Source organism: Cyanobium gracile UHCC 0281, from assembly GCF_034931305.1.
Classification (GTDB): domain Bacteria; phylum Cyanobacteriota; class Cyanobacteriia; order PCC-6307; family Cyanobiaceae; genus Cyanobium; species Cyanobium gracile_A.
The window spans coordinates 1-54446 of record NZ_JAYGHY010000014.1 but is presented as its reverse complement, the minus strand read 5'-3'; the positions used below and the strand labels follow the sequence as shown (position 1 = coordinate 54446).

The following is a 54446-nucleotide window of genomic DNA, read 5'->3' as shown; positions in this document are numbered from 1 at the left end:
AGGTCGGCGGGGCTGGTGCGGTCGAGGAAGCGGCGGAAATCCTCCTGGTCTTCGGCATCCGCCTCCGCATCGACGGGGATCGAGGCATCGGCCACCACCTCCTCCAGCATCCAGATGCCGCTGTCGGTCCGAAGGGCCAGGGCGATGGCATCGCTGGGCCTGGCGTCCAGCTCGATGGAACCGTCGCTGCCGTCCTGAAGCTTGAGCACGGCCCGGAAGGTGTTGTCCTCGATCGCGTGGATGATCACCCGCTCCAGCCGCAGGCCGCCGGCCTCCAGCAGGGTGGCCATCAGATCGTGGCTCAGGGGCCGGGGCGGCCGTTCCCTGTTCAGGCCCGAGAGGATGTTCTGCGCCTGGGCCTGGTCGATCCAGATCGGCACCTGCCTCCGACCGGCAGGGTCCCGCAGCAGGACAATCGGGCTTCGGCTGGCCGCATCCAGGGCAATCCCGGCGACACGCATTTCAACCATGGTCGGGCCCGCTCCTCGCACGTGATGGTTCCCGTGAAACGATTATGGCCAGTGCCGCCGTCTCAGGGGATGTTCACCGGACTGGTGCAGACCATCGGCAGGCTGGAGCGGAGTCCGGCTGGTGTGCGGGTGCGCACCGACCTCAGCCCCTTGGCCCTGGGGGACAGCGTTGCCGTCGACGGGGTCTGTCTGACGGTGGCCGAGTTGTTCGCCGATGGCTTCCGGGCCGATGTCAGCGCGGAGACCCTGGGCCGCAGCACCCTGGCCGAGCGGGCCGCAGGCGGCGGCTGGGTGAACCTGGAGCCGGCCCTGCGCCTGGTCGACCGCCTCGGCGGCCACCTGGTCAGCGGTCACGTCGATGGCCTCGGGGAGATCACCGCCATCCAGCGGCAGCCCGACTCCTGGCGGCTGGAGGTGGCCTGGCAGGATCCCGCCTACGGCCGCTATGTGTGCGAGAAGGCGAGCGTGGCGCTGGATGGCATCAGCCTGACGGTGGCCGGCTGCGAGGCCGACGGCAGTCGCTTCTGGATCGCCGTGATTCCCACCACCTGGAGCGCCACCACCCTGGCGGGGCGCCGGGTGGGCGAGACGGTCAACCTGGAGGCCGATCTGCTCGCCAAGTACACCGAACGGCTGCTGCGGCCAGCTGGAACGGCGACGCCAGAGACCACGCTCTCCTCCGCCTGGCTGGCCGAGCACGGCTGGGGTTAGCGGAGCGGCGGCGGACCCGGACCCTCGGATGCTGCGAGTCATCAACGCCCGTGGTCAGCGGCTGGCTCTGTTGTCACGCTGACGACAGAGCCAACGGCACAGATGCTTACCCCCGAAGCCCCATCCTCCCGCCAGGCCATGGGGTCAGCCCTGCGCGCCTTCACCCTGGCGGAGGGGGTGATGCTCCTGGTGCTGGGGGTGCTGGCCCTCGTGTTCCCCGTGCTGGCCTCCAAGTGGGTCACCGCCGTGGTGGCCATCGCCTTCCTGGTGGGAGGCCTGGTGGGCTGGATCAGCTCCCTGCTGCGCTCTCCGGGGCTGAGCAAGGCCATCACCTTCTGGCGCCTGGTGACCTCCACCCTGTTCCTGATCCTGGGGGTGTGGATGATCCAGCAGATGGCCTCCGGTCCGGCGGCGGCGGCGATCCCGATGGCCGGGCTGGCCCTGGCCATCGGCGTGGTGTTCGTGGTGGAGGGGGTGGTGGAGGCCCTGGTCGCCAGCTCCCATCGTCAGATCGCCGGTTGGCGCTGGGGTCTGGTGAACGGCCTGGTGACGCTAGCCCTGGGGCTGCTGATCCTCACACTCAAGTTCTGGAGCCTGCTCTGGGTGGTGGGCACCCTGGTGGGGATCAGTTTCCTGTTCAGCGGCATCGACCTGCTGCGCTTCAGCGCCAGCTTTCACCCGGAAGCCGACTGACGGTCCACGGCGTCCGGCTCAGGGGAGGGCGTTGCCGGCGCCATCAAGGGGCAGCAGCCAGATCGAACCGGTTTCCTTGTGGATCTCGATCCTGAACTCCTGACCGGGTTCCAGTCCCATCCGCCGTGTGTAGGCCTGACCGATCAGCAGGTTGCCATTGCCGTGCACACGGGTGCGGAATTCGGCCTGACGTCCCTTCCCGACCCCACTGGCACCGCTGCCGCCGGCCCCACCACTCGAGGGCAGGGTGTAGCCCTTGGCGGCCACCAGGGCCCGGTAAAAGTTCTTCTTGAGCACCCTGCCGCTCGGCCCCACATAGCCGCAGGCCCGCGCGATCTGGTCCTCCGGCCGGTTGCTGAGCGAGCGGGCCTTGTCCAGCAGGGCCTGGCCCTCCAGCATCACGGTTCCGGCTGAGTTGTCCTCATTGGCTGGTCCTTTCTGGGCACCCATCAGCCGGTCAGACGCAGACTTCTGAAACGATTGTGCCGATCGTTGTGCTGAACAGGCAACAGTCAGGAAATCAGAGCAGGTAAAGAATCCCGTAAAGCACCACCCAGATGCCGTCGACGAAGTGCCAGTAGAGCTCGGCAGCCTCCAGGCCGAAGGGGGCGGCGCTGGTGACACGACCGCCATTGCGGGTCTGGAACCAGACCAGCAGGATGCAGATCACCCCGAGGGTGACGTGCAGGCCGTGAAAGCCCGTCAGGGCATAGAACGTGCTGGCGAACAGGTTGTCGGTGAGGCCGAAGGGCAGGGTGAAGTACTCCACCATCTGCCCCGCCAGGAAGGCGGCTCCGAGGCCCGCGGTGAGCAGCAGCCAGGCGCGGCAGGGGCCCATCTGACCCAGCAGCAGATTTCGGCCGGAGCGGTGGAAGGTGTAGCTGCTCACCAGCAGCAGCATGGTGTTGATCGACGGCAGCAGCAGTTCCAGTTCGTAGGTGGATCCCGTCGGCAGCGGATTGACCGCACGGAAGGTGAGGTAGGCGGCGAAGAAGCCGGCGAAGGTCATGCCGTCGGCCACCAGGAAGGTGGCCAGGCCAAAAAGTCTCAGATCCGCATGGCCCTCATGGGCCTCGGCGGTGACCGCTTCGGCGGCGCTGGTGCTGGTGGCGAGGCTGGTCATGGCACGACGGACAAGGAAGGCGGGATGGGACAAGCGGTGGGGTGATCAGCGGCGACCAGTGCCGCTCCAGAGGTCCCTGCCGGTGGCGGCCTCCACGCTCAGGGCGTCTTCGTCAACTCCGTAACCGTAGGGGTGTTCCACCAGCGGCGCTGCACCGATCCAGTTCTCCACCGGCGGCGGTGAGGAGGTCAGCCACTCAGGGGTGAGGGCGTTCCAGGGGTTGTCGCCGGCCACCTGGCCCTTGAAGGCGCTCACCAGCACGTTGTAGAGGAAGGGCAGGCTGCTGATGGCCATCAGCAAGGCCCCCACACTGCTGATCTGGTTGAGGGTGGTGAAGCTGGGGTCGTACTCAGCCACCCGGCGGGGCATGCCGTTCAGGCCCAGCCAGTGCTGGGGGGCGAAGCAGAGGTTGAAGCCCACGAAGGTGAGCAGAAAGTGCAGGCGACCCAGATCCTCATTGGGCATCCGTCCGGTGAACTTCGGATACCAGTGGTAGATGGAGGCAAAGATCACGAAGACCGTGCCGCCATAGACAATGTAGTGGAAGTGGCCGACCACGAAATAGGTGTCGTGCACGTGGATGTCGAAGGGAACCTGGGCCAAGGCCACACCGGTGATCCCACCGAACACGAAATTGACGATGAAGGCGCATGAAAAGAGCATGGCGCTGTTCAGGGCCAGTTTGCCGCCCCAGAGGGTGGCCAGCCAGTTGAAGAACTTGATGCCGGTCGGCACGGCGATGAACGAGGTGGCGATCGTGAAGAACAGACGCATCCAGGGGGGCGTGCCGCTGGTGAACATGTGGTGCGCCCAGACCACCAGACCCAGCACCACGATGGCCAGGATTGAATACACCATCGTGGTGTAACCGAACAGGGGCTTGCGGGAGTGGATGGGCAGGATTTCGCTCACCAGGCCGAAGGCCGGCAGCACCATGATGTAAACAGCCGGGTGGGAATAGAACCAGAAGAGGTGCTGGTACACCACCACATTTCCCCCCAGTGCCGGGTTGAAGAAGCCTGTGTGGGCCACGATGTCGAAGCTAAGCAGCAGCAGGGTGCCGGCCAGCACGGGGGTGGAGAGCACCACCAGGATGCTGGTGCCGAGCATCGCCCAGCAGTACATCGGCAGCTGCATCAGCTTCAGCCCCGGCCGCCGCAGTTTGAGCACGGTGGCGATGAAGTTGATGCCCCCGAAGATCGAGCTGCCCCCCAGCAGCAGCACACTGACGATCCAGACCACCTGCCCCAGGGCAGGGGTGGTGAGGCTCAGCGGTGGGTAGGCGGTCCAGCCTGACTGGGCCGCTCCGGTGATGAAATAGCTGCCGATCAACAGAATTCCGGCCGGCGGAATCATCCAGAAGGCCACGGCATTGAGCCTGGGAAAGGCCATGTCCCTGGCACCCACATAGAACGGAATCAGGTAATTGCCGAAGCCACCATTCACCACCGGCACGATCCAAAGGAAGATCATCACGGTGCCGTGCAGCGTGAGAACTTCGTTGTAGGTTTCGCGGCTGACGAAATCGGAGATCGGGCTGGCCAGCTCGGCCCGGATCACCCCAGCCAGGGCACCGCCGATGAAATAAAAGAGGAAGCCGGTCACCAGATACTGGATGCCGATCACCTTGTGGTCGAGGCTGAAGCTGAAGTAGCGCAGCCAGCCCTGGGGCTGGAGACTGTCCTGGAAGTCGTTGGGGGAAGCGACGGTCATCGGGGCTGGAAGGATCGGGCGGGGGGAAGAACCTGGAGAGCGGAGGATCAGGCGGTGGGGGTGCTCGGGGCGCTGGCGACCGTGGCCGTCACGGGGCTGTTCTTCAGCAGCCAGGCGTCGTAAGCGTCCGGCTCATGCACCACCACGGTGGAGCGCATGCCGCCGTGGTACGGACCACAGAGCTCGGCACAGATGATCGGGTAACTGCCCGCTTTGGTGGGGGTGAAGGTGAGCACGGTGGGCTGGCCGGGGATGACGTCCTGCTTGAGCCGGAACTGGGGCACCCAGAAGGCGTGGATCACATCGTTCGCCTTCATGCGCAGTTCCACCGGCCGGCCGTTGGGCACGTGCAGTTCGCCGCTGGTGATATCCCCTTCCGGGTAGTGGAAGATGAAGGCGAACTGCATGGCCGTCACCTCCACCGGCAGGACGTTGGTCTCGCCGGCCCCGGTGCCGATGCCCCCCCAGACCCGGGCTGAGGGCTCCTGGCCGCCTTCGGTGGCGGTGACGGAGGCCTCCATGGTTTCCATCGACGGCATCCGGTGCATGGCGGAATGGTCGTTGAGGCTGCTCATGCCGCCCATCCGCTCGTAGATGTCGTAGCTGTAGATGCCCACAAACAGGACCACGATCGCTGGGATCGCCGTCCAGACGATCTCCAGCAGCAGGTTCCCCTCGATCGCCAATCCGTCGGTGTGGTCGCCGGCCCGACGGCGGAACCGCACCAGGCTGAACACCACCAGGCCGACGATGCCCAGGAACAGGATCGTGCCGATGCTGAACAGGACCCGGAACAGGGAGTCGTAGACGGGCGCGTTGGCGCTGGCGTCGAGGGGGAGGAGGTTGACGTTGTAGCCCACCCAGAGGCCGGACAGGACGAGCGCCATGCCCACCAGCAGGGTGACCAGGGAGGAGGGAATCGGCACGGTGGCGGCGGCGGGACGGCGCTCGGGAGGGTGGAGGGCTCCTGAGCTCAACAGCTTATGGAAGGCCGTTCGCGGGCCGTGCGTTCGTTGTAGTCAGAGAGGCAATTTCGGAGAGATTTCACATTTGCTTCGCAAAATGTGCTGATTCGCACATCATTGAATGCCCGCCAACTTCGTTGCCCGCAAGGACGCCCGGGCATGGGCATGGCACCAGGCTGAGGGAGGCCGCGTCGTCCGTGGCACCCACAGCCCCTCCTGCGTCGTGCCGCCCTCAGCCCGCTGCAGCGGCTCAAGGCCACTGCGAACATGAACCTCACCAACCCCCGGCGGCGGCGCGACCTGCGGCCGGGATCCCGCGATCCCGAGGTGCCCCACACCCCGAGCCGCACCTGAGCGGAGCCGCCATGCCCTTCACCCACGAGCAGATCCAGAGGCTGCGCCACCGCCATCGGGGCTACATCCTCACCCTCGCCACCGAGGTCCTGCTGATTCTGCTGCTGCCGTTCTGTCAGTCGCAGGACTGGCTGCTCTCGCTGCTGCTGATCAGCCTGGCGGTGGTGTTGATCACCACGGTGACGCGGTACTCACCCTTGATCAGCACCCGGCCACTGGTGTACGGCCTCGGTGGCCTGGCGATCGCCCTGGAGGGGGTGTGGCATCTGGCCCTGGCCTTCGATCCACCGCTGGGGCGCATCGTCACGGTGCCGCATGTGATCGCCTGGCTGGTGTTCTTTCTGGTGGCGGTGGTGCGCAAGGTCAAGACCCTGGTGCGCGAGCCCTTCGTGACGCTGGCTGTGGTGATGGGCGCCACCTCCGGCTACCTCCTGGTCGGCATCGCCGGCGGTGTGATGCTGGTGGCCCTTTGGGTCCTGCATCCCGGCGCCTTCGACATCTCCGCCCTGCCCATGCTTCAACAGCGCGATGCCGACGCTGTGGCGATGGCGCCGGCGCTGATGGCGGCCTCTTTCACGATCCTCACCACTGTGGGATCGGCGGTGCTCCGCAGCAGCGATGTGACCGGGCAAGTGCTCACGGTGGTGATCACCATTGCGGGCCAGCTGTACATCGCCATCCTCATTGCCCTGATCCTGGGGCGCTTCCACAGCAGGCCCGGGTGAGGAAGGGCCTTGCCGCCGTCCCGTTCCCATCAGGAGGGCCACTAGCCTTCGATCCGCTGATGCGGGACCATCGGAGGCTCCAGCTCCCCTGTCGGCCAGGGGCGTCCAGTGACGGTTCATTCCCGGCGACGATCACCACCGCTGATGGGGGGTCCGGGCTGACTGGCGTTGATGCGTCCGATGAGGCAGGGACGGTTGCGCGCCTGGCGTTTGTTGTAGTCAGGGAGGCAATTTCGGAGAAATTTCACATTTAGTTCGCACGATGTGCTGATTCGCACATCTTTCAATGCCCGCTAACTTGGGTGCCCAAAGAGCACCTGCTTCATGGCCGTGGCGCCCTCCGCGCAAATCCTGCCCCGGCCACGGTCCTCAGAAGGGGCCAGCTGGCCCCAGCGCCTCGTGCCCCTGCTCACCGCCCACCTCGTTGTCGCTCTGGTGGCCCTGGTGGCCATCGGCGGCGCCACCCGCGTGATGGAGGCGGGCCTGGCCTGCCCGGACTGGCCCCTCTGTTACGGGGTGCTCTGGCCGGGCCACCAGTGGAACCTGCAGGTGTTCCTGGAGTGGTTCCACCGGCTCGACGCCTTCCTGGTGGGTGTTGCCCTGCTGCTGCTGTTCGCCCTCAGCCTGCGCTTCCGGACCCGCTTCCCGGGTTGGCTGCCATGGAGCTCCGGCCTGGCCCTGGCCCTGGTGGCGGTGCAAGGGGGACTGGGGGCGCTCACCGTGCTCAGCCAGCTGGCCGCGCCCACCGTCACCCTGCATCTGGCCACCGCCCTCACCCTGGTGCTGCTGCTGAGCGCCATGCACCAGGGCCTGGAGCGCCCTGAGCCGGAGGCTGCCGCTGCCGCTGCCGCGTCCAGGTCCCTGCCGAGCTGGTGGACCACTCTTCCGGTGCTGGCCGCCGTGCTCGTCGGTGCACAGTGCCTGCTGGGTGGGGCCATGGCCAGCCGCTGGGCCGCGGATCTCTGTCTCCAGGCCGGGGAAGGTTGCCGCTGGTTGTTTTTGCACCGCCAGGGGGCCTACCCGGCGGCTGTCGCGGTGCTGCTGCTGGCCGCTGCCTCCCTGGCCCTTCCGGCGGGCCGGCGGCGGCTCAGGGGTCTGGCCTTCGCCGCCGCCGGCCTGGTGGTGGTCCAGGTGGTGATCGGGGTGCTCACGCTGCGGCTCCAGCTCGCCGTCCCCGCCGTCACCGTGGCCCACCAGCTCACCGCCGCCCTGCTGGTCGGTGTGCTGGGTGGGCTCTGGGGACTCACGTTCCTTTCCCCTTCCGTTCCTACCCCTCTTGAGGTGGCCCATGGTTAGTGTCAGTGCCGTGTCGGCCATCGCCACGTCCCCGGCGCCGGCAGCGATCCGCCCTTCGGTGACGTTGCCGGCCTGGCTTGAAGTGGCCAAGCCGAGGCTCATCCCGCTGCTGCTCGCCACCACGGTTGGGGGTATGGCGCTCACGGCCGCCTGGCCCCTCGATTCGGTGCGCTTGGTCTGCACCCTGGTGGGTGGCTCGATGGCTTCGGCGGCGGCCGGTGTCCTCAACTGTCTCTGGGAGCAGGAACTCGACGGCCGTATGCAGCGGACCAGCCGCCGTGCGCTGCCGTCGGGACGGCTGGCCCAGCGCCAGGCCTTTGCCCTGGCCGTCGGTCTCACGGTCGCCTCGGTGCTCGTGCTCGTCCTGGGCGTCAACGCCCTGGCCGCCTCCCTGGCCCTGCTGGGGCTGTGCAGCTACGTGCTGCTCTACACGGCCCTGCTCAAACCCCGCACCACGCAGAACATCGTCATCGGCGGCATCGCCGGCGCCATTCCCCCCCTGGTGGGGGCGGCCGCCGCCACCGGCCACCTGGGCTGGAGCAGCTGGTGGCTGTTCAGCCTGGTGATGGTGTGGACGCCGGCCCACTTCTGGGCCCTGGCGCTCCTTCTGCACGAGGACTACCGCTCGGTGGGCATCCCGATGCTGCCGGTGGTGAAGGGTCTGGAGGTCACGGCCGGGGCGATCCGCCGCTATAGCTGGGTCACGGTGGCGATGAGCCTGGCCGGCGTCGTCGCCCTGCCCAGCGGCGGTTGGCTGTACGGCCTGCTGGTGCTGCCCTTCAACGCCAGGCTCCTGCAGCTCAGCGCCAGCCTGCTTGAGGATCCCAGCGATCCCCGCCGGGCCCGCAGCATGTTTCGCTGGTCGATCTTCTACCTCTTCGGCATCTGCCTGCTGCTGGTCCTGGCGCGCACGCCCCTGGCCAGCGCCGGGGCTCCGGGCGCCCTGGTGGCCGCCGCGCTCCATCTGGCCCCCACGGCAGCTGCCTAGATTGACCTGGCTTCCGGCCCTTCGCGATTGATTCCGGCTTGATCGAGCTCCAGCACCTCAGCAAGCGTTTCGGCGGCCGCAAGGTCGAGCCGGTGCAGGCCCTGGACGACCTCTCCCTGAGTGTGCCGGCAGGCTCTCTCTACGGACTGCTCGGGCCCAACGGCGCCGGCAAGACCACGGCCCTGCGCATTCTCTGCACCCTGCTCGCTCCCGATGCCGGCCAGGTCCAGGTGGCCGGGGTGGATGCCCTGGCCGAACCCCGCACGGTCCGGCGCCTGCTCGGCTACGTCGCCCAGGATGTGGCCATCGACAAGATCCTCAGCGGCAGGGAGCTGCTGCACCTCCAGGCGGATCTCCATCACATGGCAGCCGCCGACCGCCTCGCCCGCACGGACGAGCTGATCAACCTCCTCGCCATGGAGGCCTGGATCGACCGCCGCTGCGGCAGCTATTCCGGCGGCATGCGCCGGCGCCTCGACCTGGCCGCCGGGCTGCTGCACCGGCCCCGGGTGCTGGTGCTCGATGAACCCACGGTGGGCCTCGACATCGAGAGCCGCGCCACCATCTGGCAGGTGCTTCAGCAGCTGCGCGATCAGGGCACCACGGTGCTGCTCAGCAGCCACTACCTGGAGGAGGTGGATGCCCTGGCCGACCGCCTGGCCATCATCGACGGCGGCCGGGTGATCGCCGAAGGCACGCCCGCGGCTCTCAAAGGGGCCCTCGGCGGCGACCGGGTGACCCTGCGGGTGCGGGAATTCAGCGATGAGCAGGAGGCGTCCCGGGTGCGGGATCTCCTGGCGGCCTGCCATGGCGTCCGCCAAGTGGTGGTCAACCGGGCCCAGGGCTATTCCCTCAACCTGGTGGTGGAGGACAGCGGGGTGGTGGAAACCCTGCGGCAGCAGCTGGCCGAGGCCCAGCTGCCGGTGTTCGCCCTGGCCCAGAGCCGCCCCAGCCTGGATGACGTCTACCTTCAGGCCACCGGCCGCACCCTGAGCGACGCGGAACTTTCCGTGGCGGGTCGCCGGGACCTCAAGGAGGAGCGCAAACAGTCGATGCGATGACGACCCGATTCCCTGATTCCCCATGACCAGCGCCAGCCCCTCCCTCACCCCCGTCCCCTCCGCCAGCACGGAGCCCTCGGCCTTCGCCGAGATCTCCCAGGAGACCCTCGCCCTCACCCGTCGCCTGTTCGTCCAGCTGGCCCGGCGTCCGTCCACCCTCGTGGCGGGGGTGCTGCAGCCATTGATCTGGCTGGTGCTGTTCGGGGCCCTGTTCGCCAACGCCCCCGAGGGCCTGCTGCCCGGCGGCATCAGCTACGGCCGCTTCCTCGGGGCCGGGGTGATCGTGTTCACCGCCTTCAGTGCCGCCCTCAATGCCGGCCTGCCGGTGATGTTCGACCGTGAGTTCGGCTTCCTCAACCGGCTGCTGGTGGCGCCGCTGCGCTCCCGCAGTTCGATCGTCTTCGCCTCGGTGCTTTACATCACCAGCCTGAGCCTGGTGCAGAGCCTGGCGATCATGGCCACCGCCGCCCTGCTGGGCTATGGCTGGCCCGGTGGGGCGGGGCTGCTGCTGGTGCTGGTCACCCTGCTGCTGCTGGTCTTCGCCGTCACCGCCCTCAGCCTCGGCCTGGCCTTCGCCCTGCCGGGCCACATCGAGCTGATCGCCGTGATCTTCGTGGCCAACCTTCCCCTGCTGTTCGCCAGCACCGCGTTGGCACCGATTTCCTTCATGCCCCCCTGGTTGGGCTGGCTGGCGGCCCTGAATCCTCTTACCTTCGCGATTGAACCGATTCGCGCCGCCTACGCAGGGTCGTTCCGCCTCACCGATGTGGTGCTGGTGGCGCCCTACGGGTCCCTCAATGCGGCCACCTGCCTCGCCATCCTGGCGGGCCTGGCGGCGGGTCTTTTCCTGTTGATCCGCCCGATGCTGGATCGCAAGCTCACCTGACGCCACTTCCGTGTCCCCGCCCCTCTCCCGGCCCGAGCTCTCCAACCTGCTGCTCGAGGCCGTCCACCGCAGGGATACCACCGCCACGGCCCGTCTGAGTCGCCAGTGGGCCCACCGCCACGGGGTGGGCTCGCTCGAGCAGTTCCGCACCGGCAGCCTGATGGCCCAGCAGGGCAGCGAGGCCAGCGAGTGGCTGCGCCAGCACCTGGAAGGACCGGACGTCGCCCCCACCGCCCCGGGGTCGGAACGCCCCAAGCCCATTGCTCCTGGCGTGGACGATGCCTTTGCGGCTCTGGAAGCGGCCTTCTCGACACCGCCGGTGCCTGACGTGGAGGCGACGGCTCACCTCGCGCTGGTCCCCGAGCCCGTGTCCGCTGCGATGTCCCTGCCCGAGGCCTCCCGCCTCAGCGTCCTTCCCCCGGGCACACCCCCGGCCCCGGCGCCCTCCACCCTGGCCGGGCTGCGCTCCTGGCTCTCCGGCGATCCCCAGCATCGCCGCGCCAGCTGATCACCCCATTTGCAGCCGTCCATGCTGTCGTCCCGTCCCCTGCCTGAACGCGCCGCCCTGAACGGTCGCCTGATCGTGTCGGTGCAGGCACCGGAGGGTTCGCCCATGCGCGATCCGGCCGTGATCGCCGCGATGGCCGAGGCCAGCCTGCGCCAGGGGGCCGCCGGGGTGCGGCTGGAAAGTCCGGAGCACATCGGCGCTGTGCGGCGCCGCTGCCCCGGGGCCCTGATCGTGGGGCTCTGGAAGCGCACATTCCCGGACAGCTCCGTGTACATCACCCCCGGCTGGGAGGAGATCCGTGCCGTCTGGGCGGCTGGAGCCGATGTGGTGGCCATCGATGCCACCGAGCGGGCCCGGCCGGATGGTCAGGTGTTGGGGGCCCTGATCGAGCGCGCCCGAGAGGACCTCGGGGCTCCGCTGATGGCGGATGTGGACAGCGTCGCGAACGGGCTGCGGGCAGCGGCTCTGGGTTGTTCCTGGGTGGGCACCACCCTCTTCGGCTACACCGAGGCCACCGCCTCGCTGCAGCCCCCGGCCTGGGACCTGCTGGGGCCGTTGCGGCGCGACCTTCCAGAAGCGGTGGCGCTGATCTGCGAAGGGGGGATCGCCAGCCAGCAGGAGGCCTCCCGTGCCCTGGACGGTGGGGCCGATGCCGTTGTGGTGGGAACGGCGATCACCGGTGTGGATCTGCAGGTGGCCGCCTACGTGCGGGCCATGACCGGCTGAGCGGTCGGCTCACCCGGCCCATCGGGCCCCGCAGGGGGCTCACATCATGCCGGGCATGCCCATGCCACCCATGCCGCCCATGCCACCCATTCCTCCCATGCCGCCATCGCCGGCGGGGGGAGCGGCGGGTTCCGGCTTGTCAGCGATCACGGCCTCGGTGGTGATCAGCAGCGAAGCGATCGAAACCGCATCCTGCAGGGCCAGACGCACCACCTTGGCGGCGTCCAGGATGCCGGCGGCCAGCAGATCTTCGTAGGTGTCGGTGAGGGCGTTGTAGCCCTTGCCCTGGCTGAGCATCTGTTGCACCACCACGTCGCCGTTGGCGCCCGCGTTGGTGGCGATCTGGCGGGCCGGCGCCGCCAGGGCCCGCTGCACGATCTCCACCCCGGTGCGGACGTCGCCCTCGCAGCGGCTGGCCAGCTCACGAAGTTCCTCGCTGAGCTCGACCAGGGTGCTGCCGCCGCCGCCGACGATGCCCTCATCGATCGCCGCCCGGGTGGCATTGAGGGCATCCTCGATGCGCAGCTTGCGGTTGCGCAGTTCGGTCTCGGTGGGGGCGCCCACCTTGATCACGGCCACGCCACCGGCCAGCTTGGCGATGCGCTCGTTGAGCTTCTCGCGGTCGTAGTCGGAATCGGTGGCCTCAAGCTCCCGCTTGATCGCGGCCACCCGGTCGGTCACCGCGGCGCGCTGGTCGTCCGCCGCCACGATTGTGGTGTCGTCCTTGCTGATGGTGATGCGGTGGGCATGGCCCAGGTCGGCCATGGTGGCCTTGTCCAGCGTCATGGCCCGGTCTTCGCTGATCACCGTGGCGCCGGTGAGGATGGCGATGTCCTCGAGCATGGCCTTGCGGCGATCACCGAAGCCGGGCGCCCGCACCGCGGCCACCTGGAGCACCCCCCGGGTCTTGTTCACCACCAGGGTGGCCAGGGCCTCGCCCTCCACCTCCTCGGCCAGGATCACCAGGGGCCGGCCGCTCCTGGAGACGGCCTCCAGCACCGGCACCAGATCGACCACGGTGCTGATCTTGCGATCGGTGATCAGGAGCAGGGGATTGTCGAAGGCGCATTCGCGCCGGTCCTGATCGGTGACGAAATAGGGGGAGGAATAGCCGCGATCGAAGGCCATGCCCTCGGTCACCTCCAGTTCGGTGGCCAGGGATTTGGATTCCTCCACGGTGATCACGCCATCGGCGCTCACCCGTTCCACCGCTTCGGCGATCATGCGGCCGATTTCCTCATCGTTGCCGGCGCTGACCGTCGCCACCTGGCGGATGGCGTCTCCCGCCACGGCGCGGGAGCGCTCGGCGATACCGGCCACCACCAGGGCCGTGGCCTGCTCCATGCCGCGACGGAGGGCAACGGGGCTGGCACCGGCGGCGACGTTGCGCAGGCCCTCATGCACCAGGGACTGGGCCAGGACGGCGGCGGTGGTGGTGCCGTCACCGGCGGTGTCCTTGGTCTTCGAGGCCACCTGCTGGATCAGCTTGGCGCCCAGGTTCTCGAAGGGATCCTCAAGTTCGATCTCCTTGGCGATGGTGACGCCGTCATTGACGATGTCGGGGGCGCCGAACTTCTTCTCCAGCACCACGTTGCGGCCCTTCGGCCCGATGGTGACCTTCACCGCATCGACCAGGGCATTGACGCCCCGTTCCAGCGAGTCGCGGGATGCATCGGCGAACTGGATCAGTTTGGCCATCGACGGGGTGGTATGAGCAGCCGTCGCAGCGTCCCACGGCGACCCCGCCGGTGGCATCCGCCCATCGGTGGGGAAAGCCGAATGTCCCGGTCAGGGTCGGCGGCGGCCCCCCGTCGCAGGAGGTACCTTCTCAGCATGGAAGACCTGCTGCAGCAGACCCTCGACAGCGCGGCCACCGAGTCGGCCCTGGTACCCAGCACCAGCGCCGACGGCATGGTGTTTCTGCTGATCGCCGCCCTCGGCCTGCTGATGGCCCTGGTCTATGTGCCGATCCGGCTGTTCCTCACCCTCACGGCCCGAAGCCGGCGCCTGCGCCTGCTGCAGCGCATCCGCAAGCTGCGGGAAGACCTCGCCCAGCCCCTGGCACCGGAATCCTGATCAGCGCATCACCATGCCGCCGTCCACCTGCAGCACCTGGCCGGTGATGTAGGCCGCCGCCGGATCGGCCGCCAGGAACCGCACCGCCCCGGCGACCTCTTCGGGCTGGCCCATGCGGCCGAGGGGGATGGCGGCAAGGATCGGCTCCTTGTCGAGATCTTTGGTCATGTCGCTGTCGATGAAGCCGGGGGCCACCGCGTTCACCGTGATGCCGCGGCTGGCGAACTCGGCGGCGCTGCTGCGGGTGAGGCCGATGACACCGGCCTTGGCGGCGCTGTAGTTGGCCTGGCCGGGGTTGCCCATCAGGGCCACCACCGAGGTGATGTTGATGATGCGGCCGCGGCGGGCCTTGAGCATGCCGCGGCTGACGGCGCGGGTGCAGAGGAACACCCCGGTGAGGTTGAGGTCGATGACGCTCTGCCAGTCGGCGGTCTTCATCCGCATCAGCAAGCCGTCACGGGTGATGCCGGCGTTGTTGACCAGTACGTCTAGGCGCCCTTCCTTCTCCAGCACCGCCTTCACCATCGCCTCCACCGCCTGCTCGTCGGCCACATCCGCCTGGTGGCTCCAGGCCTGGCCGCCGGCCGCCGTGATCGTGGCCACCACCTCTTCGGCGGCTTCGGGCGAGCGGGCGTAGTTCACCACCACCGTGGCGCCGGCCAGCGCCAGGCACTCGGCGATGGCCCGGCCGATCCCCCGGCTGGCACCGGTCACCAGGGCGACCTGACCGGAGAGGGGAGCGGCGCTGGACATGGCGGCGGGAGCTGGGTCAGGCGATCGTATGCCTGGCGAAGTCCCGCTCCGGTCGCCTCAGTCGGCCATCTGGTCGGAACTCTCCAGAGCTGGGCCGAGCACCTCGGCGAAGCGCTGCAGCTGCTCCTTGCTGCCCATCACCACCAGCAGCTGGCCGGCCTCCAGCCGGATGTCGCCGCCGGGGTTGGTGACCAGGGTGGCCTCCGCAGGGCCGTAGGTGGTTCCCCGGTAGGAGTAGGGATTGACCACCGCCGGCGCCGGGGTGCGGATGGCCAGCACCTGGGCGCCGCTGCGGCGGCCGAACTGGATCTCCGCCAGGCTGCGGCCCAGCAGTTCACCCAGCCGGGAGCTGTCGTCGCTGAGCTGGAATTCCTCCACCTCGCAGTCGGAGCCGGCCAGCAGCTCCATGAAGTCGACGGCCAGCGGCCGCAGGGCGGTCGCGGCCATCACCCGGCCCCCTGCCACGTAGGGGCTCACCACCTGGTCGGCCCCGGCCAGGCGCAGCTTGCGCCCGGCTTCCGCGCTGTCGGAGCGGGCGATCAGGCGGCAGCGGGGGGCCAGCCCCCGGGCGCTCAGCACCACGTAGAGGTTGGCCGCATTGTTGGGCAGGGCCGCCACCAGGCTGCGGCAGTGATGGATGCCCGCCTCCAGCAGGGTCTCATCGAGGGTGGCGTCGGCGAACAGCACCGGCAGCCCCCGCTCCTCCGCCTCATCGCGGCAACCCGCGTCCATTTCCACCACCAGCAGCGGGACCTTCTCCCGGATCAGCTGATCGGCGATCTCCTTGCCGATGCGGCCGTAGCCGCAGAGAATCACGTGGTTGTTCATGCTTTGGACCCAGGTGCGGAATCGGCGCTCCCGCAGGCGCCGGAAGTAGCCGGTTTCGGAAAGGCCCACCAGGTTCTGGACGGTGAGCTGGACCACCACGAGGCCTCCGGCGATGGAGAACACGGTGATGATCCGCCCGGCGGTGGAGAGGGGGTGGACCTCGCCGTAGCCGATGGTGGCGATGGTGATGGCCACCATCCAGTAGCAATCGCCCCAGTCCCAGCCTTCGGTGATCCGGTAGCCGATGGCGCTGGCGTTGACCACCACGATCAGGGCGATCAGGGGGGTGACCCAGGGACGGCGTGCCCTGGCCGAGGGGGGACGCTTCCTGCGGGCGAACCACAGGCGACTCATGGGCGCCGCTCAGCCCAGGCCGAGGGCCTGGAGCACGTCGCTGGAGGGGAGGTCACGCAAGGGGCCGGGGGAACCCAGTCCTTGTACTCCGCTGCGGGCGGGAAGGCTGTCGCTGCTGCGACCCAGAGCCACCACCGGGGTGCCGCTGAGCAGGGCCAGTTCGATGGTCACCGCATCACTGGCCAGCACCACGTCGCTGGCGGCCACCAGGGCGGCCCTCTCGGGCAGGTGGGCCGGGGAGGCCGGGGGCACCTGCAGGGAGCGCAGGCCGGGGAGGGTGGCGGCGATGCGGCCGGGTAGCTCCTGCCAGGCCGCGGCAGGCCAGTCGTCCGGGCCGGCGGAGGGGGCCAGCAGCAGCATCGGCCCGTCGCCGGCCGGCAACGTGGCGAGGGCTTCGTCGAGGGCGGCCTTCGACAGGCTGAGGCGGAAGGCGGCGGCATCGAGGCTCACCCCGATCGGCCGCAGGTAGGCCTCCAGGGCCTGGGCGGGCCAGAGACCCTGGGGCACCTGCACGGTCTCGGTGGCGGAGAAGCCCCCGGCGGCCATGCGGTTGGGGATGTGGCTCATCGAGAGCATCAGATCCACCTGGCGGCCGCTGGCCAGATTGATGCAGGCCTGAAAATCGGGCTCCCGCACACATCCGAGCAGGTTGGCCCAGTCGGCCAGGGTGGCGTCGCCGAAGTTGAAGGGGATGACCTTCTCCACGGCCGGCAGCAGTTTCCACAGCGCCATCAGCGACGGATGGCAGGCCACCTGAATCTGGAAGTGGAGTTGCTCGGCGGTGGCCGCCACGGCGGGAAGCGCCTGCAACTGGTTGGCGCCATCGCCCGGGATCAGAAACAGTGCGCGCATCGGGCGTTGGGTCGGGCGGGCCTGGCGGCCTGATTGTATGGAGGGGATTCCAGTGTTCCGCCCGGGCGGCCCATCGCTTGTGCATTTGCTGATCGCCGCCGCCGGCAGCGGGCGCCGCATGGGCGCCGCCACCAACAAGTTGCTGCTGCCCCTGGCTGGCCGCCCCGTCCTGGCCTGGACCCTTGATGCCGCCCTGGCCTGCGGGGCGATCCGCTGGATCGGGGTGATGGGCCGGCCCGAGGACGAAGCGGCGATCGCCGCGATCCTGGCCGCCGCCGAGCCTCGCCGCTCCCTGGCCGAACCGGTGGCCTGGATCGTCGGCGGGGACACCCGCCAGGACTCGGTGCGCCGGGGCCTGGAGGCCCTGCCCGCCGATGCCGAGGCGGTGCTGATCCATGACGGCGCCCGCTGCCTGGCGGAACCGGAGTTGCTGGAGCGCTGCGCTTCGGCCCTGAGTCAGGCCATGGCCGAGGGGGCCGGCATCATCGCCGCCACCCCCGTCACCGACACCATCAAGCAGGTGGATGGCCAGGGCCTGATCACCGCCACCCCCGAACGCAGCGGCCTCTGGGCGGCCCAGACGCCCCAGGGCTTCGGGGTGGCCCAGCTGCGCCAGGCCCACGGGCGGGCCGAGCGTGAGGGCTGGAGCGTCACCGACGATGCGGCCCTCTATGAGCGGCTGGGGCTGCCGGTGCGGGTGCTGGAGGCGCCGCCGTCCAACATCAAGCTCACCACCCGCTTCGATCTCACCATCGCCAGCGCGGTGCTGGCGGCCCGCGGCACCTGAGGCCGCCGATGGACAGCGCCGCCCAGCTCGAGACGATCGCCGCCCGCTGGCAGGGGGCCTTCGACAACCGGCGCCAGGTGGCCGCCACCCTTGCCAGGGGTGGCCCGCCGGCGCCCGAGCTCACCCGGGAACTGCGCACCCTGGTCGTGGAGCGGCTGCAGGCGCCCCAGCTCGGCGCGCTGGTGCTCTACTTCCAGGAGTTCCGCGCCAGCGCCCCCCAGCTGGCCCACCGCCAGCGGGTGGTGGTGCTCGGGATGGATCCGCAGCGCGGCAGTGTCCGGGCCGAGCAGCTGTTCTTCCGCGGCGGGCCCACCTACGACCGCCCGGCGCTGGCGGCAGCCCAGGTGCAGATCCTGGGTCCGGAGGCCTTCGATCGCCATCCGGGTTGCGATCTGTTCTTCGAGGCGGAGCCGGCCTTCGATCGCTTCCGCGCCCGCATGGATCCCGGGGCCTGCCGTTACCGGCATGCGCAGGACGGTGAGGTCTGCGCCGAGTTCGAGATGCTCCTCCATCCCGACCAGCTCTGGTATCGGGACCGCAGCCTGCGGTTGGCCGATGGCTCGGTGCGGGGTGAGGTCGACGGCTTCAGCTGGCTGCTGTTCGACCGGGCAGGCCGGAGCGATGGGATCGGGGTGGACGGAGCCCTCGGGAACGATCTTCCCGCTCTTGTGCGGCAACAAGGCGTGTGGCGGGGCCGCTTCCGGCGCTACGACGCCGGGGGCGGGCTGCTCGAGAGCTTCCCGAGCACGATCACCATCCGGGTGTCCCAGGAGGGAGGCCGCTGGCGTTACCACCAGAGCAACCTCCATGGTCCGGAGGACGCCCCGCTGCGCCGCCTCGAGGCCCAGGGCGAGATCCATTCCGGCCGGGTGTGGTTCGCCAGTGACCGCTACCAGGGCTGGGCGATGGACCTGCCGGGCGAGCAGCCGGCCGCCGGTTGCCTGCTGGTGATGCAGGCCCGGGACCCAGGGGATCCCGACATCCACGAGATCATCAGCTGCAGCCCCGACGGCCGCCGCCGCTGGCGGTCGAGCCAGTTGCTGAAGGATGGTCAGCTGGTGGGTCGCACCGTCATCGACGAGGAGAAGCTGCCCGGCCCCTGACGGACCCAGGCCCTGCAGCGATCACGCTCAGGCGGCCCCGGTCGCCGTCGAGTCGGGCCCGCACCCCCAGGGGCAGGGCGGCATTGACGTGGCCATGTCCCACCGGCAGGCCGGCCAGCACAGGGATACCCAGATCGGCGGTCCGCTCCCGCAGCACCTGCTCCAGGCTGAACCGGGGCCTGTCGCCGTCGGCGTCCTGGGGGTCGTCGCAGCCCTCGAAGCTGCCGAAGCCGATGCCCCCCAGGCGTTGCAGGGCACCGCAGAGGCGCCAGTGGGTCAGCATCCGCTCGAGGCGGTAGGGCGCTTCCCCCACGTCTTCGAGGATCAGGATCGCCCCGTCCAGATCCGGCAGGTGCGGCGTGCCCAGCAGGTGGGTCGCCACCGTGAGGTTGGCGGCCAGCAGGGGGCCTTCGGCCTGGCCGCCCACCCAGCTCTCCCCTTCGAGGTCGGCCAGAGGCTCGCCGAACAGCAGGGCCCGCAGCCGCTCCCGGCTCCAGGCCGGCTCGGCCGCCAGGGTGGTGAGCAAGGGACCGTGGATGGCGCCCCCCTGGCCCGTCGCCAGCCGGTGCCACAGCAGGGAGGTCACATCGGAGAAGCCCAGCAGCCAGCCGCCTGCCGCCTCCAGGGGGCGCTCCAGCAGCCGCGCCGACCCCCAGCCCCCCCGCACGCAGGCCAGCAGGGCCGGTGAGCCCTCCGGGTCGCCGCTGGGCCGCAGATCGCCGGCCCGCTCGGCGTCCTGGCCCGCCAGGTAGCCCCAGCGGCGCGCCGGCAGCCGGGAGGGATCGTCATCCAGCTCCAGGCCCCAGCTGGCCAGCACCGCCAGGCCGGCCTGCAGCCGCTCCAGATCGCCCAGGGCGGAGCTGGCGGCCACCAGTCGGACCCGGTCGCCCGCCTGCAGGGCAGGGGGTTGGAGGGGCGGCAGTCCGGCGTTCATGGCGGATCAGGCGCTGGTGGAGAGGATCACGGCCAGCAGCAGCAGACCACCGAGCCAGACCTGAACGGCGAAGTGCCGGCCATAGGCGCTGCGGGGCAGGTCGGGGCGACGCAGCCGGCCCGCCTGCTGCTGCATGGCCAGGGCGGCGGCGGCCCAGGGCAGCCAGAACGGCAGACCCGCCCGCCCCTGCAGCAGCACGGCCAGGGCCAGGGCGGCGCAGGTGAGTCCATAGCAAAGGGCCACCGCCAGGGGCGCCTGGATCCCCAGGCTCAGGGCACTGCTGCGCACCCCGAGGCGTCGATCGTCGTCCCGGTCGCTCATGGCGTAGACGGTGTCGAAGCCGAAGGTCCAGCTCACCGCCGCCAGCCAGGTGAGCAGCAGGGGCCAGCCGCCCTGGGCACCCTGCAGGCCCCCCTGGGCGGCCGCCCAGGGAATCAGGACGGCGAAGCCCCAGCACAGGGCCAGCACCAGCTGGGGATAGGCGAACCAGCGCTTGGCGGAGGGATAGAGCAGCACCAGGGGCAAGGTGGCCAGGGCGAGCCCCACGCACAGCACCCGGCTGGCGGGGGGCAGGGCCAGCAGGGCCGCCAGGGCCACCACCAGGCAAAGGACCAGCAGGACGGTCGCGGTGCCCACCCCGAGGCGGCCATCGGCCAGGGGCCGGTGGCGGGTGCGCGCCACCAGGGGATCGATGCGCCGGTCCCAGAGGTCGTTGGCCACGCAGCCGGCGCCGCTCACCGCCAGACCCCCCAGCACGATCCAGCCCACCAGCAGGGCCGGAGGTGGCACGGCGGGACCCATCCACAGGGCCCAGCCGGCGGGAATCAGGAGGATGAGCCTGCCACTGGGCTTGTGCCAGCGCAGCAGCTCAAGCCAGGCCTGGACACGGCCTGGGGCCATCGGGACGTTCACCGCTCGCAACGGTTGGTTCCCGGCACCCTATCCAACTCCTGACGGCGGCGTTCCCGCCTGCTGGCGATGGGGCGGCCGGTGGCAAAGTGGCGCCGCCGCTGCCCGGGCCGACCCCCATGCCCCCGATCCCCGACACCGCCGGTACCGCGGAACGGCGGGTGGCGGCCATCGACATCGGCACCAATTCCATCCACCTGCTGGTCGCGGCGATCGATCCGGTCCTGCGCAGCTTCTCGGTGGTGCTGGCGGAGAAATCCACCACCCGGCTGGGGGAGAGGGATCCCGATTCCGGCGACCTCACGCCCGAGGCGATCGAGCGCGCCTTCCTGACCCTGCGCCACTGCCGCGACCTGGCCACCAGCCACGGGGTGGAGCAGATCGTCACCGCCGCCACCAGCGCCGTGCGGGAAGCTCCGAACGGCCGCTCGTTCCTGCAGGGGCTCCAGGACCAGCTGGGGCTGGTGGTGGACCTGGTGAGCGGGCCGGAGGAGGCCCGACTCATCTACCTGGGGGTGCTGTCGGGCCTTTCCTTCGGCGATCAGCCCTATTTCATCCTCGACATCGGCGGCGGCTCCACCGAGCTGGTGCTCGCCGATGGCCGCGATGCCCGCGCCCTCACCAGCACCCGCATCGGCGCGGTGCGCCTGCAGCGGGAGTTCTGTCGGGAGGACCCCCTGACGCCGGCCCGCCGCGGCTTTCTCGAGGCCTACATCCAGGGGGCGATGGATCCGGCCGTGGCCGAGGTCAAACGGGAGTTGCGGCCGGGGGAGAAGCCGGTGCTGGTGGCCACCAGCGGCACCGCCATGGCGATGGCGGCCCTGGCTTCCGCCCAGGATCCCAACCCGCCCCTGAAGCTCGACGGCTACCGCCTGGGCCGGGCCCGCCTTGATGGCATCGTCGAGCGGCTGGTGGCGATGACGCCGGAGCAGCGCCGCGCCCTCACCGCCATCAATGAACGCCGGGCCGAGATCATCGTCCCGGGCGCCCTGATCCTCCAGACCACCATGGAGATCCTCCAGGTCAGGGAGCTGGTGGTCTGTGAGCGGGCGCTGAGGGAAGGTCTGATCGTCGACTGGATGTTGCGCAACGGCCTGCTCGTCGATCGCTTCAGCTTCCAGAGCACGATCCGCCGCCGCACCGTGCTCCACCTGGCCCGTACCTACGGGGTGGATACGGGCCGGGCCGACCGGGTGGCCAGCCATGCTCTCAGCCTTTACGACCAGACCCGGGGCCTGCTGCACGATGACGACGGCGAAGGCCGGGCCTTGCTGTGGGCGGCGGCCCAGCTCCATGCCTGCGGCAAGCACGTCAACATCGCCGCTTATCACAAGCACACCTGGTATCTGATCCGCCACGGGGAGCTGCTCGGTTACTCCGAGGCCGAGCACCTGATGGTGGCGGCGATCGCCCGCTACCACCGTCGCAGCCTGCCCAAGAAGCGCCACGAGTCGTGGCAGTTGATCGAGGCCGGCCAGCACCGCCACACCGTGTTCACGATGGCCCTGCTGCTGCGGCTGGCGGCCGCCCTCGACCGGAGGCCCGCCCCCGGTATCGAGGCGATCAGCGTCTCGGCGGACGCCGAACGGACCGCTCAGACCCGGGGCTTCACGATCAGCCTGCAGCCGCAGGCGCCCCAGCCCGGTGACACCCCCCAGGATCTGAGCCTGGAGGAATGGAGTCTCCGCTCCTGCGCCGATCTGGTGCTGGAGGCCACGGGCCTGAGGCTCACGGTGCGGCAGGCGTCGCCCTGAAGCTGCGCCACACCACCTGATCGATCCGTCCCAGGGAGCGGGGGGCCTGGCTGCCGGCGGTGGCGGTCACCAGGTCGGGCCGGCCGGCCAGCACCCTGAGGCCCTGCCCCATGGGGAACTGCTTCTCGCCGGTGAAGGTGCCGCGGAACAGGGTGACCCCGGCCGCATCGCGGACCTCCAGCCAGCTGGGCTGGCTGCTCTGCAGCACCAGCGCGTCCGCCACCGGCCGGGACGGCGCCCCAGCGGCCACAGCCTGGTCCGGAGCCACCCCCGCTTTGGTGCTCGCGGCCGGTGATGGGGGTCGGGAGGTCTGCGGGGCAAAGACCTTCCCCTGCAGGGCGCCCACCGCAAGGCCGCCGCCGCCCAGCAGCAGCAGGCCCCCCCACAGCCAGCCGAGGGAGCGGCCCTCGCGGGCGGGGGCGATGGTGGGCCGTCGCTGCGGGGGCGTGACGGGGGCCGGGCGGCCCTTGGCACGCATCAGGCGGCTCCCCTGCAGATCACTGATCTGCTGGCTCACGTCGATCCCCAGGGCGCCGGCCACCCGCTTGGCCTGGGCCACCACGAACACCGCTTCCGGCAGGTGGGTGTGGTCCCCGGCCTCGAGGGCCGTCAGCTGTTCACTGCCCAGCCGCAGTCGGTAGGCCAGTTCCTCCAGGCTGAGGCCCTGATTGCGGCGGGCTTGGCCGAGCTTTTCGCCCAGTTGGACGAGCTGCGGGATCGGAGCACTCCAGTCGTCTGCGGCCATGGTCGCGGCAGGAGATTCGAACAAGGGCAGGGACTCCTGAAGCGCTGCGTCGCCAGCAGTATGACGAGCGGTCCAGGGGACGACCAGCCATTCGCGTCCAAGGACGCTACGGGCCGGAAGGCAGGAAAGAAGACATGGGCGATACTGGATTCGAACCAGTGACCCCTTCCGTGTGAAGGAAGTGCGCTACCGCTGTGCTAATCGCCCATCGTTGCTGTCGGCACCTCGGCATCGCCTGAAAGAGGATCTTTCAACGGCAGAGGTTTCGACCAGGCCCAATGGCCTGAACCCTCCTACACGGTCGCCGATCACACTGTCAAATCCCCTCAGCCGGTGCTGTCGCAGCCGGCGCTCACCGTTTTGAGTGCCGTCGGGTCGAACTCGATGCTGGTGGGGCCGTTGAACAGATCGGGCTGGAGCTGCCTGAGGGCCTGGGCGTCTCGGTTGAGCCGCCCTTGGGCGGCCGCGATGCGTTCGGCACGCCGCTGCCGCCACGCGGCCCGCTGCGAGGCCACCTGCTGTTCCCAGGCGCCGAGGGCGGCCTCGTAGCGGTCCCGGTCGAGCTGCTGGTCTTCGGGGCGATAGCGCGATTCCTTGCCGGCATCCAGGGGCTGGGGCGGCGCCACGGAGGGCCGGAACGGGCTGCTGCGCGCCGCGGCCAGGTCCTGCTCCGCCTGGCGCAGCGACTCGATCAGGGTGGTGATCGTTCCCTGCCGCCTGCGGCAGGCTTCCAGGGCCGCCCGTCGGGCCGTGGCGGCCTTCTCGGCCGCCTTCTCGGTCGCCAGGGTGGCCTCAGCGTTGGGCAGGCAGCGGACGTAGCTGAGGGCGGCCGCCAGGGGATGGCCAGCGTTGGCACCCAGCCTGCGGCAGCGCTCCCGGCCGGCCTCACTCACCCCCGTGAACTGACAGCCGCCTCCCAGCAGGGTCACACTCAGCAGCACGGGGAGGAGCCGCCGGTGTCGGCTACCACGGGAACTGGACATTGCCCTCGGAACTCCGCTCAGAGGAACACTGCATCCATTGTTGCCATCTTGCCGGCGCCGGGATGCCTGAGGCGGCCGCCCCCCGTGGCGGCACCCTCCCCCCGTGATCAGGCCGGCAGCCGTACCCTCCGGAAGGTCAGGTTGAGCCGCGGGGTTTCCACCCTCAGGCGCCGCGGCAGGCCGTGCTGCCAGTGCCGCTGGGTGGGCGGGTCCATCAACAGCAGATCCCCATGGCCCAGTTCCACCGCCAGGGTCGGAGCCGTGCCCCGCTGGCGGGGACGGAAACGCAGGGTGCGGCTGGCTCCCAGGCTGAGGGAGGCGATCGGGGCCTCCGGATCGAGCTCAGCCTCGTCATCGGCATGCCAGCCCATGGCATCACGGCCGTCGCGGTAGTAGTTCAGCAGCAGGGAATTGAACTCCTGGGCGGCAGCCTCCCCAACGCGCCGGCGGATGGCGGCGGCCAGTGGTGTCCAGGGTTCGATGGCGTTCTCCAACCCGGAGTAGCGATAGCCGCAGCCAGGATCCGCCATCCAGCAGGTGAGCCGGGGCATGGCGTGGCGGCGGCCGTACACGCGGATGGACTCCTGTTTCCAGGGCACCTCCTGTCGCAGCCGCTCCAGCCAGGCATCGGCTTGTGCGGCCTCCACCCAGCCCCGCCAGTGGCGCAGGCAGGGCGTGGCCGCCGTCACTCGGCGCCGCCGCGGAACAGGTGGTTGTGGCTGGCGGAATAGAGCAGGGATCGGGCCTCCTCGGCGGCCCGCAGGGCCGGACTCACCACGTAGAGGGTGGTGCGGATGAGGTTCCGCTCCCGGCTGACGCGGGCCATGGAGTCCAGGGGCACCACCGTGAGCCACTGGTCGGGCCAGCTGACCCGGTACCCGATCGCCACCGGCGTGTCCGCCGGGTAGTGCAGCAGCAGCTCGCTCTGCACCTCCTCCACGTGGCGGGCACTGAGATAGAGGCACAGGGAGGCCTGCAGGGCAGCGAGACGGGCCAGGGATTCACGCTCCGGCACGCCGGTGCGGCCGCCCGCCCGGCTGAGCACGATCGTCTGGACCCGGCCGGGAATGGTCAGCTCGGCCCCCAGGGCGGCGGCGGTGGCCTGGTAGGCGCTCAGCCCGGGAACCACCTCCACCGCCAGGCCGGCATCGGCCAGCCGGCAGATCTGCTCCTGCAACGCTCCGTACAGGCAGGGGTCGCCGTCGTGGAGGCGCACCACCCGCCGTCCCTGCCTGGCCCGCTCGATCACCACCGCCATCACCTCCTCGAGGGTGAGCGTGCTGGTGCGCACCGTTTCGCACTCCCTTGACGCCAGGGCGGCGATCTGGGGGCTCACCAGGGAGTCGGTCCAGACCAGCACCTCGGCCGCCTCGATGGCCCTGGAGGCCCTCAGGGTGAGCAGGTCCGGGGCGCCGGGGCCGGCTCCGACGATCTGAACGGTGGCTGTCATGCGGTCACGCCGGAGGGGTCGGGGAGGGGACGTCGGAAGCGGTAGAGCCAGAGCAGACCCGCCGCCCCCAGTGCGATGAGCAGCAGGCTCATCAGCTGGGCCATGCGCAGGCCACCGGCGCAGAAGGGCGGCTGGGAGAACAGGCACAAAGGATCGAGCCGCAGCCCCTCGATCCAGAAGCGGCCGCTGCTGTAGGCCATCAGGTAGGTGCAGCTGAGCGCCCCGGCGGGCAGCCGCACCCGCCCCTGGCTGCCCAGGCGGAACAGGAGCAGCAGTAGGCCGCAGACCCCCAGATTCCAGAGGGATTCGTAGAGAAAGGTGGGGTGGAAGGAGGCCTGCTCAAGGAATTCCGACGGCCGGTTGGCCATCGGAATGGTCAGGGCCCAGGGGAGGTTGGTGGGCAGCCCGAAGGCCTCGGAGTTGAAGAAATTGCCCCAGCGCCCGATCGCCTGGCCCAGGGCCACGGCGGGAACGAGCACATCAAGCAACGGCCAGAAGGCCTGGCGGCGCCAGCGGCAGAAGAGCAGGGTGACCAGGGTCCCCCCGATCAGGGCGCCGTGAATGGCGATGCCCCCACGCCAGATGGCGAAGACATCGAGCCAGTTGGTGTGGAACTGGCGCCATTCCAGCGCGACGTAATAGGTCCGGGCGCCGACCACGGCCCCCAGCACCATCAGGGGCAGGAGATCAGCGATCAGGCCGGGATCGATGCCCCTCTGGCGTCCCAGACGGGTGGCCAGCAGCAGCCCAAGCAGCACCGCCAGGGCGATCAGCAGGCCGTACCAGCGAACGGAGACGGGACCCAGCTGAAAGATCAGGGGTCCCGGGGAGGTGAAGAGGCCGAGAAGGGCGCTCAGAAGCCCTCCGCCGCCTGGACTTTCTCAACCTGGCGCTTCTTGAGCACCAACATGATCTGGGCCAGGGCCACGGCGGCGAAGAAGGCCAGCAGGCCGTAGATGCGCACCGGGTTCTGTAGCACCACTTCAGCGTCGATCTGACCGAAGCCGCCGACGTTGGGGTCGTTGGTGATGGGCACACCGGCTTCCACAGCATCGCCGACGGCCACGATCAGGCTGGGTCCGGCGGGGATGGTTTCGGTGACAGCGCCTGCCGCCCCGGTGATCTCCACCACGGTGCTGCCGTCATCACCGGTGGTGATGGCGCTGACAGTGCCGGCTGCGGGGGCGGTGTAGACGGTGTTGTTGGTCTTTTCACCTTCCGGGGTCACCTGGCCGCGGCCACGGTTGGCACCCACATGCACCTGGTACTTACCGAAGTGGATGGCGCTGTCGGTGGCCGGATCAGGAGACAGGATCGGGAAGACGATCTCCTGGTGCTGGTCACCGGGGAGAGGGCCCACCAGAAGGATGTTGGGCTGGTCGTCGCTGTACTGGGTGTAGTAGACGCCGGCGGTCTCTTCCTTGAGTTCATCGCTGAGCCGATCCTGGGGGGCCAGGGTGAAGCCGTCGGGAAGCATCACCACGGCTCCCACATTCAGACCGGCGGGGCTGCCATTGCCGGACACCTGCTGAACGGAGGTGTCGTAGGGGATTTCAACCACCGCCTTGAACACCGTGTCAGGGAAGACCGCCTGGGGCACTTCCACCCGGGTGGCCTTCTTGGCCAGGTGGCAGTTGGCGCAGACGATCTTGCCGGTGGCTTCACGCGGGGTGGCGTAGTTCTGCTGGGCCCAGAACGGATAGGCCCAGCTGGGACTGGCCCCCAGAAGCAGCACGCCCACCGAAAGGCTGAGGGTGAGGAGGGTGCCGAACAGGGGGGAGAGGAAGCGGCGCATGGGGGTGGAGGTGGCGGGCGTCGGAGAAGTGAAGCGGGGGAGGGAGATTCAGGCGCCGATCACGCCCACCAGGCCTTCTCGCCGGTGCGGAAGTCGGTTTCAGTCCACGGGCTGAGGAACACGTTGTCGTTCTCGACGCTGACGTGGGCCAGGGCCAGGGAGAGAGGAGCAGGGCCGCGCACCACCTTGCCGGTGGCGTCGTACTGACTGCCGTGGCAGGGGCAGATGAACCGGTTGGCGCCGCTGTTCCAGGGCACCACGCAGCCCAGGTGGGTGCAGATGGCGTTGATGCCGTAGTCGCCGATGGCCTCGCCACCCTCCACCAGCAGGTAGGTGGGATCACCCTTGAGACCCTGCACCAGGCTGCGGTCGCCTTCCTTGTGGGTGGCCAGCCAGCCGGTGGCGGTGACGCTGTTGCCCAGCTCGTCCTTGGCGGTGACGCCGCCACCGCTGCCTGCGGCCTTTGGCGGGATGAAGTAGTTCACCACGGGATAGAGGGCACCCAGGGCCACCCCTGTGACGGAGCCGAAGGTCAGCAGGTTCATGAACTGCCGGCGGCCCATTCCGGGCACATCAGCACCACCGCCGTTCGAGGAGGCCGCAGGAATCTGGGTCATAGGGAACGGCGCGGTGTGACCGATTGACGTGGCGCCCATTATGAACCTTGCCCTTCCCAGGCCGGGTCCGAGTCGCACCCGCCGCAGGCCGGCTGCAACATGCTGTTGTGGAGAGCGCCTGCCGCCATGACCTCAGCTGAGCCGCTTCGCCGGGAGGAACTGCTGGAGGTGCTGCGAACGCGCTGGCAGGCCACCTACGACCTGCAGCTGGTTCAGCGTCGTGGTCGCCTGTATCTGCATGTGATGTGGGGCTACCTCGAGCAGCAGTCCTTCCCGCTGACGCCCCAGGCCTTCGAGGAGCACCTTGAGGAGCTGGTGGGCTCCCTCAACGGCCTCGGCGTGGCCGCCCAGGTGCGCCACTGGCTCCAGACCACCACCGACAAGCCCCGCCTGGGCAAGGCCCTGTCTTTGCCCCTGGAGCTGCCGGCGGGGCGCGCCAGCGAGTTCATGCTCTGAGCCGGAGCTTCAGGTGGAGGGCGACGGGGTGGGCCGCAGCCCCTCGGCCAGGGCCACCAACGCCACCCCGAGCAGGTACAGGGCCGTGATCGCCCCGGTAAGCAGCAGCATCGTGATCGGATCGGTGGAGGGCGTCAGCACCGCACCGGCCAGGGCCGCCGCCAGCACCACCCAGCGCCAGGCCCCCAGCATCGTGCGCCAGTCGATCAGCCCCAGGGCGCCCAGCAGGAGCTGCAGCACCGGCAGCTGGAAGGCCAGGGCCGTGGCCACCATCAGCAGGAGCACAAAGTCGAGGTAGCGCTCGATCGACCAGATCGGCTCGACCACATCGGCGCCATAGGACACCAGGAAGCGAAGGGCGGCCGGCACCAGAGCCCACCAGGCGAAGGCCAGGCCGGCGGCGAAGAGCACGGTGGAGCCGGCGACGGCGGGGGCCACCAGCCGACGTTCCCGCCGGCTCAGTCCCGGCAGCACGAAGGCCAGGGTCTCGAACAGCACGTAGGGCAGGGCGAGGGTGAGCCCCGCGTAGCCGGCCACCTTCAAGGACACAAACAGGAATTCGCCCGGGGCCAGCTGCAGGAAGCGGATGCCTTCGGCCGGCACCTCCAGCAGCTTCACCAGCGGCCGCACCCCCACCAGGCAAACGGCAGCACCGACCACCACCGCCAGCAGGCTGCGCAGGACGCGACGGCGGAGCTCCTCGAGGTGCTCCACCAGGCTCATCTGCACCTCGCCGGGGAAAGTGTCCTCGGGGATGGAGTTGCTCATGGCTGTTCCGTTCCCGGCAGCCTAGGGGGCTCCGCCAGCAGGTCAGCGGCTCGATCGGGCACCGCCCACAGCACGGTGCCGCCGCGGTGGCGCACCGTGCCGGGGCCGGCACCGGCGATCCGCTGCAGGTCGCCGGTCGGCACCATGACCACCGGCACCCGGCCGTTGGCCCGGCCCCGGCTGAAGTGGGCTGCCAGGTCGGCCGCCTCCCGCAGATCCTCGTCGCTGGGGGTGCCCTCCGAGCCCTTCAGCACCACGTGGCTGCCCGGGCACTCCTGGGCATGGAACCAGAGATCGCCGCGCCGGGCCTGCTGCAGGCTGATCCACTCGTTCTGGCGATGGTTGCGGCCCACCTGCAGGCGCAGGCCACCGCTGCTGCGCAGTTCCAGGGGGGAAGGAGCGCTGCCGGCCGGTCCCCGTCGCAGGCGCCGTGAGGGCCCGGGCCCCTGGCTGTCCCGACAGGGGAGCAGGGCGGGCAGGTCCTCCTCGACGGCGGTGAGCTGGGCCCCGTTCTCCGCCTGCTCCAGGAAGGTGAGGCTGGTGTCGATGGCGGCCAGCCGCTGCTGGTGCAGCTCCAGCCGAGGCGTGATCGCGGCCACGGAGCGGCGCAGCTTGCGCGCCTGGCGGTAGAGGCGCTGGGCTTCGTCGATCTCATCCCGGGAGGGCGCCGGCACGCTCAGCAGCCCATCGGCCCGGCGCTGCATCGCCTCGCTGCCGGGCACTGCCGCCAGCAGGGCCTGCTGCTGGTCGGCGTTGCGGCGCTCCCGCGCCGCGGCGGTCTGGAGGCGCTGCCGCAGGCTTGCCCGCCGCTGTTCCAGCTCCCGACGGCCCAGCCGATCGTCGTAGTAGCCCGCCAGTCCTCGGTTGATCGCCCAGGGGGTGGGCACGGTCGCCGCTGCTCCGGAATCCCAGCAGCGGTAGTCGCTCGGACCGCCCCAGCCCAGGGCGAACCGTTCCTGTTCCATCGTCTCCAGCCAGAGGCGCCAGCGCTGCCAGAGCTGTTGCCACTGCTCCGCCTGCAGGCTGTCCACCGGCAAGAGCAGCCAGGCGTCCGCCAGCTGGCGGGCCAGGGCCGGACCGACCCCCTGGTAGGCGCCCAACAGCGCCTGGCCGACCGTCTGGGGCAGCAGGCTGAGGCGCCGTTGCCAGGAGGCGAAATCCTCCTGGAGCCGCGGAGGTTCGCCGGCCATGGGCGGCGGCGGCACGTAGGCATCCCCGGTGCCGATGGGCCGCAGGCGCGACCGGTCCTGGCGGACCTGGCGGGCCAGGGTGATCACTCGCCCGTCCTCATCCAGCAGGAACAGGTTGCTGTGGCGTCCCATCACCTCCAGCACCAGTTGCCTGGCGATCGGCTCACCGGGTCTGGGGGCGAACCCCAGGGCCACCACCCGCTCCCAGCCCTGCTGCTCCAGGCTCACCAGGGCCAGACCCCGCAGGCCGTGTTGCAGCTGCTGGGCCAGGGTGCTGCCATCCCCCTGCCGCAGCGGTGGGTCAATGGCCAGCAGGCGTGGTGCCTCCGCCAGCCAGCTGAGTTCCAGCCACAGGGTTCCCTGCAGGCTGCGCAGGCCCAGCTGCAACCGATGGGCATCGGGCTGCTGGGCCTTCTCGAAACGGCTGGGCAGCAGGCCGCGGCGCATCTCGACCAGCACGGCGCGCAGGCTGGTCACATCCATGGCCTGGATGGGCGGGGATGGGGCCATCGCCTCCAATGCGGTCCACCCCTACTGTGCGCCCCAGCGCCAGCGATCCATGCCAGCCCCCCCCTCCCCCGGTCGACTCACGGTGATCACCGGACCCAGCGGGGTGGGCAAGGGCACCCTGGTGGCCCGGCTGCTGCAGCGCCATCCGGGCCTCTGGCTGTCGGTGTCAGCCACCACCCGGACGCCCCGCGCCGGGGAGATCGATGGCCAGCACTATTTCTTCCTGACCCGGCCCGACTTCGAGCAACGGGTGTCCACGGACGGCTTCCTGGAATGGGCCGCCTTCGCCGGACACCTGTACGGCACCCCCCGGGGGCCGGTGGAAGAGCATCTCGCCCAGGGCCAGCCGGTGCTGCTGGAAATCGAGCTGGAGGGGGCCCGCCAGGTGCGGCGCACGTTTCCGGCGGCCTTCCAGCTGCTGATCAAGCCGCCCAGCTTTGAGGAACTGGAGCGCCGCATCCGGGGCCGGGGCACCGACGTTGAGCAGGCGATCCAGAAACGACTGGCCCGGGCCCGGGTGGAACTGGAGGCCGAGCCCGAGTTTGATGCGGTCCTGGTGAACGGTGATCTGGAGGCGGCCGTGCAGGAGCTGGAGCGGTTGCTGGGGTTTGGCGACGCCGTCTGACACCCCTGCCCTGACTGAGAGGCAAACCCGCAAGGGCTGGAGCCAAGCAGGGAGGAGCAGCCATGAAAAAGCGGCCCGTTCAAGGGCCGCTCGTCGCAATCAATGAGGCCTCTTGCCGGCTTCAGAGGGGATGGATGATCAGATCGGGAAAGAAGCGGAAGACCTCGATCGTGATGCCTGCCGTCAGGGTGAACCAGACGGCGGCCACGACGGGTGCGGTGGTGAGGAATTTCTTCATGGCTCTTGGAATCAGCGGGGGGAAACGGTCACTTTGTCGTCGGATTCCACCATGGCTCCGCTGGTGAACTCCTTGAGGGCCGCCAGGGGCCAGACAGCAGCGGCCAGGGTGGTTTTGAACGCCAGGGGCAGATCGATCTGGATCTCACGCATGGTGGCGTCTTTGCTGCCGCGGATGGCGATCAAGTAGCCACGACCGGCCCAGCCGATCGTGCCGGCGATGTACAGAAAGAGGAGGCCCGGGATCGTGAAGTCACCGGCGTGGCTCCAGCGGCCGTCAGTGATCAGGTGGGGCAGGCCATCAGTGCCGCAGAGGGACTGGCCGTAGTACGCGAACCGGGCCTTGGCCTGGTCCGTGCTGGCTGCGGCGGCGCGCTGCTGGAAGCGGGGGGTCTCGCTGCAGGGGGTGAGTCCGCCGATGTCGGCCCGGGCCGAGGGGGCGAAGCCGAAGAGCAGGAACACGGACGCCACCAGGGCGAAGGCCCTGATGGCGAAGGAACGACTGGAGAGAAGACGGCGCATGGAGAGGGGCCGCGGGGGAACTGCCGCGGGGCAGGATGGCTCGTGCGGACAGTAGGGGAGCTCTCCAGGGAGCATGAGCACGGTTCTGGCCCTCGAAACAAGTTGTGACGAGTCGGCGGCGGCGATCGTGTCCGGACGGCGGGTGCTGGCGGGGGCCGTCGCCTCCCAGATGGAGGAGCACGCCCGTTGGGGCGGGGTGGTGCCGGAGATCGCCTCCCGTCGCCATGTGGAGGCGCTGCCGGCCCTGATCGCCCAGGTGCTGGAGCAGAGCGGTCTGGCCATGGCCGACCTCGATGCCATCGCCGCCACGGTGGCCCCCGGGCTGGCCGGGGCTTTGCTCGTGGGGTCGGTGACGGCGCGCACCCTGGCGCGGCTGCATGGCAAGCCGTTCCTGGGGGTGCACCACCTGGAGGGCCATCTCTGCTCGGTGCACCTGGGTGAGCCGCTGCCGGAGGGGCCCTACCTGGTGCTGCTGGTGAGTGGTGGCCACACCGAGCTGGTCAAGGTCGAGGCTCCGGGGAGCTACCTCCGCCTGGGCCGCAGCCGTGACGATGCCGCCGGGGAATGCTTCGACAAGGTGGCCCGCCTGCTTGGGCTGGGCTACCCGGGTGGGCCGGCGATCGAGGCGGCGGCGCTGGACGGGGATCCGGGCCGATTCCGCTTTCCCAAGGGGCGGGTCTCCCTGCCCCAGGGGGGCTTTCACCCCTACGACTTCAGTTTCAGCGGCCTCAAGACGGCCGTGCTGCGCCAGGTGCAGACCCTCAGCCGCCAGGCCGGCAGCCTGCCGGTGGCCGACCTGGCGGCGAGCTTCGAGGAGGTGGTGGCCGAGGTGCTGGTGGAGCGCAGCTGCCGTTGCGCCGTCGAGGCGGGCCTCCAGACCATCGTGCTGGTGGGCGGTGTGGCCGCCAACCGGCGACTGCGGCGACACATGTCCGAGGCCACCGCCGCCCGGGGCCTCGGCTGGCGTGTCGCGCCGTTGGCCTACTGCACCGATAACGCCGCCATGGTGGGCCTGGCGGCCATCGAGCGCTTCGACGCCGGCGGGCGCAGCGGGATCGCCCTGGGGGTGGCGGCCCGGCTCCCCCTGGAGCAGGCAGGCACGCTCTATGCGCCACAACCTCCCTTTTGATGCCCTTAGTGTGGGTGGATCGCTTGATGGTCTGGCCCCATGGCCCCCGCGAATCCCCTGCCCATTGAGCAGGTTGAAACGTCCCTCAGCGACACGGAACCCGTGTCCCAGCAGGAACTGAACGCCTGGCGTCGCGGTTTCACGCCCCAGGCCGAGATCTGGAATGGCCGTCTGGCCATGCTTGGGCTTTCCGTGGGTCTGGGCGTTCTGTTGCTCGTACGCCTGGCAGGGGGCTGACGCCTCAGGTCCGACCCCGCAGGGTCTGGGCCAGTTCGCCGGGTCTGAGGCTGGCGGCCAGAGCGTCTTCAGGGTTCACCTTTCCGGCAGAAACCAGATTGGCCAGGTATTGATTGGCCGTGATCATGCCGTCAAAACCGCTGCGGGCCATGATGGCTTCGATTTCATCAAGATTGGCTCTGAGGATGTAGTCCTTGCAGGCGTCGGTGTTGATGAAAACATCGTGGTACGACGCCCGCTTGCCATCCACTGTCTTGATCAGTCCCTGGGAGATCACCCCCAGCAGTGAATCCGCCACGGCCCGCCGCACAATGTCCTGCTCATCGGGTGGGTACATCCCCAGCATCCGCTCGACGGAGCGTACGGCGGAGTTGGTGTGCAGGGTTCCCAGCAGCAGGTGGCCGGTCTGGGAGGCTTCGATCGCGGTGGTGAGGGTGTCCTGGTCGCGGATCTCTCCCACCAGGATCACGTCGGGATCCTCCCGGAGCGCCGCCCGCAGGGCTGTCTTGAAGTACTTGGTGTGGGTGCCCAGTTCTCTCTGGCGGATCAGGGACTCACGGCTCTGATGCACGAACTCCACGGGATCCTCGATGGTGAGGATATGGCGTTTCATCGTGCGATTGATGTGGTCAATCATCGCCGCCAGGGTCGTGCTCTTGCCTGAACCGGTGGGTCCGGTGACCAGGAGCATGCCCTTGGGCCGCTGGGCCAGATCCTTGAGCACCTGGGGCAGGTTGAGCTCGTCAATGGTGGGAATAGTCTGCGGAATCAACCGCAGGACCATTGCTGGACCCTGCAGTGATTCAAGCAGGTTGATCCTTACCCGCACGAAGCCGAAAGCGAAGGATCCGTCGTGCTCCTTGTGCTGGACGAAACGATCGATCTGTGCGGGCTCCATGATTTCCCGCAGCCAGTCTCGGAATGTGCCGGGATCGGTTACATCCAAACCGGCCAGAATCATGTCGCCGCGATACCGGAACCTGGGTCGTTCACCAACGCCGAGGTGAACATCGGAGAAATTGCGATCGAAAGCCACCCGAACGATCTGTTCCAATGTCGGCGGAGATCCCCCATCGGCGGCCATCGGTGGACCCTGGGCCGACCGGACCGCCATCGCCGGGTTGACGCCCACGGGAGGGGGTGGAGGTGGCGCCGGTGGCATGGAAGAACTCGACAAAACGGATGGGCGATCCAGTCGAAGGGCTCGGTCCTAGGCCAAAATTCTAGGTGCGGATTCGCCCCTGTGAACATCAGCGTGGAGCTGCGGCCTCTGCCGTTGGAGAGGGGCGATCGGGGGCTCCCTAGGATCCAATCACCCGCTTCGGCCCGTGTCCCCACAGCCCCTGGTCAGCATCGTTCTGGGCACGCGCCCGGAGGCCATCAAGCTGGCGCCGGTGATCCTGGCTTTTCAGCGGGCCCGGGAGTTCCGCACCCGGGTGGTGCTTACGGGGCAGCACCGCGAGATGGTCACCCAGGTGATGCGGCTGTTCGGCCTCAGCGCCGACCACGACCTGGCCCTGATGGCACCGAAACAGACGCTCACCCACGTCACCTGTGCGGCGCTGCAGGGCCTGAAGGAGGAGTTCGAGGCACACCGTCCCGATCTCGTCCTGGTCCAGGGCGACACCACCACGGCCTTCGCCAGCGCCCTGGCCGCCTTCTACGAGCAAATCCCCGTCGGCCATGTGGAAGCTGGCCTGCGCACCAACGACCTGCTCGATCCTTTCCCTGAAGAAGCCAACCGGCGCCTGATTTCCCAACTGGCCCGCCTCCATTTCGCCCCCACCACCCAGTCGGCGGCGAACTTGAAGGCCTCGGGGGTGGTGGGCGAGATCCTCACCACCGGCAACACGGTGATCGACGCCCTGCTGCTGATGGCGCGCACCGCTCCCGACTGGGACCTGCCAGGGCTCGACTGGCAGAACCAGCGCGTGCTGCTGGCCACGGTGCACCGCCGCGAGAACTGGGGCGAGCGGCTGCTCGACATCGGCCAGGGCTTCCTCTCCCTGCTGGAGCGCTTCCCCGACACCGCCCTGCTGCTGCCGCTGCACCGCAATCCCACGGTGCGCGAGCCCCTGCAGGCCCTGCTCGGCTCCCATCCGCGCGCTTTCCTCACCGAACCCCTCGATTACGACCGCCTGGTGGCGGCGATGCGCGGCTGCACCCTGCTGCTCACCGATTCCGGCGGCCTGCAGGAAGAGGCGCCTGCCCTGGGCAAGCCCGTGCTGGTGCTGCGCCGCACCACCGAGCGGCCCGAGGCGGTGGCGGCCGGCACGGCGAAGCTGATCGGCACCGACAGTCGCGAGATCCTGGCGGAGGGCAGTCGGCTGCTGGAAGACCAGGAGGCCTACCAGGCCATGGCCCATGCCCACAACCCTTTCGGTGATGGCGCGGCCAGCGGCCGGATCGTGGAGGCGGCGCGCCGCTACCTGGGCGTGAGCGCCGCCTAGGGGCGCTTTTTGGCCCAGGGGGGCAGATCGATGAACACCCTGGTGCCGCTCTCCAGGCCCGTGAGGATCTGGGTGTCCTTGCCGCTGCTGGCCCCCAGCTCCACCGGCTGGAAGGTGGGTTCCTGACCCTTGCCCACCAGGAGCACGCCGGGACGGCCGTCCTCAGTGACGATCGCCACGGTGGGCACCACGGTCCTGGCCTGGAGGGTGCCGGTCTGGAAGTCAATGTCGGCGGTCATGCCGATGCGGAGTTCCGGCGCTGGATCGACCAGCTGGAGCTTCACCTCGAAGGAGGTGACGTTGTTGGTCTTGACGGCCCTGGGGGCGATCTGGCGCACCCGGGCCTGGAAGCGACGATCCGGGAAGGCATCGACCCGCACGCTGGCGGGCAGGCCCACCTTCAGCCGGCCAATGTCGCTCTCGGGTACCTTGGCCACCACCTCCAGCCCCTCGGACAGCTCGACGATCGAGGAACTGGTGGCGCCGGCCGTGGCCGACGCGGTGGTGGTGGGGGTGACGAAGGCGCCGGGCTCGGCGTAGCGCTGGCTGATCACCCCGTCGAAGGGGGCCCGCACGATCAATTCGTCCTTCTCCACCATTCGTTGCCGTAACCGCTGGCGGGCCGCGGCGGTGGCCAGCCGCCGCACCTCCGCCTCGGAGCGGAAGCGATTCATGGTGTCGAGGCTGATCGCCCCCTGGCGGAACAGGGGTTCGTTACGGCGCAGCTCGCTATCGCTGCGGGCTTGTTCCGCCTCCGCCGATTGCACGTTGGCCTGCAGCTCCATCAACCGGTCGCGCAGGTCGCCGTCATCCATCAGCGCCAGCGGCTGACCCTTGCGCACCGTGTCGCCTTCGTCGACCAGCAACTGCAGCAGGATGCCCTGACGCTTGGGGCTGACGTTCACCCGTTGGACAGCATCCAGTTCACCGCTGGCGGTGATCACCCCGGGCAGGGATCCTTCGCGGGCCACCACGGTGAACGGGGCGAGGTCGCGGCCGGCCTGCATCCGTTGCCGTTGCCAGATCCCGGCGGAGGCCAGCAGGGCCAGCCCCACCGCCAGGCCGATCCAGAGGCGACGACGGGAACGACGTTTCGCCGCCACGGGGGCGGCCGGCGGTGGCGCGCTCCGGGTCGGGGTGGGAGCCGGCGGCAGGGGGGTGATGGCGGGAATGGGCCGGCGTTTCGCTGGCATCAGTTTCGCTCGCCTGGGCAGCGGTTGTGGACGGCGGGAGACCGAATGGGCCCTGGCACGGTGACCCCTAGATTTTGCCGATGCTCAAAGCCGGAATCGTCGGGCTGCCCAACGTGGGCAAATCGACCCTCTTCAACGCCCTGGTGGCCAACGCCCAGGCCCAGGCGGCCAACTTCCCCTTCTGCACCATCGAGCCCAACGTGGGGGTGGTGGCGGTGCCCGATGAGCGCCTGCAGAAGCTCTCCGACCTCTCCAGTTCGAAGGAGATCGTGCCGACGCGCGTTGAATTCGTGGACATCGCCGGCTTGGTGCAGGGGGCGAGCCAGGGGGAGGGGCTGGGCAACAAGTTCCTGGCCAACATCCGCGAGGTGGACGCGATCGTTCACGTGGTGCGTTGTTTCGATGATGACGACGTGATCCACGTCTCCGGCAGCGTCGATCCGGAGCGGGATGCCGAGGTGATCAACCTGGAGCTGGGGCTGGCGGATCTGGCCCAGATCGAGAAGCGACGCGAGCGTCTCAAGAAACAGATGCGCACCAGCAAGGAGGCCGCCGCCGAAGACGCCGCCCTGGCCAGGCTGCAGGCGGAACTGGAGCAGGGCGGCGCCGCCCGCCGGGTGTCCCTGAGCGAGGAGGAGCAGGCCCTGGTGCGCACCCTCGGCTTGCTCACCGCCAAGCCGATCATCTACGCCACCAATGTGAGCGAGGACGACCTGGCCGGAGGTAACGCCTGGGTGAGTGCCGTGGAGGCGCTGGCCGCCCGCGAGGGAGCCGAAGCCGTGCGCATCTCCGCCCAGGTGGAGGCCGAACTGGTCGACCTGGCCGCCGAGGAGCGCTCCGACTACCTGGCCGGGCTGGGGGTGAGCGAAGGCGGCCTGAAGAGCCTGATCCGTGCCACCTACCGCCTGCTGGGTCTGCGCACCTACTTCACCACCGGCGAGAAGGAGACCCGCGCCTGGACGATCACCGCCGGCATGACCGCTCCCCAGGCCGCCGGCGTGATCCACACCGACTTCGAGCGTGGCTTCATCCGGGCCCAGACCGTTGCCTACGGCCAGCTGCTGGAGGCCGGCACCCTGGCCGAGGCCCGCAACCGGGGCTGGCTGCGCAGCGAGGGCAAGGAGTACGTGGTGGCCGAGGGGGATGTGATGGAGTTCCTGTTCAACGTCTGAGCGGAATGCCCGTGGCCCTACCCGTCGCTTTCATCGGCCTTGGGGCGCTGGGGGCTCCGATGGCGACCAACCTTTTGGCGAAGGGCTTTGCGCTCACGGTCCACAACCGCAACCGGGAGCGGGAACGGCCCCTGGCCGCCGCCGGGGCCCGGAGGGCCACCTCGCCCGCAGAAGCGGCGCGGGATGCCCCTGTGCTGGCGCTGTGCCTGAGTGACGACATCGCCGTGGCGGAGGTGCTGCTGGGGCGGGGGGGCGCTACCGACGGCGCTGCCCAGGCGGGCCTGCGGCCCGGTTCCCTGGTGCTGGACTTCTCCACCATCGCGCCAGCGTCTTCCCGCGCCATGGCGGCCGCTTTGGCCGAGCGCGGCGTGGCCTATCTCGATGCACCCGTGACCGGTGGGACCGAGGGGGCCCGGGCGGGAACCCTGTCGGTGCTGGTGGGGGGGGAGGCCTCCGACCTGGAGCGGGCCCGTCCCGTGCTGGAGGCGGTGGGCCAAACCATCACGCACCTCGGCCCGGTGGGGGCCGGCCAGGAGGCCAAGGCCGTCAACCAGGTGCTGGTGGCGGGCGGCTACGCGGCGGTGGCGGAGGCCCTGGCCCTGGGGCAGCGCCTGGGGCTGCCGATGGAGGCGGTCCGTCAGGCGCTGCTCGGCGGGGCTGCCGGCTCCTGGGCCCTGGAGCACCGCGGCGGTTCGATGCTGCGGGGTGAATTCCCTCTCGGCTTCCGGCTGCGCCTGCACCGCAAGGATCTGGCGATCGCCCTGGAGGCCGCCGCCATCGGAGGCCTGGAGCTGCCGCTGGCGCGGCAGGTGGCGGCGATGGAGGACGACCTGATCACGGCCGGCCATGGCGACGAGGATGTGTCGGCCCTGGCCCGCTGGTTCAGCGCGGAGTCCCGCTGAGAGTCGGTCCCTCCTTAACTTGGAGCCGCTCCTGTGGTGCTGGCGGCTGGTCCGCGTGTGAATGGCTGAAGCTCCCCAGGCCGCCGCGATCGAACTGCGGGGGCTGCGCAAGCGCTTTCAGGAAGGCGACACGGAGCGCACGGTGCTTGAGTCCGTCGACCTGGTCATCCCGCCCGGCCAGTTCGTTGTTTTGCTCGGCCAGAGCGGCAGCGGCAAGAGCACCCTGCTGCATCTGCTTGGTGGCATCGACAGCCCCTCCTCCGGCAGCGTGTGCATCGGCGGGGTGGACCTCACGGCCCTTGATGAGCGGCGGCGCACGCTCTTTCGCCGCGATCGCATCGGCTTCATCTTCCAGTTCTTCAACCTCATCCCCACCCTGTCGGTGCTGGAGAACGTCACCCTGCCCAGCGAGCTGGCGGGCCTGCCGCGGCCAGCCCTGGAGACGGCGGCCCTCCATCTTCTCGGCCAGGTGGGGCTGGCAGACCGGGCCTCGACGATGCCGGACCGCCTGTCCGGAGGCCAGCAGCAGCGGGTGGCCATCGCCCGGGCCTTGCTGCACCAGCCCCTGCTGATCCTGGCCGACGAACCCACCGGCAACCTGGATGAGCACACCGGTGAGCAGGTGCTGCGGCTGCTGGTTGCCCTCACCCGCCAGCAGGGTCGCACCTTGATCATGGCCACCCACAACGCCGCCATTGCCGAGCAGGCCGACCGGGTGCTGCGGGTGCAGGAGGGCCATCTGCTGGAAGCCGGACCAGCGGCTGCGCCGCTGACGGCATGAGCGAAGCGAGACCCTTGCCCGTGGTCCGCAACGGGCCCCTCTGGCGCCTGGCCGCCCGCCGCTGGCGTCGTCGTCCCTTGCAGTACCTGCTCTGCATCCTGGGCATCGCCCTGGGGGTGGCGATGCTGGTGTCGATCGATCTGGCCAGTGGTTCAGCCCAGCGGGCCTTTTCCCTGTCCACCGACGCCATCACCGGCCGCACCACCCATCGGCTGGTGGCGATCGGGCCCGGTGGCGTCCCTGACAGCACCTTTGTCGAGCTGCGCCGCCGCTTCCCGGAGATTCCCGCCGCCCCGGTGATCGAGGCCTACGGCCGGGCCGAGGAACTGGACGGTGAACTGGTGCGGCTGGTGGGTGTCGATCTGTTCAGCGAGGCCCCCTTCCGTGGCTTCCTGGGCGGGGATGGAGGGAGTGAGAAGAGCGCAGGCAACGGCTTCGTGCCCTTCCTCACCGAACCCGGCACGGCTGTCATCGCCACCGAGACCGCCGAGCGCTTCGGCCTCCATCCCGGCGCCGTCGACGGCTCCGGCGGCCTGCATCTCGATCTGGCCGGACGGACGACGGTCCTGCAGCTGGTGGGCCGTGTCAGCAGTGATTCGGCCCTCGAGCGCCGCGGCCTGGAGACGTTGCTGCTGGTCGACATCGCCACCGCCCAGGACCTGCTCGACCCCACCGGCGCTGAGGCAGTACCGGCGGTGGGACAGATCGATCTGATCCTGGAGGGCCCCGGCCAGGAGGCGGCCCTCCGCGAATGGCTGCCCCGGGGGCTGAAGCTGGAGTCAGCGGCGGCCCGCGGCAATGCCGTGCAGCAGATGACCGCCGCCTTTGAGCTCAACCTCACCGCCATGAGCCTGCTGGCGATGGTGGTGGGCATCTTTCTCATCTACAACACGGTCACCTTCAGCGTGGTGCAGCGCCGCGGATTGTTCGGGGTGCTGCGCTGCCTGGGGGTGACCCGGGGCCAGCTGTTCACCTTGATCCTGGGCGAGGCGGTCCTGTTCAGCCTGGTGGGGTCCCTGCTGGGGCTGGCGTTGGGGGTGCTGCTGGGGCGCAGCGTCGTCGGCCTGATCACCCAGACGATCAACGACTTCTACTTTGTGGTCTCGGTGCGGCAGATCAGCGTGTCGGGGTTCACCCTGGCCAAGGGGATGCTGGTGGGGGTGGCTTCGGCGCTGCTGGCCTCAGCCCTGCCCGCCTGGGAGGCGATGGCCACACCGCCCCAGATGACCCTGCAGCGTTCCAGCCTGGAGGCCGGCTGGCAGCGGCTGTTGCCCTGGTTCCTGTTGGCGGCACTCCTCTGCGGCAGCCTGGGGGTGCTGTTGCTCCGCTGGGACAGCCGCGGCCTGGTGCCCGCCTTCGCCGGCCTGTTCGCCCTGTTGATGGGCGCTGCCCTGCTGATGCCGCCGGTGCTGGTCGCCGCGATGCAGGGCCTGGGCTGGGCCAGCCGGGGCCTGCCGGTGGTGGCCCGCCTCGCCCCCCGCGACATCCTGCGCTCCCTCAGCCGCACGGCGGTGGCCGTGGCGGCCCTGATGGTGGCGGTCTCGGTGATCGTGGGCCTCTCGATCATGATCGGCTCCTTCCGGGGCACGGTGGTCACCTGGCTCGACCAGACCCTCCAGGCCGATCTGTTCGTCTCGCCCCCCAGCACCACGGCCAACCGGGTGCTCGGCAAGGTGGACCCCGCCATCGTCCGTGCCATCGCCGAGCGTCCCGACCTGCGGGCCATGGTCACCTACAACAATTTCGATGTGCATCTGGTCGACCAGGACCGGGACATCACCCTGATTGCCGCCGGGGGCGATGTGTCCGCCGGCCGCCGCCCCTACGCCTGGGTCCGCCCGGGCCTTGACGACCCCTTCGCCGCCCTGGAGGCCAGAGAGGGGGTGATCCTCTCCGAGGCCGTCTACCTGCGCGAGGGCCAGAGCGCCATCCCCGAGCAGGTCAGGCTCGAAACCCCCGACGGCGAAAGGAGCTTCCCGGTGATCGCCGTTTTTTATGACTATTCCTCCGATCGCGGCAGCGTGCTGATGGACCGCTCCCAGGTGGCGGAGCTGTGGCACGACGACAGCGTGGCCTCCCTCGGCCTGTTCCTGGCCCCCGGCGCCGATGCCGATGCGGTGGCTGCTGAGCTGCGGCAGGGCTTCGGTTCTCGCCAGAGCCTGCTGGTGCAGACCAACGGGTCCCTGCGCCAGGGCTCGCTGGAGATCTTCGATCGCACCTTCGCCATCACCGGCGCGCTGCAGTTGCTGACGGTGGTGGTGGCCTTCATCGGTATCTTCAGCACCCTGATGAGCCTGCAACTGGAGCGGGGCCGGGAGTTCGCCGTGCTGCGGGCCACCGGCATGACACCCCGGCAGCTGGGGCGCCTCACCCTGCTGGAGACCGGCCTGATGGGGCTGCTGGCCGGGGCCTGTTCCATGCCCCTGGGCTTCGTGCTGGCCTGGGTGCTGGTGCATGTGATCAACGTCCGCTCCTTCGGTTGGACCCTGCAGATCGCTCTGGAGCCGCGCTTCTTCATCCAGTCGCTGCTGATTGCGGTGGGGGCCGCCGTGCTGGCGGGCCTCTATCCGGCCCAGCGGCTCGCTCGGATGACCATCAGTGAGGCGTTGCGGCAGGAATGAAACACCGCCACCCCCTGCCCATCCTGGTGGCCCTGGCGGCCGTGCTGCTGCTCTGCCTGGCCGGCCCTACCCCAGCCGGGGCCAGCAGCCGCATCCAATGGGGGGAGGTGCCGGCGCCCCAGGGCTTCGCCCGGGCCCTCACCCCCCGCCAATGGCGCTTCCCCGCCGATTTCGGCGCCCATCCCGACCACCGGACCGAGTGGTGGTACTACACGGGCAACCTGGAAACCGAGGCAGGACGGGCCTTCGGCTATCAGTTCACGATCTTCCGCCAGGCCCTGGTGGCCGAGGCGCCCCCGGAGCAGGCTTCCGGGGGCCGTGGGTCGGCCTGGCGCACCCCCCAGGTGTATTCCGCCCATTTCACGGTGAGCGACATCGCCACCGACACCTTCCTGCAGGAGGAGCGCTTCGCCCGCGGCGCCCTGGGCCTGGCCGGGGCCGAGGCCGATCCCTATGCGGTCTGGCTCAACGACTGGCGCATCAGCGCCGAGGGCCCCGATCGGGTGCGGCTGCAGGCCTCCACCAGTGCCATGGCCATCGACCTGACCCTCCGCCAGAGCCGGCCCCCCGTGCTTCAGGGCCAGGGGGGCCTCAGCCGCAAGGGGCCCGAACCAGGCAACGCGTCGCACTATTACTCCCTGGTGCAGCAGCCCACCGAGGGCACGATCACGGTGGCGGGCCGCGACCATGCCGTCCACGGTGTCAGCTGGAAGGACCATGAGTTCTCCACCAGCGTCCTGAGCCCGGGCACCGTCGGCTGGGACTGGTTCTCGGCCCAGTTTGAGGACGGCTCCGCCCTGATGCTCTACGGCCTGCGCCGGGAGGATGGCGGCAAGGAACCGTTCAGCGGTGGCCGCTGGATCGAGGGCACCCACGAGGTGGAGCTGGGCGCCGAGGACTACGACCTCACGGTCACGGCCACCTGGCGCAGTCCCCGCAGCGGTGCCCGTTACCCCGCGGCCTGGACGCTCGCCATCCCGCGGCTGGACCTGGAGCTGGTGATCACTCCCCAGATGGCCGACCAGGAGCTGAGCACCGCCTCGGCCACCTACTGGGAAGGGGCCCTGCGCTACGGGGGCCATCGCGGTGAGCAACCGCTGCGGGGTCAGGGCTACGGCGAACTCACGGGCTACGCCGACCGCCTCGACAGCCTGCGGGGTGGGTGATCGGCGAGGATGGCTCCATCAGGAGCGCAGGGCCATGGCAGCACCGGACCACCCCGAGACCCCGTCTCCCCTGCCCGACGCCGCAGGCGAGGCCACCGAACATCCCCACAACTTCGAGGCTCAGAAGGAGATCCACCGCCGCATCCGCAACGATCCCGACTACGACGACTGGGAGTACGGCACCGAGCCCCTCCCCCACGAGGCCTGGATCGAGAAGCAGGCGGCCGCCTCAGCCGACCGTCCTGCGGGGACCTAGCTCCCGCACCAGCGGTAGTCCCCCCAGGCAGGCCAGGGCCATCAGCAGCCACAGTCCGGCCCCGTGCCCCTGGCCGTCGAGCAGCCGACCGGCGAGCAGCGGAGCCCCGAAACCGCTGATGGCGAAACACTGGGAGAGCAGGGCCATGGCCAGCCCCTGGTGCTCGAGCGGGCAGCGTTCCACCACCGCTTCAGTGGCGGTGGGCAGGAAGGCGGTCACGCCGAAGGCCAGCGGCAGCTGGGCCAGCAGCAGCAGCGCCAGGCCCCGCTCGCTGTAGGCCGAGGCCGCCAGCAGCAGGTTGCCGGCGGCGAAGCTGAGCAGGCTGAGGTTCAGCCCCGTCGTCACCGGCCGCCGGGCCAGGGCCTGACCCACCGGCCACTGGAGCAGCAGCACCAGACCCAGCTGCAGGCCGATGGTGAGGGCGCCGAGGCTCACCGGCAGGGCACGCCGCTGCAGGCTGCCCCGCACCAGCTCCAGCGGCAGGGCGCTCTGCATCAGGGCCGGCATCGCCGTGGCCAGCACCGCGATGGCCAGCAGCGGCGTCAGCCCAGGGATCCACTGGCCCCAGGGGCTGGGGTGGGCCAGGGCCTCCCTGGGTCTGGGATCCGGCAGGCCCTGGCGCCGCAGCACCAGCAGCAACACGAGCATGCAGCCCATATCGACGACATAGATGCCCCGCAGCCATCCCTGACCGGCGAGCACGGCCCCCAGCAGGGCGCCGGTGGCGATGCCGAGGGCATCGGCGCTGCGGGTCAGGGCGAAGGCCCGCCCGGAGCTCACCGGCGCGCAGCTGAGCGGTACGGCCAGCTCCACCGCGGGCCAGTAGAACCCCATGGCCATGCCGAGCAGCACCTGCCCCTGCAGGTAGCCGCCGAAGGAGCCGGTGCCCATCAGCCGGGCGTCGCCGGCGAGGGCCAGCAGGGCCGCCAGCAGCACCGGCACCGAACAGTTCAGACCCCGATCCAGCAACACGCCACTCAGGATCCGGCCCAGGGTGCCCGCCACCGCCGCCAGGGCCAGCCCTTCGGTAACGCGGCCGGCGCTGAACTGCTCCTGGTGGAACACCATCGGCGTCAGATAGAGCACGCCACCGGCTCCCAGCATGGCGATCGTGCGGATCAGGGCGACGTCGCGCAGGGCTGCTGGAAACTGGGTGAACCAGGACCGCGCCCTGGCCCACCCCTGTGCCTGTTTCACGCCGCCTTCGCCAACTCAAGGGCCTGCTGGCCAGTCTGCTGATCACGGCGCCGGGCCTGGCGCCGGCGGCCGGTGCTGCCGAGGTGCTGGAGCTGCGGTTCGATGGCCTGGAGCTGCCGGTGAACCTGGAGCAGCTCGATGGCTGGTCCCGGAGCCCGAGCGGGGGCCCTGGCGACGGCGGGGATCTGGCTGTCTGGCTGGATCTGCTCGATCCCGGCAGTCGCCAGGACCTGAAGATCCTGCTGCGCGCCCCCCTGCTGCGGGACACCAGCTTTGGCCAGCAGCTGCTGGACAGCTGGGCGGGCAGCCAGATGCTGGCCCGCCTGGGCGACCTGCTCACCACCCCCGATGGCCGCAGCTCCACAGCGGTGCTGCAGACCACCCTGCAGCGGCTGCTGGAGACCCGTCAGGACGTCTCCACCATCGGCCTGCTGCGGGCCCTGCCGGTGCAGCGGCTGAGCCTCCAGCTCGATGGCCTCTACGACCTGGCCCTGCAGTGGCGCCAGCAGATCGACCTGCAGCGCCAGGCCCTGCAGCGCCTCCAGGCCCTGGCGCTGCCGGAGCGCCGCACCGTTCCTTTCGCTTTCGGTGAACGCACCTCCCTGAGGGCTCGCCGGCAGGGGTTGGTGGTGGCGCACCGCCCCCAGCTTCTGCCCCTGGAGATCTGGCCGGCGCCGGCCCCGGCGGCTCAGCGGGGGAGCGTGCCCCCGGACCGGCCCTGGCTGCTGATGATGCCCGGGCTCGGGGGCAATGCCGACCAGTTCGGCTGGCTGGCCGGTGAGCTGGCCGAACGGGGCTGGTCGGTGGTGGTGCTGCAGCACCCCGGCAGCGATGGCCCCGCCCTCAAGGCCGCCCTCGACGGCCAGCGGCCCCCACCGGGAGCCGAGACCCTGGCCATCCGCCTGGCCGACATCAACGCGGTGCTGGCGGCCCAACGCCGGGGTGAGCTGTCGGTGCAGGGCCAGGGGGTGGTGCTGCTCGGCCATTCGATGGGGGGCCTCTCCGCCCTGCTGGCGGCCGGGGTGGTGCCGGAACCAGGCTTGGGGGAGCGCTGCCGCAAGGCCCTCGATCGGTTGCCGATCGCCAACCCCTCCCGGCTGCTGCAGTGCCAGCTTCCCAGCACCCAGCTGCCGGAGCGCTCCGCCCCCCCCGCCGACCTGCGCGGGCTGGTGCTGCTTAACGGCTTCGGCAGCCTGCTCTGGCCCCGTCGTGGGCTGGCCTCGCTCCAGGTGCCGGTGCTGATGGTGGGCGGCAGCCTCGATCTGGTGACGCCGCCCCTGGAGGAGCAGCTGCGCCTGTTCCTCCAGGGGCGGGATCCCCGCAGTCGCCTGGTGATGGTGGAGGGCGGCAGCCACTTCTCCCCCGTGCGGCTGATGCCCACCGATGAGGTGCTGTTCCGGCTCGATGCGGAGCTGGTGGGGGTGGATCCGGCCAGGGTGCAATCGGCGCTGTTGCGCCTCACCACCGAGTACCTCCACACCCTGGAACAGCCCCTGCTGCTGCCTGCCCAGAGGCGGGTGCATCAGGGGGTCACGCTCGACGTGCTCGATGCCGCCGCCGCCCGGCGCTGGAGAGCGGGCCTGGAGCCCTGAACTCAGAAGCGGATGCGTGGGTCCAGCAGGGCCACCACCAGGTCGACAAGCACGGACACCAGCACCACCAGGGCCGCCACCACCACCACGATGCCCTGCACCAAGGGGTAGTCGCGCTGGGCTATGGCTTCCTGCAGGCGGAAGGCGATGCCGGGCCAGGAGTAGGTGACTTCGATCAGCAGGGCGCCGCCGATCAGGGACGCCACCGTGATGCCGGTGATCGTGAGCACGGGCAGCAGGGCGTTGGGCAGGGCATGGTGCAGCACCACGCGCCGTTCGCTCAGGCCGCGGCTGCGGGCGGCCTCCACGTAGTCGGAGCCGAGGGCACGGCGCAGGTTGAGCCGCAGCGCATTGGTGAAGATGCCGCTGAGCAGCAGGCCCAGGGTGGCCGCCGGCAGCACGAGGTGGCGCAGGCTGCCGACCAGCTGCTGCCAGTCGCCGGCCAGAAGGCTGTCAAGCAGGTAGAAGCCCGTCCCCTGCGGCGGCATCAGGGTGGCGGGGAAGCGCCCCCCCACCGGCAGCCAGCCCAGCCAGACGGCGAACACCAGCTGCACCACCATGGCCGCCCAGAAGGGGGGCAGGGCATAGGTGCCGATGCCATAGAGCCGGCCGGCCAGATCAAGGCGCCCCTCGGGGCGGGCGATGCCGCTGAACCCCACCGCCAGACCCACGATGGCGGCCAGCAGCAGCGCCACCACCCCCAGCTCCAGGCTGGCCGGCAGGCTGTCCTGGATGAGGCGGGTCACCGGTTCGCCGTTGGTCAGCGACTGGCCCAGGTCGCCCTGCAGCAGGTGGCCCAGGAACTGGCCGTACTGCTCGGCCAGGGGGCGATCCAGGCCAAGCTGGGCCCGCAGGGCGGCGCGGGCCGCCTCCGGGGCGCGGGTGCCCAGCAGGGCATCGATCGGATCGCCGGGGGCCACGCGCAGCAGCAGGAACACCAGCGTGGCGATCAGCCAGAGCATCAGCGGCGCCAGGGCCAGCCGGGAGGCCAGGTAGCGCGCCAGGTCGGAACGACGGCTCATGGCATCCGGGCTCCGGCGGGCAGACGGCGCAGTTCGCCCAGCCTCACCCGGCCGGATCCGTCGAAGCGGGGCTGGCTGACGCCCAGGCCGCCCCAGGCCGCCGGGGCACTGAGCCACACCGGCAGGTAGGGGCTGGCAGCGGCGACGCGGCGCTGGATGGCCACCAGCAGGGCGACCCGCTCAGGCCCATCCAGCTGGCTGCTGCGCCGCAGTTCCGCCTCCAGGCCCGGCGCTGTCCAGAAGCTGCCACCCAGCACGCTGTTGCCCTTGAGGCAGCGGTTTCCTTCGGCCTTGCTGCAGGACAGCAGCGGCATCAGGAAGTTCTCCGCATCGGGGTAATCGCCGATCCAGTCGTAGAAGAGCATCGTCAGGGCGCCTTTGTCGAGCTGGGAGTAGGCGGTGGTCGACTCCATGCCGCTCACCTCGAGCGTCACGCAATCGCCCAGGTCACGGCGCAGCTGGGCCTGCCAGGTGAGGGCGAACAGCCGATCGGTGGGGATGTCGGAGCGGTAGGTGAACGGCAGGGTCAGCACCCGACCTCCGCAGTACCCGGCCTGGCGGTAGAGGGCGCGGGCCCCGGCGGGGTCGTAGGCCGGCCAGGCGGTGGGATCGGAGCCCGGCAGGTCCGGGGGGACCAGTTGCCGCTGGGGGGAGCGCAGCCCCAGGGTCACGCGTCGGATGATGGTGGCCCGATCCAGGCTGCGGGCCACAGCCTGGCGCAGTCCGGGCCGGTTCAGCGGCGGCTGGTCGCTCAGCAGGGACACCAGGCTGATCTCCTGGGAAGGGCCGATGGCTTCCCGCAGGCGGCCGGCGGCGGCGTCCCGGCGCAGGGCCTGCTGATGGTCGATCTCCAGACCGCCGTTGAGCAGGAGGTCGACCTCGCCGCTGCGCAGGGCCCCGAACAGGGCGGTGGAGTTGCTCAGGGTCACCAGGTCGATGCCCGCGTTGGCCGGCCGCTTGCCCCAGTAGCGGGGCCAGGGGGTCAGGCGCTGCTGCTGGCCGCCGAAGAAGGACAGGGCATAGGGGCCGGTACCGACGAAGCGGTCGTTGAGGGGCTTGTCGCGATACCGCCGGTAGGCGGTGGGGGACACCGGGGTCAGGAAGATGGCGCTGAGCAATCGCGGCAGCGGGCTGAAGGGACGCTTCAGCACCAGCTCGATCTCGTAGGGAGCGGTGACCCGCACGCTTTCAACCCGCTCACTCAGCTGGTAGCCGAGGGTGCCGATCGCCATGAAGCGGCGCAGGGAGAACGCCATGGCGGCGGCATCGAAGCGGGTGCCGTCATGGAAGAGCACCCCCCGGCGCAGGGGGATCCGGGCCCGCAGCCCATCTCCGCTCAGCACCGGCAGGGTGGTGGCCAGCCGCGGTTCGAGCCGGCCGTTGTCGTCGATGGCATAGAGGGGATCGCCGAGGCCGCTGAGCACCTGCATCACGCCGATGCGGGACGCCTGAACCGGATCGAGGGAATCGATGCGGCTCTTGGTGGCCACGATCAGGGACTGGCTGGAGCGCCTCGGCTGACAGGCCACCAGCAGCGGCAGTGCCAGCAGCAGGGTGGCGAGGCTGGCCGCCGTCGCGGTTGGTCGGCGTCCATGACTACCCCTGGTCGTCGGCAAGACCTTGCGATCCGGTGGGGCCCATTCAAGCGGCCAGCCCGCGGGTTGCTCGCTGGCGGTGGTCAGGGGGCGCGTCGGTTGGGCTTCGCACGTCGCCCGAGCAGGATGTCCACCCGCCTGCTCAGCTGCTGGAGCAGGGTGAGGGAGGCACCCGGCCGCTGGGCGCCGGCGGCGAAGGCCACGGCGAAGCCCAGCGCGGCGATGCTGACCCTGGCCGCCCCCTGTCCAAGGGCCCAGACGTCGGTGGGGGCGGGGCCGCCGATCCGGCTGGTGGCGCGGGTCTCGGTCTTCTGGAGTTCATCGAGCAGGCTGCGTTTCAGTTCGCCGAGGGGGAGGCTGAGGGCGGCCGCAGGCAGCTGGGGTCGGGGGGCCCGCAGTCGGGAGAAACGGGCCTGCAGGTCCTCCGGGCTGGTGGCCGCTTCGATGGCCTGGCGGATCATCGTCACCCGCTCGCCGAGCATGGTGCGCTGCATCGCCTCGTTGCCCTGTGCCTGGGAGAGGGCACGCCAGGTGGCGAAGCCCTGCAGGGGCACCAGCAGCAGAAAGGCGAACACCACGATGACGGCCCACTGGCGAGCGGTGGCCAGCTGCGCCCGCAGGAAGCCGTTGGCGGGCTCGATGTAGAGCCCCAGGTGCAGCAGCAGAAACCCAACCAGGGCCAGCAGGGAGGTGTTGACCATGCGGTTGGTGAACCGCAGCTGCCAGGCGGGATTGAGCAGTTGCAGGGGCAGGGAATCGACCAGAACGAAGCCCAGAAACACCAGCAGCAGCCCGCCGCCGCTCCAGGCGAACAGGCGGCCGAAGCTGGCGATGTGGTCCTCGCGACTGGCGGAGTAATCAGGCATCCGTGGTCGGGACGGGGAACGTGGCGGGAGCGAACCAGCGGCCCAGACCTTAGGGGGGCTGACCGGCGGCGTCACGGGCGCCGCGAAAGAGGGCAACACGGCCACCCTCCCAGCGCTTCTTAAGGAGGAGTCCATGTTTTCTGAACATGGCCTGATAGATTGGTGAAATCTTCTTAGGTCTCCATGGCGCGCCCCTTCAGCCTCGGTGCCCTCTCCCTGGGTCGTTTCCGCCCCTCTGTCCACCTTTACCCCCCGCTGCTGCTGCTCACCTGCCTGGTCGCCAGTACCGCTGCTCCTGCCGTGGGCAGCCTTCCCCACGAAAGCCTGGGAGCCCTGGAGGAGCTGCGCGAGCTCCTGACTCCTGGATTCGGTGGTTCGCCCGACTACCTCGTCGGGGCCGGCGGGATCGGCCTGGCCAACCCCTCCACGGGCCTGGTTGTGCCGCCCTTCCAGTACATCGTTGCCCCTTACGAGGTGAGCGTCGATGGTTTTGTTGTGCCCTCCGGCTTCTTCCTGTCGCGTTCCGGCACCGCCACCAGCGGCAGCCTGTTCCGGTTGAGCAGCCCGCTCTCCTTCCGCTGGGCGGGCACCTCCTCCACCCCTGAGGCGCAGCTCACCTGGCAGGCCGGCACCCTGTTCGACAACGTCTTCAACGGGGCCACCGGAGGCTTCGTGCCGTTCCGGATCGTATCCGCCGGCTCTTCGGAGCCGGACGAAGTCTCCTCTGACGCCTCGGAGCTTGCCATTGCCGCCGAGCCCGCCGGCGAGGATCGCGGCCAGAGGCTGGCTGGGGACGTGTTCGAAACCGCCCTGCTGCCCCAGGGCACCGAACCCCCCCCTTCAGGAGCCCCTTCCAATGAACGGCCCGGTGAAGGGGCTGATGGCCCTGGCGAGGGTCCCGATCCGGCCTCGGTTCCGGGCCCCCTGCCCCTGGCCGGCGTGGCTGTCGCCTTCCGCTGCAGCCGTCGAGTGAGGCAGCGCCTCCGCCAGGGGCGCTGAGCGGCGGGTCGGTTCAGCTCAGACTCACAGGGTCCGGAGGCAGGCGGCCACCCTTTCCACCCCTTCGAGGGCTTCGATGGCGGCGAGGGCCTCGCGGAACCGGTCTTCTCGCACCTCGTGGGTGATGACGACGATCTCCGCCTCCCCCTCCCTGGCGTCCAGCTGCACGATCGACTGGATCGACACCTGGGCGGTGCCAAAGCAGGTGCCGATGCTGCCGATCACGCCGGCCTCGTCGCGGGTGCTGAGGCGCACGTAGTTGCGGTGCCGGCTCAGGGAGCCGTCGACCAGGGTGCAGTGGCGCCAGCTGCTGGCGGCCAGCAGGGGATCCAGTCCGGCCTGGGGGCCGCCGACCTGGCGGATGCCGGCGATGTTGAGGATGTCGGCCACCACCGCCGAGGCGGTGGGGCCGGCCCCGGCACCGGGACCGAAGAACATCACCTGCCCCACCGGATCGCCTTCCACCAGGATCGCGTTGTTGACGCCGTGGACTCCCGCCAGGGGGTGGTGCTTCGGCAGCAGGGTGGGATGCACGCGCACGTCAAGGCTGACGCCGTCCGCTGGCCCGGCTTGGGCGTCGTCCTGCACCCGTTCGGCCACCGCCAGCAGCTTCACCACGAAGCCGAGCTGGGCGGCATAGGCCACATCGCGGGCCTCCAGCCGGTCGATGCCTTCGGTGGCGATCCCCGCCCGCTGCACCGGCCCGCCGTAGGCCAGCCCGGCCAGGATCGCGATCTTGTCGGCCGCATCTCCCCCCTGCACATCGGCGGCGGGATCCGCCTCGGCATAGCCCAGCCGCTGGGCGTCGGCCAGTACGTCGGCGTAGGCCGCCCCCTCATCGGCCATGCGGCTGAGGATGTAGTTGGTGGTGCCGTTGATGATGCCGCTGACCCGTTGGATGCGGTTGCCGCCCAGCGACTGCTTGATCGGCTCGATGATCGGGATGCCGCCGCCGACGGCGGCCTCGATCAGCACGTAGACGCCCTGCTGGGCAGCAGCGGCGGCGATCTCCTGGCCGTAGCGGGCAATCACCGCCTTGTTGGCCGTGACCACAGGCTTGCCGGCAGCGATGGCGCGCAGGATCAGGCTGCGGGCCGGCTCCAGACCCCCCATCACCTCCACGACGATGTCCACCTTCGGATCGTCGATGACCGCTTCAGGGTCGGTGGTGAGCCGCTCCGGCGGCAGAGTCAGCGGGCGGGGGCGTTGGAGGTCGCGCACCGCCACCCTTTCGAGCACCAGGTCGCCGACCAGCGGATGTCGGCCCTGGGGACTGGCCAGGATCGCCGCCACGCCGCTCCCCACCGTGCCCAGCCCGAGCAAGCCGATGCCGATGGTCATGGGCTGCAACCCCACAAACCACCATCCTAGAAATCAATCGGCCTGCAGCTGCCTGGCCTGGGCCTGCATGGTGCGCAGGATGTTGAGAAAACCGTTGGCCCGCGAAGGCGTCAGGCTCGCCTGCAGGCCCGTCGCGGCGATGAAGGAGGGATCCAGCGCGGTGGCCTGCTCCGGGGTCAGGCCCGCCAGCCCCTCGATCAGCAGGGCCAGCAACCCCTTGGTGATCTGGGCATCGGAATCACCGCGCCAGTGGAGCTTGCCCTCCTCCAGGTGCCCCACCACGTACACCTGGGAGACGCACCCTTTCACCTTGAAGGCGTCCAGACGCAGGTCGTCGGGGAAAGGCTCGAGTTTCTTGGCCAGCCAGAGCACGTACTCGTAACGGCGGCGCGGGTCGCTGGTGCTCCCCAGGCGTTCCACGATCCGATCGAGGGCGGGACTGCCGGTGGCCATGGACGACAAGGAGGGGACTCAGGACGGACGGCGCGGCCTCAGCATCCCGGCCAGTCCGGCCACGGCGAGCACGCCGAGGGGGGGCACCAGGGCCCAACCCTCGACTTGAGGGTAGGAATGGGAGCGGCTCACCCGTGCGGGCTGCGGCGGGGTCGCCGAGGTCTCGGGCAGTTCGAGGTAATCGCGGTGGCCGGGGCCCGCATCCACCTGCAGCTCCCACTGGCGGCTGGCCTGGGGCGGCAGGGTGAAGACGATGCTGCCGGCGGCGTCGGTGCGCCCCAGTTCGATCGCTGGGCCGCCATCGGGTGGGACGATGCGGACGGCGGCATCGCTGGCCGGTTGGCCGCTGGAGAACTGACTCTCCAGGCGCAGGGAGTTGCTCAGGTTGGTGAGCCGTTCCAGGCTGCTCTCGATGGCGTGGGCTCGCGCCTGGGTGGGGGCCAGCACCAAGGAGGCCAGGCCGATCAGCCCAGAGATAAGGAAGGGCTTCATCCGTGGATCAGTTGGATTTCCAACGACTATCGCTGCTTTTGCCCGCCTGCACCATCCTGGCTACCGAGCTGACCATCATCGAGAGGGCGTCGCTGGAGGCGCCACGGGTCTGAAATTCGGAGGTCATCACCCGCTCGGCGGCCGTCAGGGGACGGTTCTGGAGCGACGAGAGGATCGAATCCAAGGACGGCACGGATGCACTGCGCCGATCCTGGCAAACGAACGGGGGAATGGCCCGATGGCAGCCCCATCGTTAAGAGCTTGCAATCTTCCGCCGCCCCGCTTCGGTGAAGTGGCAGTCCCGTTCATCGATCCAGCCGTCGAAGGGGATGTCCCAGGGATCACGGGGCAGGGTCACGCCTGTGCAGGCGGCGGGCAGCACCGCCAGCGCCGGCACCGCCGCCCAGAGCGGATCGGCCCTCAGCCGGTCGTACCAGCCACCGCCCGAGCCCAGCCTCAGGCCGCAGGAGGCCACCGCCAGGGCGGGCACCAGCAGCAGGGCGATGGCCTCCGGC

59 protein-coding genes and 1 tRNA gene (1 of these 60 running past the window's edge) are annotated in these 54446 nt (G+C 69.9%); 26 read left to right on the top strand and 34 right to left on the bottom strand.

What is annotated here, in order from left to right:
• Window positions 1-470, bottom strand: the 5' portion of a protein-coding gene (locus tag VB739_RS06555; protein ID WP_323356296.1) for a bifunctional nuclease family protein. It extends 82 nt beyond the left edge of the window; 470 of the gene's 552 nt are visible here — the first part of the coding sequence; its start codon is at window positions 468-470; the stop codon falls past the left edge of the window.
• Window positions 471-539: 69 nt separating this feature from the next.
• Between VB739_RS06555 and VB739_RS06550 the strand changes: the two genes are divergently transcribed.
• Together VB739_RS06550 and VB739_RS06545 are read left to right on the top strand one after the other, a co-directional pair.
• Window positions 540-1181: a riboflavin synthase gene (locus tag VB739_RS06550; RefSeq protein ID WP_323356295.1), complete on the top strand. Its 642-nt coding sequence runs from the start codon at window positions 540-542 to the stop codon at window positions 1179-1181.
• Window positions 1182-1283: 102 nt separating this feature from the next.
• Complete coding sequence (locus tag VB739_RS06545) at window positions 1284-1874, top strand: DUF308 domain-containing protein (RefSeq protein WP_323356294.1); 591 nt, start codon at window positions 1284-1286, stop codon at window positions 1872-1874.
• Window positions 1875-1892: 18 nt separating this feature from the next.
• Here VB739_RS06545 and VB739_RS06540 read toward each other — a convergent pair whose 3' ends face one another.
• From VB739_RS06540 to VB739_RS06525, 4 genes are all read right to left on the bottom strand, one after another.
• Window positions 1893-2273: an AbrB family transcriptional regulator gene (locus VB739_RS06540; RefSeq protein ID WP_323356301.1), complete on the bottom strand. Its 381-nt coding sequence runs from the start codon at window positions 2271-2273 to the stop codon at window positions 1893-1895.
• 121 nt (window positions 2274-2394) lie between these two features.
• Window positions 2395-2997 carry a heme-copper oxidase subunit III gene (locus VB739_RS06535; protein WP_323356293.1) on the bottom strand — a complete coding sequence of 201 codons (603 nt, stop codon included), beginning with the start codon at window positions 2995-2997 and terminating at the stop codon, window positions 2395-2397.
• A gap of 45 nt (window positions 2998-3042) precedes the next feature.
• Window positions 3043-4710, bottom strand: a complete 1668-nt coding sequence (ctaD, locus tag VB739_RS06530) for a cytochrome c oxidase subunit I (RefSeq protein WP_323356292.1) — start codon at window positions 4708-4710, stop codon at window positions 3043-3045.
• Window positions 4711-4757: 47 nt separating this feature from the next.
• A complete protein-coding gene (locus VB739_RS06525) occupies window positions 4758-5636 on the bottom strand; it encodes a cytochrome c oxidase subunit II (RefSeq protein ID WP_323356300.1) in 879 nt (292 codons plus the stop codon).
• Between the two features lie 404 nt (window positions 5637-6040).
• Between VB739_RS06525 and VB739_RS06520 the strand changes: the two genes are divergently transcribed.
• The 7 genes from VB739_RS06520 to VB739_RS06490 all read left to right on the top strand — a co-directional run bounded on the left by VB739_RS06520 (window position 6041) and on the right by VB739_RS06490 (window position 12219).
• The gene (locus VB739_RS06520; RefSeq protein WP_323356291.1) at window positions 6041-6754 is read left to right on the top strand and encodes a hypothetical protein; all 714 of its coding nucleotides are present in this window, start codon (window positions 6041-6043) and stop codon (window positions 6752-6754) included.
• 399 nt (window positions 6755-7153) lie between these two features.
• Window positions 7154-8050: a COX15/CtaA family protein gene (locus tag VB739_RS06515; RefSeq protein WP_323356290.1), complete on the top strand. Its 897-nt coding sequence runs from the start codon at window positions 7154-7156 to the stop codon at window positions 8048-8050.
• Window positions 8043-9038, top strand: a complete 996-nt coding sequence (locus VB739_RS06510; protein ID WP_323356289.1) for a heme o synthase — start codon at window positions 8043-8045, stop codon at window positions 9036-9038. Before VB739_RS06515 ends, VB739_RS06510 begins: the two co-directional genes overlap by 8 nt.
• A gap of 38 nt (window positions 9039-9076) precedes the next feature.
• Window positions 9077-10099 carry an ABC transporter ATP-binding protein gene (locus tag VB739_RS06505; protein ID WP_323356288.1) on the top strand — a complete coding sequence of 341 codons (1023 nt, stop codon included), beginning with the start codon at window positions 9077-9079 and terminating at the stop codon, window positions 10097-10099.
• A 22-nt stretch (window positions 10100-10121) separates the two neighbouring features.
• A complete protein-coding gene (locus tag VB739_RS06500; RefSeq protein WP_323356287.1) occupies window positions 10122-10985 on the top strand; it encodes an ABC transporter permease in 864 nt (287 codons plus the stop codon).
• Between the two features lie 10 nt (window positions 10986-10995).
• On the top strand, window positions 10996-11493 hold the full coding sequence (locus VB739_RS06495; RefSeq protein ID WP_323356286.1) for a hypothetical protein: 498 nt from the start codon (window positions 10996-10998) through the stop codon (window positions 11491-11493).
• A gap of 21 nt (window positions 11494-11514) precedes the next feature.
• Entirely contained in the window at window positions 11515-12219 is a 705-nt protein-coding gene (locus VB739_RS06490; RefSeq protein WP_323356285.1) for an N-acetylmannosamine-6-phosphate 2-epimerase, read from the top strand.
• A 39-nt stretch (window positions 12220-12258) separates the two neighbouring features.
• Here the strand turns inward: VB739_RS06490 and groL are convergent, their stop codons facing one another.
• The gene (gene groL / locus VB739_RS06485; protein WP_323356284.1) at window positions 12259-13917 is read right to left on the bottom strand and encodes a chaperonin GroEL; all 1659 of its coding nucleotides are present in this window, start codon (window positions 13915-13917) and stop codon (window positions 12259-12261) included.
• A 135-nt stretch (window positions 13918-14052) separates the two neighbouring features.
• Here groL and VB739_RS06480 point away from each other — a divergent pair, with 135 nt between their 5' ends.
• Window positions 14053-14295, top strand: a complete 243-nt coding sequence (locus tag VB739_RS06480; RefSeq protein ID WP_323356283.1) for a hypothetical protein — start codon at window positions 14053-14055, stop codon at window positions 14293-14295.
• Here the strand turns inward: VB739_RS06480 and fabG are convergent, their stop codons facing one another.
• Genes fabG through VB739_RS06465 form a run of 3 tightly spaced genes read right to left on the bottom strand, consistent with a single transcriptional unit; the run spans window position 14296 to window position 17082 of the window.
• Window positions 14296-15048 carry a 3-oxoacyl-[acyl-carrier-protein] reductase gene (gene fabG, locus VB739_RS06475; protein WP_323356282.1) on the bottom strand — a complete coding sequence of 251 codons (753 nt, stop codon included), beginning with the start codon at window positions 15046-15048 and terminating at the stop codon, window positions 14296-14298.
• Between the two features lie 57 nt (window positions 15049-15105).
• Window positions 15106-16230: a potassium channel protein gene (locus VB739_RS06470; RefSeq protein ID WP_323356281.1), complete on the bottom strand. Its 1125-nt coding sequence runs from the start codon at window positions 16228-16230 to the stop codon at window positions 15106-15108.
• Window positions 16231-16239: 9 nt separating this feature from the next.
• Entirely contained in the window at window positions 16240-17082 is an 843-nt protein-coding gene (locus VB739_RS06465) for a lipopolysaccharide heptosyltransferase family protein (RefSeq protein ID WP_323356280.1), read from the bottom strand.
• 79 nt (window positions 17083-17161) lie between these two features.
• Between VB739_RS06465 and ispD the strand changes: the two genes are divergently transcribed.
• Window positions 17162-17869 (top strand): 2-C-methyl-D-erythritol 4-phosphate cytidylyltransferase, encoded by a 708-nt coding sequence (gene ispD / locus VB739_RS06460; RefSeq protein ID WP_323356279.1) that lies wholly within the window; start codon window positions 17162-17164, stop codon window positions 17867-17869.
• An 8-nt stretch (window positions 17870-17877) separates the two neighbouring features.
• Window positions 17878-18972 (top strand): CpcT/CpeT family chromophore lyase, encoded by a 1095-nt coding sequence (locus tag VB739_RS06455; RefSeq protein WP_323356278.1) that lies wholly within the window; start codon window positions 17878-17880, stop codon window positions 18970-18972.
• Here VB739_RS06455 and VB739_RS06450 read toward each other — a convergent pair.
• Complete coding sequence (locus tag VB739_RS06450) at window positions 18941-19906, bottom strand: LD-carboxypeptidase (protein ID WP_323356277.1); 966 nt, start codon at window positions 19904-19906, stop codon at window positions 18941-18943. The genes VB739_RS06455 and VB739_RS06450 overlap by 32 nt on opposite strands.
• Before the next feature lie 6 nt (window positions 19907-19912).
• Complete coding sequence (locus tag VB739_RS06445; RefSeq protein WP_323356276.1) at window positions 19913-20806, bottom strand: 4-hydroxybenzoate polyprenyltransferase; 894 nt, start codon at window positions 20804-20806, stop codon at window positions 19913-19915.
• A gap of 128 nt (window positions 20807-20934) precedes the next feature.
• Here VB739_RS06445 and VB739_RS06440 point away from each other — a divergent pair, with 128 nt between their 5' ends.
• Window positions 20935-22569, top strand: a complete 1635-nt coding sequence (locus VB739_RS06440; RefSeq protein WP_323356275.1) for a Ppx/GppA phosphatase family protein — start codon at window positions 20935-20937, stop codon at window positions 22567-22569.
• On the opposite strand, the gene VB739_RS06435 is transcribed toward VB739_RS06440, so the two are convergent.
• From VB739_RS06435 to petC, 8 genes are all read right to left on the bottom strand, one after another.
• Complete coding sequence (locus tag VB739_RS06435) at window positions 22544-23314, bottom strand: helix-turn-helix domain-containing protein (RefSeq protein WP_323356274.1); 771 nt, start codon at window positions 23312-23314, stop codon at window positions 22544-22546. The two genes, VB739_RS06440 and VB739_RS06435, sit on opposite strands and share 26 nt — an antisense overlap.
• A gap of 135 nt (window positions 23315-23449) precedes the next feature.
• Window positions 23450-23521: transfer RNA gene (locus VB739_RS06430), tRNA-Val, on the bottom strand.
• 119 nt (window positions 23522-23640) lie between these two features.
• Window positions 23641-24255, bottom strand: a complete 615-nt coding sequence (locus VB739_RS06425; protein WP_323356273.1) for a hypothetical protein — start codon at window positions 24253-24255, stop codon at window positions 23641-23643.
• A 149-nt stretch (window positions 24256-24404) separates the two neighbouring features.
• A complete protein-coding gene (locus tag VB739_RS06420; RefSeq protein ID WP_323356272.1) occupies window positions 24405-24986 on the bottom strand; it encodes an alpha-ketoglutarate-dependent dioxygenase AlkB in 582 nt (193 codons plus the stop codon).
• Entirely contained in the window at window positions 24983-25747 is a 765-nt protein-coding gene (gene cobM / locus VB739_RS06415; RefSeq protein WP_323356271.1) for a precorrin-4 C(11)-methyltransferase, read from the bottom strand. Before cobM ends, VB739_RS06420 begins: the two co-directional genes overlap by 4 nt.
• Complete coding sequence (gene lgt / locus VB739_RS06410) at window positions 25744-26604, bottom strand: prolipoprotein diacylglyceryl transferase (RefSeq protein ID WP_323356299.1); 861 nt, start codon at window positions 26602-26604, stop codon at window positions 25744-25746. Before lgt ends, cobM begins: the two co-directional genes overlap by 4 nt.
• A complete protein-coding gene (petA, locus tag VB739_RS06405; protein ID WP_323356270.1) occupies window positions 26601-27542 on the bottom strand; it encodes a cytochrome f in 942 nt (313 codons plus the stop codon). Before petA ends, lgt begins: the two co-directional genes overlap by 4 nt.
• Window positions 27543-27601: 59 nt before the next feature.
• Complete coding sequence (gene petC, locus VB739_RS06400) at window positions 27602-28159, bottom strand: cytochrome b6-f complex iron-sulfur subunit (protein ID WP_216910132.1); 558 nt, start codon at window positions 28157-28159, stop codon at window positions 27602-27604.
• Window positions 28160-28285: 126 nt separating this feature from the next.
• On the opposite strand from petC, the gene VB739_RS06395 reads away from it, so the two are divergent.
• Window positions 28286-28615: a DUF3067 family protein gene (locus VB739_RS06395; RefSeq protein WP_323356269.1), complete on the top strand. Its 330-nt coding sequence runs from the start codon at window positions 28286-28288 to the stop codon at window positions 28613-28615.
• A 9-nt stretch (window positions 28616-28624) separates the two neighbouring features.
• Here the strand turns inward: VB739_RS06395 and tatC are convergent, their stop codons facing one another.
• On the bottom strand, window positions 28625-29383 hold the full coding sequence (tatC, locus tag VB739_RS06390; protein ID WP_323356268.1) for a twin-arginine translocase subunit TatC: 759 nt from the start codon (window positions 29381-29383) through the stop codon (window positions 28625-28627).
• Window positions 29380-31083: an Rqc2 family fibronectin-binding protein gene (locus tag VB739_RS06385; protein WP_323356267.1), complete on the bottom strand. Its 1704-nt coding sequence runs from the start codon at window positions 31081-31083 to the stop codon at window positions 29380-29382. The genes tatC and VB739_RS06385 overlap by 4 nt, the downstream gene beginning before the upstream one ends.
• A gap of 49 nt (window positions 31084-31132) precedes the next feature.
• Here VB739_RS06385 and gmk point away from each other — a divergent pair, with 49 nt between their 5' ends.
• On the top strand, window positions 31133-31708 hold the full coding sequence (gmk, locus tag VB739_RS06380) for a guanylate kinase (RefSeq protein ID WP_323356266.1): 576 nt from the start codon (window positions 31133-31135) through the stop codon (window positions 31706-31708).
• A 121-nt stretch (window positions 31709-31829) separates the two neighbouring features.
• Here gmk and psaJ read toward each other — a convergent pair whose 3' ends face one another.
• Both psaJ and VB739_RS06370 read right to left on the bottom strand, forming a co-directional pair.
• Window positions 31830-31946, bottom strand: a complete 117-nt coding sequence (gene psaJ, locus VB739_RS06375) for a photosystem I reaction center subunit IX (RefSeq protein ID WP_015110760.1) — start codon at window positions 31944-31946, stop codon at window positions 31830-31832.
• Window positions 31947-31957: 11 nt separating this feature from the next.
• Window positions 31958-32467 carry a Photosystem I reaction center subunit III gene (locus VB739_RS06370; protein ID WP_323356265.1) on the bottom strand — a complete coding sequence of 170 codons (510 nt, stop codon included), beginning with the start codon at window positions 32465-32467 and terminating at the stop codon, window positions 31958-31960.
• Window positions 32468-32540: 73 nt separating this feature from the next.
• Between VB739_RS06370 and tsaD the strand changes: the two genes are divergently transcribed.
• Window positions 32541-33596 carry a tRNA (adenosine(37)-N6)-threonylcarbamoyltransferase complex transferase subunit TsaD gene (gene tsaD, locus VB739_RS06365; protein ID WP_323356264.1) on the top strand — a complete coding sequence of 352 codons (1056 nt, stop codon included), beginning with the start codon at window positions 32541-32543 and terminating at the stop codon, window positions 33594-33596.
• Window positions 33597-33635: 39 nt separating this feature from the next.
• Window positions 33636-33833, top strand: a complete 198-nt coding sequence (locus tag VB739_RS06360) for a high light inducible protein (RefSeq protein ID WP_216910119.1) — start codon at window positions 33636-33638, stop codon at window positions 33831-33833.
• Window positions 33834-33837: 4 nt separating this feature from the next.
• Here the strand turns inward: VB739_RS06360 and VB739_RS06355 are convergent, their stop codons facing one another.
• A complete protein-coding gene (locus tag VB739_RS06355; RefSeq protein ID WP_323356263.1) occupies window positions 33838-34947 on the bottom strand; it encodes a type IV pilus twitching motility protein PilT in 1110 nt (369 codons plus the stop codon).
• 214 nt (window positions 34948-35161) lie between these two features.
• Here VB739_RS06355 and wecB point away from each other — a divergent pair, with 214 nt between their 5' ends.
• Window positions 35162-36283 carry a non-hydrolyzing UDP-N-acetylglucosamine 2-epimerase gene (gene wecB / locus VB739_RS06350; RefSeq protein WP_323356262.1) on the top strand — a complete coding sequence of 374 codons (1122 nt, stop codon included), beginning with the start codon at window positions 35162-35164 and terminating at the stop codon, window positions 36281-36283.
• Here the strand turns inward: wecB and VB739_RS06345 are convergent.
• Complete coding sequence (locus VB739_RS06345) at window positions 36280-37476, bottom strand: efflux RND transporter periplasmic adaptor subunit (RefSeq protein WP_416233306.1); 1197 nt, start codon at window positions 37474-37476, stop codon at window positions 36280-36282. The genes wecB and VB739_RS06345 overlap by 4 nt on opposite strands.
• An 80-nt stretch (window positions 37477-37556) precedes the next feature.
• On the opposite strand from VB739_RS06345, the gene ychF reads away from it, so the two are divergent.
• From ychF to VB739_RS06315, 6 genes are all read left to right on the top strand, one after another.
• Window positions 37557-38648 (top strand): redox-regulated ATPase YchF, encoded by a 1092-nt coding sequence (gene ychF, locus VB739_RS06340; RefSeq protein ID WP_323356261.1) that lies wholly within the window; start codon window positions 37557-37559, stop codon window positions 38646-38648.
• Window positions 38649-38653: 5 nt separating this feature from the next.
• Complete coding sequence (locus tag VB739_RS06335) at window positions 38654-39550, top strand: NAD(P)-dependent oxidoreductase (protein WP_323356260.1); 897 nt, start codon at window positions 38654-38656, stop codon at window positions 39548-39550.
• Between the two features lie 61 nt (window positions 39551-39611).
• The gene (locus VB739_RS06330; RefSeq protein ID WP_323356259.1) at window positions 39612-40331 is read left to right on the top strand and encodes an ABC transporter ATP-binding protein; all 720 of its coding nucleotides are present in this window, start codon (window positions 39612-39614) and stop codon (window positions 40329-40331) included.
• On the top strand, window positions 40328-42952 hold the full coding sequence (locus tag VB739_RS06325) for an ABC transporter permease (protein WP_323356258.1): 2625 nt from the start codon (window positions 40328-40330) through the stop codon (window positions 42950-42952). The genes VB739_RS06330 and VB739_RS06325 overlap by 4 nt, the downstream gene beginning before the upstream one ends.
• Window positions 42949-44118, top strand: coding sequence for a lipocalin-like domain-containing protein (locus VB739_RS06320; RefSeq protein ID WP_323356257.1), 1170 nt, complete (start codon window positions 42949-42951; stop codon window positions 44116-44118). Before VB739_RS06325 ends, VB739_RS06320 begins: the two co-directional genes overlap by 4 nt.
• 34 nt (window positions 44119-44152) lie before the next feature.
• A complete protein-coding gene (locus VB739_RS06315) occupies window positions 44153-44374 on the top strand; it encodes a hypothetical protein (RefSeq protein WP_323356256.1) in 222 nt (73 codons plus the stop codon).
• On the opposite strand, the gene VB739_RS06310 is transcribed toward VB739_RS06315, so the two are convergent.
• Window positions 44348-45571 (bottom strand): MFS transporter, encoded by a 1224-nt coding sequence (locus VB739_RS06310; protein WP_323356255.1) that lies wholly within the window; start codon window positions 45569-45571, stop codon window positions 44348-44350. The genes VB739_RS06315 and VB739_RS06310 overlap by 27 nt on opposite strands.
• On the opposite strand from VB739_RS06310, the gene VB739_RS06305 reads away from it, so the two are divergent.
• Window positions 45559-47163 carry an alpha/beta hydrolase gene (locus VB739_RS06305; RefSeq protein WP_323356254.1) on the top strand — a complete coding sequence of 535 codons (1605 nt, stop codon included), beginning with the start codon at window positions 45559-45561 and terminating at the stop codon, window positions 47161-47163. The two genes, VB739_RS06310 and VB739_RS06305, sit on opposite strands and share 13 nt — an antisense overlap.
• A gap of 2 nt (window positions 47164-47165) precedes the next feature.
• On the opposite strand, the gene VB739_RS06300 is transcribed toward VB739_RS06305, so the two are convergent.
• From VB739_RS06300 to VB739_RS06290, 3 genes are all read right to left on the bottom strand, one after another.
• Window positions 47166-48185 (bottom strand): ABC transporter permease, encoded by a 1020-nt coding sequence (locus VB739_RS06300; protein ID WP_323356253.1) that lies wholly within the window; start codon window positions 48183-48185, stop codon window positions 47166-47168.
• Window positions 48182-49801 carry an ABC transporter substrate-binding protein gene (locus VB739_RS06295; RefSeq protein WP_323356252.1) on the bottom strand — a complete coding sequence of 540 codons (1620 nt, stop codon included), beginning with the start codon at window positions 49799-49801 and terminating at the stop codon, window positions 48182-48184. The genes VB739_RS06300 and VB739_RS06295 overlap by 4 nt, the downstream gene beginning before the upstream one ends.
• 62 nt (window positions 49802-49863) lie before the next feature.
• Window positions 49864-50646 (bottom strand): hypothetical protein, encoded by a 783-nt coding sequence (locus VB739_RS06290; RefSeq protein WP_323356251.1) that lies wholly within the window; start codon window positions 50644-50646, stop codon window positions 49864-49866.
• A 183-nt stretch (window positions 50647-50829) separates the two neighbouring features.
• Here VB739_RS06290 and VB739_RS06285 point away from each other — a divergent pair, with 183 nt between their 5' ends.
• Window positions 50830-51645, top strand: a complete 816-nt coding sequence (locus VB739_RS06285) for a hypothetical protein (protein WP_323356250.1) — start codon at window positions 50830-50832, stop codon at window positions 51643-51645.
• A 24-nt stretch (window positions 51646-51669) separates the two neighbouring features.
• On the opposite strand, the gene VB739_RS06280 is transcribed toward VB739_RS06285, so the two are convergent.
• The 5 genes from VB739_RS06280 to VB739_RS06260 all read right to left on the bottom strand — a co-directional run.
• On the bottom strand, window positions 51670-52986 hold the full coding sequence (locus tag VB739_RS06280; RefSeq protein ID WP_323356249.1) for a homoserine dehydrogenase: 1317 nt from the start codon (window positions 52984-52986) through the stop codon (window positions 51670-51672).
• A 33-nt stretch (window positions 52987-53019) separates the two neighbouring features.
• On the bottom strand, window positions 53020-53439 hold the full coding sequence (locus VB739_RS06275; RefSeq protein WP_323356248.1) for a SufE family protein: 420 nt from the start codon (window positions 53437-53439) through the stop codon (window positions 53020-53022).
• A gap of 18 nt (window positions 53440-53457) precedes the next feature.
• On the bottom strand, window positions 53458-53931 hold the full coding sequence (locus tag VB739_RS06270) for a hypothetical protein (RefSeq protein WP_323356247.1): 474 nt from the start codon (window positions 53929-53931) through the stop codon (window positions 53458-53460).
• Between the two features lie 7 nt (window positions 53932-53938).
• The gene (locus VB739_RS06265; protein WP_254944116.1) at window positions 53939-54115 is read right to left on the bottom strand and encodes a hypothetical protein; all 177 of its coding nucleotides are present in this window, start codon (window positions 54113-54115) and stop codon (window positions 53939-53941) included.
• Between the two features lie 69 nt (window positions 54116-54184).
• Window positions 54185-54446 (bottom strand): 5-formyltetrahydrofolate cyclo-ligase (locus tag VB739_RS06260; RefSeq protein WP_323356246.1); only part of this gene is annotated, 262 nt, incomplete at its 5' end.

Bases quoted from the DNA above. Each gene is read 5' to 3' on its own strand.
- VB739_RS06550 (WP_323356295.1), top strand. From the start codon at position 540: ATGTTCACCGGACTGGTGCAGACCATCGGCAGGCTGGAGCGGAGTCCG.
- VB739_RS06545 (WP_323356294.1), top strand. From the start codon at position 1,284: ATGCTTACCCCCGAAGCCCCATCCTCCCGCCAGGCCATGGGGTCAGCC.
- VB739_RS06540 (WP_323356301.1), bottom strand. From the start codon at position 2,273: ATGCTGGAGGGCCAGGCCCTGCTGGACAAGGCCCGCTCGCTCAGCAAC.
- VB739_RS06535 (WP_323356293.1), bottom strand. From the start codon at position 2,997: ATGACCAGCCTCGCCACCAGCACCAGCGCCGCCGAAGCGGTCACCGCC.
- ctaD (WP_323356292.1), bottom strand. From the start codon at position 4,710: ATGACCGTCGCTTCCCCCAACGACTTCCAGGACAGTCTCCAGCCCCAG.
- VB739_RS06520 (WP_323356291.1), top strand. From the start codon at position 6,041: ATGCCCTTCACCCACGAGCAGATCCAGAGGCTGCGCCACCGCCATCGG.
- VB739_RS06510 (WP_323356289.1), top strand. From the start codon at position 8,043: ATGGTTAGTGTCAGTGCCGTGTCGGCCATCGCCACGTCCCCGGCGCCG.
- VB739_RS06500 (WP_323356287.1), top strand. From the start codon at position 10,122: ATGACCAGCGCCAGCCCCTCCCTCACCCCCGTCCCCTCCGCCAGCACG.
- VB739_RS06490 (WP_323356285.1), top strand. From the start codon at position 11,515: ATGCTGTCGTCCCGTCCCCTGCCTGAACGCGCCGCCCTGAACGGTCGC.
- groL (WP_323356284.1), bottom strand. From the start codon at position 13,917: ATGGCCAAACTGATCCAGTTCGCCGATGCATCCCGCGACTCGCTGGAA.
- VB739_RS06480 (WP_323356283.1), top strand. From the start codon at position 14,053: ATGGAAGACCTGCTGCAGCAGACCCTCGACAGCGCGGCCACCGAGTCG.
- fabG (WP_323356282.1), bottom strand. From the start codon at position 15,048: ATGTCCAGCGCCGCTCCCCTCTCCGGTCAGGTCGCCCTGGTGACCGGT.
- VB739_RS06470 (WP_323356281.1), bottom strand. From the start codon at position 16,230: ATGAGTCGCCTGTGGTTCGCCCGCAGGAAGCGTCCCCCCTCGGCCAGG.
- VB739_RS06465 (WP_323356280.1), bottom strand. From the start codon at position 17,082: ATGCGCGCACTGTTTCTGATCCCGGGCGATGGCGCCAACCAGTTGCAG.
- VB739_RS06455 (WP_323356278.1), top strand. From the start codon at position 17,878: ATGGACAGCGCCGCCCAGCTCGAGACGATCGCCGCCCGCTGGCAGGGG.
- VB739_RS06450 (WP_323356277.1), bottom strand. From the start codon at position 19,906: ATGAACGCCGGACTGCCGCCCCTCCAACCCCCTGCCCTGCAGGCGGGC.
- VB739_RS06445 (WP_323356276.1), bottom strand. From the start codon at position 20,806: ATGGCCCCAGGCCGTGTCCAGGCCTGGCTTGAGCTGCTGCGCTGGCAC.
- VB739_RS06440 (WP_323356275.1), top strand. From the start codon at position 20,935: ATGCCCCCGATCCCCGACACCGCCGGTACCGCGGAACGGCGGGTGGCG.
- VB739_RS06435 (WP_323356274.1), bottom strand. From the start codon at position 23,314: ATGGCCGCAGACGACTGGAGTGCTCCGATCCCGCAGCTCGTCCAACTG.
- cobM (WP_323356271.1), bottom strand. From the start codon at position 25,747: ATGACAGCCACCGTTCAGATCGTCGGAGCCGGCCCCGGCGCCCCGGAC.
- petA (WP_323356270.1), bottom strand. From the start codon at position 27,542: ATGCGCCGCTTCCTCTCCCCCCTGTTCGGCACCCTCCTCACCCTCAGC.
- petC (WP_216910132.1), bottom strand. From the start codon at position 28,159: ATGACCCAGATTCCTGCGGCCTCCTCGAACGGCGGTGGTGCTGATGTG.
- VB739_RS06395 (WP_323356269.1), top strand. From the start codon at position 28,286: ATGACCTCAGCTGAGCCGCTTCGCCGGGAGGAACTGCTGGAGGTGCTG.
- tatC (WP_323356268.1), bottom strand. From the start codon at position 29,383: ATGAGCAACTCCATCCCCGAGGACACTTTCCCCGGCGAGGTGCAGATG.
- VB739_RS06385 (WP_323356267.1), bottom strand. From the start codon at position 31,083: ATGGCCCCATCCCCGCCCATCCAGGCCATGGATGTGACCAGCCTGCGC.
- gmk (WP_323356266.1), top strand. From the start codon at position 31,133: ATGCCAGCCCCCCCCTCCCCCGGTCGACTCACGGTGATCACCGGACCC.
- psaJ (WP_015110760.1), bottom strand. From the start codon at position 31,946: ATGAAGAAATTCCTCACCACCGCACCCGTCGTGGCCGCCGTCTGGTTC.
- VB739_RS06370 (WP_323356265.1), bottom strand. From the start codon at position 32,467: ATGCGCCGTCTTCTCTCCAGTCGTTCCTTCGCCATCAGGGCCTTCGCC.
- tsaD (WP_323356264.1), top strand. From the start codon at position 32,541: ATGAGCACGGTTCTGGCCCTCGAAACAAGTTGTGACGAGTCGGCGGCG.
- VB739_RS06360 (WP_216910119.1), top strand. From the start codon at position 33,636: ATGGCCCCCGCGAATCCCCTGCCCATTGAGCAGGTTGAAACGTCCCTC.
- VB739_RS06355 (WP_323356263.1), bottom strand. From the start codon at position 34,947: ATGGCGGTCCGGTCGGCCCAGGGTCCACCGATGGCCGCCGATGGGGGA.
- VB739_RS06345 (WP_416233306.1), bottom strand. From the start codon at position 37,476: ATGCCAGCGAAACGCCGGCCCATTCCCGCCATCACCCCCCTGCCGCCG.
- ychF (WP_323356261.1), top strand. From the start codon at position 37,557: ATGCTCAAAGCCGGAATCGTCGGGCTGCCCAACGTGGGCAAATCGACC.
- VB739_RS06335 (WP_323356260.1), top strand. From the start codon at position 38,654: ATGCCCGTGGCCCTACCCGTCGCTTTCATCGGCCTTGGGGCGCTGGGG.
- VB739_RS06330 (WP_323356259.1), top strand. From the start codon at position 39,612: ATGGCTGAAGCTCCCCAGGCCGCCGCGATCGAACTGCGGGGGCTGCGC.
- VB739_RS06325 (WP_323356258.1), top strand. From the start codon at position 40,328: ATGAGCGAAGCGAGACCCTTGCCCGTGGTCCGCAACGGGCCCCTCTGG.
- VB739_RS06320 (WP_323356257.1), top strand. From the start codon at position 42,949: ATGAAACACCGCCACCCCCTGCCCATCCTGGTGGCCCTGGCGGCCGTG.
- VB739_RS06315 (WP_323356256.1), top strand. From the start codon at position 44,153: ATGGCAGCACCGGACCACCCCGAGACCCCGTCTCCCCTGCCCGACGCC.
- VB739_RS06300 (WP_323356253.1), bottom strand. From the start codon at position 48,185: ATGAGCCGTCGTTCCGACCTGGCGCGCTACCTGGCCTCCCGGCTGGCC.
- VB739_RS06290 (WP_323356251.1), bottom strand. From the start codon at position 50,646: ATGCCTGATTACTCCGCCAGTCGCGAGGACCACATCGCCAGCTTCGGC.
- VB739_RS06285 (WP_323356250.1), top strand. From the start codon at position 50,830: ATGGCGCGCCCCTTCAGCCTCGGTGCCCTCTCCCTGGGTCGTTTCCGC.
- VB739_RS06280 (WP_323356249.1), bottom strand. From the start codon at position 52,986: ATGACCATCGGCATCGGCTTGCTCGGGCTGGGCACGGTGGGGAGCGGC.
- VB739_RS06275 (WP_323356248.1), bottom strand. From the start codon at position 53,439: ATGGCCACCGGCAGTCCCGCCCTCGATCGGATCGTGGAACGCCTGGGG.
- VB739_RS06270 (WP_323356247.1), bottom strand. From the start codon at position 53,931: ATGAAGCCCTTCCTTATCTCTGGGCTGATCGGCCTGGCCTCCTTGGTG.